The 49,855-nt window shown below is 40.9% G+C and carries 41 protein-coding genes; 22 read left to right on the forward strand and 19 right to left on the reverse strand.

What is annotated here, in order from left to right; genetic code table 11:
* Positions 1 to 467 precede the first annotated feature (467 nt).
* Positions 468 to 2,417 (forward strand): bifunctional 2',3'-cyclic-nucleotide 2'-phosphodiesterase/3'-nucleotidase, encoded by a 1,950-nt coding sequence (locus ACHB7C_RS18335; protein WP_042846963.1) that lies wholly within the window; start codon positions 468 to 470, stop codon positions 2,415 to 2,417.
* Between the two features lie 204 nt (positions 2,418 to 2,621).
* On the opposite strand, the gene ACHB7C_RS18340 is transcribed toward ACHB7C_RS18335, so the two are convergent.
* The 4 genes from ACHB7C_RS18340 to sbcD form a co-directional block, all read right to left on the reverse strand.
* On the reverse strand, positions 2,622 to 2,921 hold the full coding sequence (locus tag ACHB7C_RS18340; RefSeq protein ID WP_048608407.1) for a hypothetical protein: 300 nt from the start codon (positions 2,919 to 2,921) through the stop codon (positions 2,622 to 2,624).
* A 429-nt stretch (positions 2,922 to 3,350) separates the two neighbouring features.
* The gene (locus ACHB7C_RS18345; protein WP_042846961.1) at positions 3,351 to 3,950 is read right to left on the reverse strand and encodes a nitroreductase family protein; all 600 of its coding nucleotides are present in this window, start codon (positions 3,948 to 3,950) and stop codon (positions 3,351 to 3,353) included.
* A 606-nt stretch (positions 3,951 to 4,556) separates the two neighbouring features.
* Positions 4,557 to 8,240 carry an SbcC/MukB-like Walker B domain-containing protein gene (locus ACHB7C_RS18350; RefSeq protein WP_395348128.1) on the reverse strand — a complete coding sequence of 1,228 codons (3,684 nt, stop codon included), beginning with the start codon at positions 8,238 to 8,240 and terminating at the stop codon, positions 4,557 to 4,559.
* An 11-nt stretch (positions 8,241 to 8,251) separates the two neighbouring features.
* On the reverse strand, positions 8,252 to 9,457 hold the full coding sequence (sbcD, locus tag ACHB7C_RS18355; RefSeq protein WP_048608403.1) for an exonuclease subunit SbcD: 1,206 nt from the start codon (positions 9,455 to 9,457) through the stop codon (positions 8,252 to 8,254).
* Positions 9,458 to 9,705: 248 nt separating this feature from the next.
* On the opposite strand from sbcD, the gene phoB reads away from it, so the two are divergent.
* The 3 genes from phoB to brnQ all read left to right on the forward strand — a co-directional run bounded on the left by phoB (position 9,706) and on the right by brnQ (position 13,546).
* Complete coding sequence (phoB, locus tag ACHB7C_RS18360; protein ID WP_042846958.1) at positions 9,706 to 10,395, forward strand: phosphate regulon transcriptional regulator PhoB; 690 nt, start codon at positions 9,706 to 9,708, stop codon at positions 10,393 to 10,395.
* A 23-nt stretch (positions 10,396 to 10,418) separates the two neighbouring features.
* On the forward strand, positions 10,419 to 11,729 hold the full coding sequence (gene phoR, locus ACHB7C_RS18365) for a phosphate regulon sensor histidine kinase PhoR (RefSeq protein ID WP_395348131.1): 1,311 nt from the start codon (positions 10,419 to 10,421) through the stop codon (positions 11,727 to 11,729).
* A 491-nt stretch (positions 11,730 to 12,220) separates the two neighbouring features.
* Entirely contained in the window at positions 12,221 to 13,546 is a 1,326-nt protein-coding gene (brnQ, locus tag ACHB7C_RS18370) for a branched-chain amino acid transport system II carrier protein (protein ID WP_048608400.1), read from the forward strand.
* A gap of 116 nt (positions 13,547 to 13,662) precedes the next feature.
* Here the strand turns inward: brnQ and ggt are convergent, their stop codons facing one another.
* From ggt to ACHB7C_RS18390, 4 genes are all read right to left on the reverse strand, one after another.
* Entirely contained in the window at positions 13,663 to 15,429 is a 1,767-nt protein-coding gene (gene ggt / locus ACHB7C_RS18375) for a gamma-glutamyltransferase (protein WP_071547704.1), read from the reverse strand.
* 210 nt (positions 15,430 to 15,639) lie between these two features.
* Entirely contained in the window at positions 15,640 to 16,260 is a 621-nt protein-coding gene (locus ACHB7C_RS18380; protein WP_042846954.1) for a hypothetical protein, read from the reverse strand.
* Between the two features lie 270 nt (positions 16,261 to 16,530).
* On the reverse strand, positions 16,531 to 17,133 hold the full coding sequence (locus ACHB7C_RS18385; protein ID WP_042846953.1) for a peroxiredoxin C: 603 nt from the start codon (positions 17,131 to 17,133) through the stop codon (positions 16,531 to 16,533).
* Between the two features lie 223 nt (positions 17,134 to 17,356).
* Complete coding sequence (locus ACHB7C_RS18390; protein WP_042846952.1) at positions 17,357 to 17,965, reverse strand: ACP phosphodiesterase; 609 nt, start codon at positions 17,963 to 17,965, stop codon at positions 17,357 to 17,359.
* A 484-nt stretch (positions 17,966 to 18,449) separates the two neighbouring features.
* On the opposite strand from ACHB7C_RS18390, the gene queA reads away from it, so the two are divergent.
* From queA to pgpA, 11 genes are all read left to right on the forward strand, one after another.
* Entirely contained in the window at positions 18,450 to 19,520 is a 1,071-nt protein-coding gene (queA, locus tag ACHB7C_RS18395) for a tRNA preQ1(34) S-adenosylmethionine ribosyltransferase-isomerase QueA (protein WP_042846951.1), read from the forward strand.
* An 88-nt stretch (positions 19,521 to 19,608) separates the two neighbouring features.
* Positions 19,609 to 20,736, forward strand: a complete 1,128-nt coding sequence (gene tgt / locus ACHB7C_RS18400; protein WP_042846950.1) for a tRNA guanosine(34) transglycosylase Tgt — start codon at positions 19,609 to 19,611, stop codon at positions 20,734 to 20,736.
* A gap of 151 nt (positions 20,737 to 20,887) precedes the next feature.
* Positions 20,888 to 21,220 carry a preprotein translocase subunit YajC gene (gene yajC / locus ACHB7C_RS18405; RefSeq protein WP_004905542.1) on the forward strand — a complete coding sequence of 111 codons (333 nt, stop codon included), beginning with the start codon at positions 20,888 to 20,890 and terminating at the stop codon, positions 21,218 to 21,220.
* 26 nt (positions 21,221 to 21,246) lie between these two features.
* A complete protein-coding gene (gene secD, locus ACHB7C_RS18410; RefSeq protein WP_071547706.1) occupies positions 21,247 to 23,094 on the forward strand; it encodes a protein translocase subunit SecD in 1,848 nt (615 codons plus the stop codon).
* A gap of 10 nt (positions 23,095 to 23,104) precedes the next feature.
* Positions 23,105 to 24,073 (forward strand): protein translocase subunit SecF, encoded by a 969-nt coding sequence (gene secF / locus ACHB7C_RS18415; protein WP_042846948.1) that lies wholly within the window; start codon positions 23,105 to 23,107, stop codon positions 24,071 to 24,073.
* 239 nt (positions 24,074 to 24,312) lie between these two features.
* A complete protein-coding gene (gene nrdR, locus ACHB7C_RS18420) occupies positions 24,313 to 24,762 on the forward strand; it encodes a transcriptional regulator NrdR (protein WP_042846947.1) in 450 nt (149 codons plus the stop codon).
* A gap of 5 nt (positions 24,763 to 24,767) precedes the next feature.
* Complete coding sequence (gene ribD, locus ACHB7C_RS18425; RefSeq protein ID WP_042846946.1) at positions 24,768 to 25,883, forward strand: bifunctional diaminohydroxyphosphoribosylaminopyrimidine deaminase/5-amino-6-(5-phosphoribosylamino)uracil reductase RibD; 1,116 nt, start codon at positions 24,768 to 24,770, stop codon at positions 25,881 to 25,883.
* Positions 25,884 to 25,973: 90 nt separating this feature from the next.
* Positions 25,974 to 26,447: a 6,7-dimethyl-8-ribityllumazine synthase gene (gene ribE / locus ACHB7C_RS18430; RefSeq protein WP_042846945.1), complete on the forward strand. Its 474-nt coding sequence runs from the start codon at positions 25,974 to 25,976 to the stop codon at positions 26,445 to 26,447.
* Positions 26,448 to 26,573: 126 nt separating this feature from the next.
* A complete protein-coding gene (gene nusB, locus ACHB7C_RS18435; protein WP_042846944.1) occupies positions 26,574 to 26,990 on the forward strand; it encodes a transcription antitermination factor NusB in 417 nt (138 codons plus the stop codon).
* A 202-nt stretch (positions 26,991 to 27,192) separates the two neighbouring features.
* A complete protein-coding gene (gene thiL / locus ACHB7C_RS18440; RefSeq protein WP_042846943.1) occupies positions 27,193 to 28,176 on the forward strand; it encodes a thiamine-phosphate kinase in 984 nt (327 codons plus the stop codon).
* 1 nt (position 28,177) lies between these two features.
* Entirely contained in the window at positions 28,178 to 28,696 is a 519-nt protein-coding gene (gene pgpA / locus ACHB7C_RS18445) for a phosphatidylglycerophosphatase A (RefSeq protein ID WP_042846942.1), read from the forward strand.
* 428 nt (positions 28,697 to 29,124) lie between these two features.
* Here the strand turns inward: pgpA and ACHB7C_RS18450 are convergent, their stop codons facing one another.
* From ACHB7C_RS18450 to fixA, 5 genes are all read right to left on the reverse strand, one after another.
* Positions 29,125 to 30,450 (reverse strand): MFS transporter, encoded by a 1,326-nt coding sequence (locus ACHB7C_RS18450; RefSeq protein WP_395348141.1) that lies wholly within the window; start codon positions 30,448 to 30,450, stop codon positions 29,125 to 29,127.
* Positions 30,451 to 30,527: 77 nt separating this feature from the next.
* Positions 30,528 to 30,815, reverse strand: a complete 288-nt coding sequence (fixX, locus tag ACHB7C_RS18455; RefSeq protein ID WP_217008456.1) for a ferredoxin-like protein FixX — start codon at positions 30,813 to 30,815, stop codon at positions 30,528 to 30,530.
* The gene (gene fixC, locus ACHB7C_RS18460; protein ID WP_166696903.1) at positions 30,812 to 32,098 is read right to left on the reverse strand and encodes an FAD-dependent oxidoreductase FixC; all 1,287 of its coding nucleotides are present in this window, start codon (positions 32,096 to 32,098) and stop codon (positions 30,812 to 30,814) included. Before fixC ends, fixX begins: the two co-directional genes overlap by 4 nt.
* A gap of 52 nt (positions 32,099 to 32,150) precedes the next feature.
* A complete protein-coding gene (locus ACHB7C_RS18465; protein WP_129466861.1) occupies positions 32,151 to 33,092 on the reverse strand; it encodes an FAD-binding protein in 942 nt (313 codons plus the stop codon).
* An 11-nt stretch (positions 33,093 to 33,103) separates the two neighbouring features.
* Positions 33,104 to 33,874 (reverse strand): putative electron transfer flavoprotein FixA, encoded by a 771-nt coding sequence (gene fixA, locus ACHB7C_RS18470; protein WP_042846937.1) that lies wholly within the window; start codon positions 33,872 to 33,874, stop codon positions 33,104 to 33,106.
* A gap of 504 nt (positions 33,875 to 34,378) precedes the next feature.
* On the opposite strand from fixA, the gene caiT reads away from it, so the two are divergent.
* The 6 genes from caiT to caiE all read left to right on the forward strand — a co-directional run bounded on the left by caiT (position 34,379) and on the right by caiE (position 41,477).
* Positions 34,379 to 35,896 carry an L-carnitine/gamma-butyrobetaine antiporter gene (gene caiT, locus ACHB7C_RS18475; RefSeq protein WP_071547710.1) on the forward strand — a complete coding sequence of 506 codons (1,518 nt, stop codon included), beginning with the start codon at positions 34,379 to 34,381 and terminating at the stop codon, positions 35,894 to 35,896.
* 34 nt (positions 35,897 to 35,930) lie between these two features.
* Positions 35,931 to 37,073: a crotonobetainyl-CoA dehydrogenase gene (caiA, locus tag ACHB7C_RS18480; protein WP_042846935.1), complete on the forward strand. Its 1,143-nt coding sequence runs from the start codon at positions 35,931 to 35,933 to the stop codon at positions 37,071 to 37,073.
* Positions 37,074 to 37,136: 63 nt separating this feature from the next.
* Positions 37,137 to 38,357: an L-carnitine CoA-transferase gene (caiB, locus tag ACHB7C_RS18485; protein WP_042846934.1), complete on the forward strand. Its 1,221-nt coding sequence runs from the start codon at positions 37,137 to 37,139 to the stop codon at positions 38,355 to 38,357.
* Positions 38,358 to 38,427: 70 nt separating this feature from the next.
* The gene (gene caiC, locus ACHB7C_RS18490) at positions 38,428 to 39,987 is read left to right on the forward strand and encodes a crotonobetaine/carnitine-CoA ligase (protein ID WP_042847027.1); all 1,560 of its coding nucleotides are present in this window, start codon (positions 38,428 to 38,430) and stop codon (positions 39,985 to 39,987) included.
* An 87-nt stretch (positions 39,988 to 40,074) separates the two neighbouring features.
* Entirely contained in the window at positions 40,075 to 40,860 is a 786-nt protein-coding gene (caiD, locus tag ACHB7C_RS18495; RefSeq protein WP_129466860.1) for a crotonobetainyl-CoA hydratase, read from the forward strand.
* Positions 40,861 to 40,883: 23 nt separating this feature from the next.
* Positions 40,884 to 41,477: a carnitine operon protein CaiE gene (gene caiE, locus ACHB7C_RS18500; protein WP_042846932.1), complete on the forward strand. Its 594-nt coding sequence runs from the start codon at positions 40,884 to 40,886 to the stop codon at positions 41,475 to 41,477.
* Positions 41,478 to 41,548: 71 nt separating this feature from the next.
* Here caiE and ACHB7C_RS18505 read toward each other — a convergent pair whose 3' ends face one another.
* The 5 genes from ACHB7C_RS18505 to xseB all read right to left on the reverse strand — a co-directional run bounded on the left by ACHB7C_RS18505 (position 41,549) and on the right by xseB (position 47,516).
* Positions 41,549 to 42,862 carry a tetratricopeptide repeat protein gene (locus ACHB7C_RS18505; RefSeq protein WP_395348148.1) on the reverse strand — a complete coding sequence of 438 codons (1,314 nt, stop codon included), beginning with the start codon at positions 42,860 to 42,862 and terminating at the stop codon, positions 41,549 to 41,551.
* 354 nt (positions 42,863 to 43,216) lie between these two features.
* Positions 43,217 to 43,609 (reverse strand): carnitine metabolism transcriptional regulator CaiF, encoded by a 393-nt coding sequence (caiF, locus tag ACHB7C_RS18510; RefSeq protein WP_042846931.1) that lies wholly within the window; start codon positions 43,607 to 43,609, stop codon positions 43,217 to 43,219.
* Between the two features lie 616 nt (positions 43,610 to 44,225).
* Positions 44,226 to 46,091: a 1-deoxy-D-xylulose-5-phosphate synthase gene (gene dxs / locus ACHB7C_RS18515; protein ID WP_166685959.1), complete on the reverse strand. Its 1,866-nt coding sequence runs from the start codon at positions 46,089 to 46,091 to the stop codon at positions 44,226 to 44,228.
* 252 nt (positions 46,092 to 46,343) lie between these two features.
* Positions 46,344 to 47,261: a (2E,6E)-farnesyl diphosphate synthase gene (gene ispA / locus ACHB7C_RS18520; RefSeq protein WP_230233361.1), complete on the reverse strand. Its 918-nt coding sequence runs from the start codon at positions 47,259 to 47,261 to the stop codon at positions 46,344 to 46,346.
* Positions 47,262 to 47,264: 3 nt separating this feature from the next.
* On the reverse strand, positions 47,265 to 47,516 hold the full coding sequence (xseB, locus tag ACHB7C_RS18525; protein ID WP_042846928.1) for an exodeoxyribonuclease VII small subunit: 252 nt from the start codon (positions 47,514 to 47,516) through the stop codon (positions 47,265 to 47,267).
* 219 nt (positions 47,517 to 47,735) lie between these two features.
* On the opposite strand from xseB, the gene thiI reads away from it, so the two are divergent.
* A complete protein-coding gene (thiI, locus tag ACHB7C_RS18530) occupies positions 47,736 to 49,187 on the forward strand; it encodes a tRNA uracil 4-sulfurtransferase ThiI (protein ID WP_042846927.1) in 1,452 nt (483 codons plus the stop codon).
* Between the two features lie 69 nt (positions 49,188 to 49,256).
* On the opposite strand, the gene ACHB7C_RS18535 is transcribed toward thiI, so the two are convergent.
* Complete coding sequence (locus ACHB7C_RS18535) at positions 49,257 to 49,400, reverse strand: Hok/Gef family protein (RefSeq protein WP_004914564.1); 144 nt, start codon at positions 49,398 to 49,400, stop codon at positions 49,257 to 49,259.
* Positions 49,401 to 49,855: the final 455 nt, after the last annotated feature.

A 49,855-nucleotide genomic window follows, 5' to 3' on the forward strand; every position in this document is an offset into this window, starting at 1 on the left:
AAATAGTTTTTATATTACTTAAATTAAATTTAGGTTAATTAAAATACTATTTAAGTTGTGATACTTATTAAGTCACGTAGGTAACATGGCTAATTATTTTATTTATCAAATTTAATAATATTTTAATGCCTATTATGTATAGAAAATAGGGAGTGATTTAAATCACAGTTCTCTTTCTCTTCAAAAAATAGATTCAGCAAAATAACTTCAATTATTTGATGTGAATTTGTCACTATTAATTCATTTTTGTGACCGATATAAAAATCAGGCTTGATAAAAAGATGAAAACCGTGATTTAGTCACAAAAAATGGTTACTGTTTGCAGTGTATTATCATTAAAGATTGATGCTATGCACGTAGTGTGAATTTTTAACGCTATTTTTGTTTGTTAATTGTTCAATAGCGCGGGATGAAAATACAAATTTGAGAGGCGATTTTCTCTCAGTAATGGCAACGAAGGGGATTACATGAATAAAGTATTGAAACTTTCAACGCTTGCTATGCTAGTCGCATTTAATGCGAATGCCGCAACGGTTGATTTACGAGTGATGGAAACATCAGATGTTCACAGTAACTTGATTGATTTTGATTATTATAGAGACAAGCCAACCGAACAGTTTGGATATGTACGTACGGCAACACTGATTAATGCCGCAAAAAAAGAAGCAACAAACTCTGTATTAGTCGATAACGGAGACTTAATCCAAGGTAGTCCACTGGCTGACTATATTGTTGGCGAAGGTTTAAAAGAGGGTGAGTCGCATCCGGCACATAAACTATTAAATACGATGGGTTACACAGTAGGTAATTTTGGTAATCACGAATTCAACTTTGGATTAGATTTCCTGCATAAAGCAATTAAAGGTGCTAAATTCCCATACATCAATGCGAATATTATTGATGCAAAAACAGGTGAAAATTACTTTAACCCATACATTATTGTTGATACACCTGTTAAAGATAGGGATGGTAAAACACACACCATCAAAATTGGTTACATCGGCTTTGTACCACCACAAATTCTAATTTGGGATAAGCCAAATCTAGAAGGTAAGGTTTTAGTGAATGATATCACTGAAACTGCGAAAAAATTTGTTCCTCAAATGAAAAAAGAGGGAGCCGATTTAGTCGTTGCTATTCCTCACTCAGGCTTCTCTCAAGAGCCTTATAAAGCAATGGCTGAAAACTCAGTGTATTACCTCAGTGAAGTTCCAGGTATCGATGCCATCATGTTTGGCCATTCACACGGTGTATTCCCAAGCAAAGACTTTAGCGATATTAAAGGTGTTGACGTTACAAAAGGTACAGTCAATGGTGTACCTGCGGTAATGCCAGGTCAATGGGGCGATCATTTAGGTGTCGTTGATTTAGTCGTAAATAATGATGATGGCGGTTGGAAAGTTGTCGATGCGACAGCTCACGCGCGCCCTGTTTATGATAAGCCTAATAAGAAAGCCCTTGTTGAGCGTGATGAATCTCTCGCTAAAATTATCGATAAAGAACACCAAGATACGCGTAAATTTGTTGGTAAACACATCGGTAAAGCATCTGAAAATATGTACAGCTATTTAGCGTTGGTTCAAAGTGACCCAACTGTACAAATTGTTAACGATGCCCAAGTTGATTACACCAAAAACTTTATTCAGGGTGACCCAGACCTTGCTGATTTACCTGTTTTAGCAGCTGCTGCACCATTTAAAGCGGGTGGACGTAAAAATTCTCCAACTGAGTTTATTGAAGTTGAAAAAGGGGATTTAACCTTCCGTAATGCGGCAGATTTATATTTATATCCGAACACACTTGTTGTTGTTAAAGCAACTGGTGCAGATGTTGTGGAATGGTTAGAATGTTCTGCGGGGATGTTTAATCAAATTGACCCACAATCAACAGCACCACAAAGCTTACTAAATTGGAATGGTTTCAGAACTTATAATTTTGATACTATCAGCGGTGTAAATTACCAAATCGACCTGACGCAGCCTGCAAAATATGATGTTGATTGCCAAACGATTAATAAAGATGCTAACCGAATCAAAAATGTAACCTATCAAGGTAAACCAATTGATCCTAAAGCAACTTTCTTAGTAGCAACGAATAACTATCGTGGCTACGGCGGTAAATTTGCGGGAACAGGTGAGAATAATATTGCATTTGCTTCCCCTGATGAAAACCGTTCTATTTTAGCTGCATATATCGCTAAAGAGTCTAAAGATAAAGGGCAAATCGCTACCAAGGCGGCTAATAATTGGTCATTTACACCAATTAAAACAGACAAAAAGCTGGATGTACGCTTTGAAACTGCGCCAAGTGAAAAAGCAGCAAACTTTATCAAAGAAAATGCTCAGTACCCAATGAAACAGGTTGGTACTGATGAGATTGGCTTTGCTATTTACCAAGTTGATTTAACAGCTAAGTAATTATTCAAGTAGTTATCTGAGTTTAAGCCTACCGTTTGGTGGGCTTTTTTATATTTATAAATTGGTGAATATAGAGATAATATGCTTGAAGTGTTGCTAGATAAAATGAGTCTTACGAAAATGTTATTTTGGATAAATAATGCTCGGAATATTATGACTGTATTTAAATTAAATATTCCGAGCTATTTTAATATTAAAAATAAATTATTCATAAAAAACATTCAACATCGGTAGTTTTGTATTTTTGTCATATTCGACTTTAACATAATCAGACTCTACAGTTTTGCCTCCACGTAAAGAACCTGTTATTGATATATCTTTTCCTTTTCGATAACACTTAATATTGACTTGCTCTTTACTTTCCATATTTATAGAGCATTGAGGTTCATAGACATAGCCTGTAAATGTAATTGCACCTCCTGAATAATTATTACTAGCATAGGTGAAAGAAAAACTTGAAAGGATTATAGCAATAGCAGATGTTAGCAAAGATAAACATTTCATAGTCCACCCCCCTTAATAACACAAGCCACTATTATTAGTGCTTTTGTGTTCTTATTTCAGTGTAGTTCAAATATCGGCAATGCAAAATAAAAAATGAGAATATATTGAATGTTTTTTTATTGAATTTTATATGTGATTGATAATTATGTGTTTTTGTATTTCATTCTAATTGGGGGTTAAAAGGCAATGAAAGATGAAGGAGGAGAGTAGAATTGAAAATGTATCTTTTAGTTAAATGTTATTAATAGTTTTTCAATAATCATTGATAAATCTAGTTAGTTTGGATTAAGTTGCCATTTAATATTTTTGACACATTTAGAATTATTAGGTATCCCTGATGATGACGAAAATGTATTAAATTAAATTAGATTGAAAAATAACCTTCCCACAAAAATATGCAGTAGGAAGGTTATTTGAAAGTTTTGTATATTATTTGAAAACTTTAAAACGCACTTCGTCAGCCATAAAGTCTTTATCACCAGCCGGCGCATTAATTGAGCCAAAAACAAGTTGTGCACGTAATATCCAGTTAGCTGGCACATTCCACGTTTTTTGCACATCATTATCAATTAACGGGTTGTAGTGTTGTAATGAAGCACCAATATTTTCTTGTGATAATGCCGTCCATACTGCAAATTGTGCTATACCGCTAGCTTGTTCAGACCAAATGGGGAAATTATCTGCATATAATGGGAATTGTTCTTGTAAACCAGTCACAATATCTTGATCTTCGAAGAAAAGAACCGACCCCGCACCAGCAGCAAAACTATCAATTTTTTGTTCTGTTGCAGCAAAAGCCTGTTCAGGAACAATTTTACGTAATGCTTCTTTAGTTATGTTCCATAATTTTTTATGTTCCGCACCAAATAAAATCACAACACGTGAAGTTTGGGAGTTAAAGGATGATGGAGAATGTTTTACTGCTTCTTTAATCAATTTTGTAACATGCTCTTCAGACACCGGCAAAGCATCGCCAAGGTTATAAATAGTACGGCGATTTTTAATCATTTCGATAAATGCATTAGACATTTTGGTCTCCTAGCTTTTCATTAGCGCACGGCATTATTATGGAATAAATTTAAGAAGCCGTAGTTTGTTTCAATGGTTATTACTATAACGGGCTAGAGATAAAATCATAGAAAAAAAATTTAACGATAAGGTTCAAAATTTTGATTTAAGTTTTAAATGTTATTATTTTCAATAATATCAATTGATTAGTTGTTATTTTTGTTGGTTGTAGGAATATTATGGAATATAAACAGGAAAAATAAATTAAATTGAAAGAAAAAAATTGAGAGAGTAGAAAGACCATCAATAATATATAAGTTCAAAAGAAAAACCCAATGGGGTGGCGTAAGACCCCACTAGGTAAAGTGATAAATAATTAAGCTCAATCTAGCTAGTTAAGGCCTTTGGTCATTTAAAATTTTGAGCCACCAAAGTTATCATTGATATATTTTTTGACTCATTCAGTGTGGTACAGTTTTGTTGGTTTAGCAAATTTAAGGTCAGCTTATTGCTCGTTGTTACAACCAATAAGCTGATACTATGGTTAATTGTTTTGTCATGCTCTCTCTGTATGGCTTAGCCTAGGATTTCAACAAATTAAGTGTGTACTCACTATCATAAAGGCAGTCAATTTACCCGGTACTGTGCAGGGAGTTCGCTAAAGCCAAGCCCATTGGCCTTTTTTACTGCAATTTGAACGGGAATGCGTTCTTTCATTGCTTCAATATGGCTAATTACACCGATGGTTTTACCAGATGCGTTTAAACTTTCTAATGCATCAAGAGCAATATCTAAGGTTTCAGCATCTAAAGTGCCAAAGCCTTCATCTAAAAAGAGTGATTCTAATTGTGTGCGGTTACTCACCATGTCCGATAACGCTAGTGCTAACGCTAAACTGACTAAGAAACTTTCCCCTCCAGATAAGGTTTTAATATCCCTCACGGTATCAGCTTGCCAGCCATCGATGACTTGCAACTCAAGGTTAGACTGATGATTCCGCTGTAATAAATAGCGGCCATGTAGTTTATCAAGTTGTTGATTAGCAAGAGACACTAAACAGTCTAAAGTCAACCCTTGTGCATAACGACGGAATTTATCCCCTTCGGCGGAACCAATCAGCCCACTTAAGTAGCTCCAATCATCATAGCTTAATTGGCTTTTTTCTATTTCCTGTAGCAAACCTTGCTGCTGCTGGCGTAGTTGCTTGTCCATCCCTAACTGGTTAATAATTTGGCCTTGTTCTTGGTTTAACTGTTTAATTTCTTCATCAAGAGCAATAATAGTGGTGTGTATTTGCTCTTCAGGGATATCAGAAAAACCCGTAATCACTTGTTGCTTTAGCGCTTCTATCGCGAGTTGGCATTCTTTATGGCGTGTTTGATTTTGTAAAAGGTTTTGATTGACGCGTTGCTTTAATTCTTCTAACAGTTGTTTTTCCTCTGAGGTTAATAAAGCATCGAGGAATTTTTGTTGGCTGCTAAATGGGCTGTTCTCCAGCGCTTGTGTGAATTGCGACTCAGCCTGATCCCGCGCTGTGGTGGTCTTACGGGTTATTTCAATTAATTCTTGGTAACTTCCATTCATTACAGAAATTGCATTATCAATCTCATTGAGTTGCTTATGCAGTGCTTCCTGTGCTTGGGAAAGCATTTCCTGTTTTGTATTCAATCGCTGAATATATTGACTCACAGGGAGCCCTGAAAGGTGTGTTTTTCGCAAAGTAGATTTCTGTTCTAAATCGATTTCAATGTGTTTTAATTGATGTTTATCGTTATCGAGCTGTTGGTTAAGCTTGTTTAGCTGGTTGGACTCTGATTGTAATGTCGCATTACTAACATCAATTTGTTGGCTGAGTGTTTGTGCCAACATTTTTTGAGTATTAAAAAACTCACCCCGTTGAGTGACTTCAGTTAGCCATGTATCAAATGTTTCGCTTTCCGGTAAGTTGAGGTCAAAAGGAGCTAATGCTAATTGTAGTTGACCTATTTGTTCGCGTTCGCGCTGTTGTATCTGGCATTGTTCTTTTTGGGTTTCATCAAATAACTGTGTTTGGTATTTCAGGCGTTCCTCGATTAATAATTGGTCAGCCTGTAATTGGTTAAAACTGGCTTGTAGTTCATGTTGCTGGTGTTTTGCTTGTTGGTATTCGTGTTCCAACGTCGCAAAATCGGCAACGATTTTTTGTTGGGAGGCCAGTTGGCAAGTCAACTCATCAATTAATTTGGTTACGGATTGTTCGTTCTGAGCAAGTTTTGGTGTAAGTGCTTGCTCACATGTTTTTTGCCAATGGTGAGTAAGTTCTTCTAATTGCGTTTTAACTTTCTGCTGTTGCTGTATGTTTTCGCTTTGGCGTTGGTTTTGTGTTGCTAATAATGATACCAGCCCAGCATGGTGTTGTTTGAGGTTATCCAGTTTTTCGGTTAACTCGTTCAACTGGCTTTGTGTTTCGCTCAGATGAATAGATTTATATTTATCGACTGCTGGGTGTTCAGTTGCTCCACATAATGGGCAAGGTTCACCGGCGATAAGGTGTTGGCGTTCATTTTCTAAACTGACAATTTTCCGCTCTAGCTGCAACTTTTCATTTGTTAGTTTAATGAGTGGGGTTAACTCATTAATTTTTACCTTGGTTATATCTAGCTCTTTTTCAGATTGAGCGAGAGCTTGTGCTATTTCAGCTTGCTGTAGGTGGTGTTGCTGGAACTGTGCCTGAGTTGCGAGGTATTGGGATAACATTAATGGCAGCAACTTAGCGTGTTGTAGGCGGTTCTGTATTTGCTCAATGCGTTGAGTGTTAACCTTAATGTCTTGTTCTTGTTTGCTATTTTTGTAGCGTTCTTCTAATTGACGAAATACCGCCGTGTGTTGTTCTAGTTCGGCACGTTTTTGGGTTAGTTGTTGTGAGTGCTGTTGGTTGTTTTTTTGTAATTGCTGAGTTTCATGTGCGAGCGTTTGTTGTTTTTGAGTTAAATTAGTCCGTTTGTCGGCTAATTCAAAGACAAACTGGCTCTGTTGTTTCCAACTACCTATTTGCGTATGAATGTCGGCATCTTTATGTTTTTCTTCTAAAAATATATGCAACTGCGCTAATTCTTGGGTTGCGCTTTGAATATGATTTTGCGCTTCAATGACTTGTTGTTGCTTCAGCGTAAAAGAAGCCTGCTGCTCTGTTATTTGTTTAGTAAATTCAACCTGTTGCTGCTTTAATTGCGCAATTTGATTGTCAAGTGGGCGAACAATTTCCTCAATGAGTTGGTGCTGTTGTTTCGTGAAATTAATATGTTGTTGATAATCATTTTGGGCTTGTATTAATTTTTGTTGAACAGGGGTTCGTTCACCTTGTTTTATCGTTAAGGCATTATGCAGACGAGTTTGTTTCTCCATTTGTTCAGTGAGTAGTTGCTGTTGGCGCTCGATATCTTGCCATAAGGGACGAAGAAGCTCTGCTGGGCTATTGTCAGCTAATTTTTTCAATTGGGGTTGTGCATTCTCTAGCGCCAACTCTGCATTTTTTAATTCGCTGTCTAATGATTGCATTCGTTGAGTGAGCTGATGGAATTGCTTCCACCAATTAATGGCTTGCTGGTGGTGGTCACGCTTTTGTTTGAGTTGCGTTTCTTGTTGTAATAGCCCTGTTTGTTTTTCTAGCAGTGATTGATGTTCAGATTCGCTAAGTAAATTAATAGCTTGAGCTTTAGCTTTCAGTAGGTCTAAATCAATTTTGGCTTGCTTATGTTGATTAAAAATATATATCGAGATTTGGCTATAGATTTCAGTGCCAGTAATTTCTTCGAGTAAGTCGGCTCGTTCTTTTTCAGATGCGTTTAAAAAGGCGGCAAAATCCCCTTGGGAGAGCAATATAGATTTAGTAAAGCGTTCATAATCTAGGCCTGTAATTTGGGCGATTAAATCTTTTATTTCAGTTATTTTTACTGTCAGTATTTGGTTGTCAGCAACGGTAGCGAGTTCTGCTTTTGGTTGTTGTAGATTCCCATCGGGTTTGCCTCCTGCCCGCCGTTGGCTCCAAAAGGCACGATAAGCTTTGCCTTTTACCTCAAACTCGACCTCTGTTAGGCACTCTCCAGTATGACGGGTCATTAGTTCATTTTGTGAGTTAGAAATGGTCTTTAAGCGAGGAGTTCGGTGGTATAAAGCTAAGCAAATTGCATCAAGTAGGGTGGTTTTACCTGCACCTGTAGCGCCGGTGATTGCAAATAACCCATTGCTAGCAAAAGGCTCTTGGGTAAAGTCGATTTTCCATTCACCTTTGAGGGAGTTAATATTTTTTAGGCGTAAACTTAAAATTTTCATATTGCTCCTTGCTACTCTTGGCGTAATGCGTCGTAAGATTGTTTAAATAGTTGGATAAGACGCTGCTCACGTTCAGGGTCGTCTAATTCCCCTTCAGCCAGACGACGTAAGAAAACGTCCTCGACACTGAGTTCACTCAGAGTTTCATTAGCTAAAGTGGTTGATTGCCCTTGTCGTAGTTTACGAGCGCGACGTAGCAAAACAATTTCAACGGGTAGGTTGTGTGTTAGAGATTCAATACGTTGTTGAATATCAGCAAGGTAATCTTGGGAAGCGACCTCGATATCTAGCCAAACGGGCTTATCGCCTTGGTAATTTCCCCATGCTTCGAGTTGTTTTTCTATGTCTTTTAATGACCCTTTAATGCTTTGCAGTGGTTGAATAATAGGGATTTCTAGTTGTGTGATTTGAGTGAGTTTAGCGCCATTGAATTCGACCAAACAAATACTTTTTTGCTGGGATGTCTCATCAAAACTTAGTGCGATGGGGGAACCACAGTAACGAATATGTTGGTTCCCGCCAATAACCTGAGGGCGATGAATATGCCCAAGGGCGATATAATCTGCGGGGGGGAATGCCCCAGATGGGAAAGCATCTAAAGTACCGATATAAATATCACGAACAGAATCCGTTAAAGCGGCACCGACAACGGTTAGGTGCCCTGTTGCGATAATAGGAAGATCTAACCCCATTGTTGTACGCTGTTCAAGGGCTAGTTGATAACTGACTTGGTAATGGTTATGGATCGCTGTTTGCAATGATTGTTGTTTTTCTTCAATACTTTGCCCCGCAATACTTAGTTGAATATCGCGTGGTCGCAGAAATGGAATTGCACACACTAAAGCGGCTGGCTGTGACTGTTTATCGCACAAGGTAATAACATTGGGTTCACTACTTGAAGTTATAACGTGAGTATTAAGATAGCTAAGCAATGCGCTAGACTCATTGAGCACAGAGACGGAATCGTGGTTGCCACTTAATATCACTAATTGGCACCCTGTTTTTTGCAAATTAACAATAAACTTATTGTATAACTCACGTGCATAGCTTGGTGGTGAGCCTGTATCAAAAATATCGCCAGCAACAATGATGGCATCAACTTGGTATAATTCGACTTGTTCAACGAGCCAATTTAAGAAGTGTTGGTGCTCAGGCGCACGGCTTTTGGTAAAAAAGTACTGACCAAGGTGCCAGTCAGAAGTATGAATAATGCGCATGAGTAATCAGTTCCTATCATCATTAAGAGCTATGAATATTCTACAAATCAGTATACCTGATCCCGCTAATTCATAGGGGAAAGTCAATTAATTTCTCATCTATTGCGGAAATATTTCACTTAGATGACATTTAACCGCTAAAATATAGAGGAATGTGTACTATATAGATTGATATTCATAATTCTGTCATAAAAGTGACGCATAATGCGTTCACATTAAAAATGTCTTCTTAGTTTACAGGAACAATCATGGCAAGACGCATTCTAGTTGTTGAAGATGAAGCGCCCATCCGAGAAATGGTTTGTTTTGTGTTAGAACAGAATGGTTTTCAGCCTATTGAAGCTGATGATTATGACAGTGCCATCGCTCAGATGGTCGACCCTTTACCTGATTTAGTATTACTTGATTGGATGATCCCCGGTGGTTCTGGTATCCAAGTGATTAAACACATGAAGCGTGATAGCGCCACGCGTGATGTTCCAGTCATGATGTTGACGGCTCGGGGAGAAGAGGAAGATCGCGTAAAGGGTTTAGAAGTTGGCGCTGATGACTATTTGATTAAGCCGTTTTCCCCAAAAGAATTAATTGCCCGAGTGAAGGCGATTTTACGTCGCATTTCACCAATGGCAACAGAAGATATTATTGAAATGAATGGGTTAACGCTAGATCCAACTTCCCATCGTGTGACCAGTAATGAGACGCCTATTGATATGGGGCCGACAGAGTATAAGCTCTTACATTTCTTTATGACCCACCCGGAGCGTGTATATAGCCGTGAACAGTTATTGAATTATGTCTGGGGGGCTAATGTGTATGTGGAAGATAGAACTGTAGATGTGCATATTCGGCGTTTGCGAAAAGCGTTGGAAATTGGTGGGCATGATAAAATGGTTCAAACTGTGCGCGGTACAGGTTATCGTTTCTCGGTTCGTTATTGAAAACTACCTAAAGAGAGGCATGCGTGCTTGAACGCTTATCCATTAAACAGCTGATTTTAGGGCTGTTTTTATTTATCTTACCAGCACTGATATTATCAGTTTTTATTGGCTACTTATCTTGGCTATTGGTGATATCACTGCTGGCCGCGCTAGTTTGGCATGGGTATAATTTATTAAAACTTTCCTATTGGCTCTGGTTAGATAAAAGTATGCTGCCACCGGAAGGGCGTGGAGGTTGGGAGCCTATCTTTTACGGTATCTACCAGATGCAGCAACGTAACCGTAAGCGCCGTCGTGAATTAGGCCAATTAATTAAACGTTTTCGAAGTGGTGCTGAATCCTTACCTGATGCGGTAGTCATGATGACAACCGAAGGGACGATTTTTTGGTGTAATCGTCACGCCCAAGCTTTACTGGGTTTTCGCTGGCCAGAAGATAATGGTCAACATATTTTTAATTTGTTGCGTTACCCTGATTTTAGCCGTTATTTTTCCATTAAAAATTACGAGCAAGCGCTAACTATTGAGCTTAATAGTGGTGAGATTGTTGAGTTTCGTATCTTACCTTATACCGAAGGGCAGTTATTGATGGTGGCACGAGATGTCACAGAAAAACGCCGTTTGGAAAAGGCTCGTAGGGATTTTTTTGCGAATGTAAGCCATGAATTACGTACTCCTCTTACCGTTATTCAGGGTTATCTTGAAGTGATGGATGACCAAGAAGGGGTACCTGCAGTTAATAAAAAAGCCTTGCATGTTATGCAAGAGCAAACGCAGCGGATGGATAATTTAGTTAAGCAACTGTTGCAGTTATCCCGTATTGAAATTGCCCCACAAATCAACCTTGATGAACAAGTTAATATCCCGTTGATTCTCAAAATGATTGAGCAAGAAGCCCTGAGTTTAAGTCAGGGGCGTCATCAGTTTGTGTTTAATATTGATGAAAAACTGCGGGTTCATGGCAATGAAGAGCAGTTACGTAGCGCGGTTGCAAACTTAGTGTATAACGCAATAAGTCATACACCGGAAGGGTCAAAGATTTGGGTTGATTGGCAAAGAAATTATAGTGGTGCACGTTTTAGCGTGAGGGACAATGGTCCAGGTATCCCTGCAGAACATATTCCACGCCTCACTGAGCGGTTTTATCGGGTAGATAAAGCGCGTTCACGGCAAGGTGGCGGTGGGACAGGTCTTGGGTTAGCTATCGTCAAACATGCGGTTCAACATCATAGTAGCCAATTAGTGGTGACTAGCCAGATTGGTAAAGGGAGTGAATTTTCATTTACTTTACCAACGGTGTTAATTGTTGATGATAAAAACCTTAAAAAGTCATAAATAACTCCACTTTATTAATAGAATCAAAATATTAATAAAGTGGATTCTTTTTATTAATCGATTGATTAATTCTATTAATTCATTTTTTTTATATTTTATCCCACCAACTGTTCATTTTGAAAAAATATATCCTGAAAATTATCGAAATATGGGGGTGACAAAATGATGGGTTGTTTATTTTTCGAGCAAATCATATAACGGGGATTGTGATTTTACTGAAAGGAATCACTGGTTCTGAAAATTAGTTTAGTGATTTACTCTTGTTTTCACGTTTGCTATTGCCTTTTTGCCCTATAAAAGTTCTACTTGTTGTCAGTTATTGGCGAATTTTTCTGTTTATTAATTTTTCATTTTGTCAAATGCAAAAGAACATACCTTTTTGTATTGTTAATAGTATGTTTCTCAGAATTCTATCTCGCTATATATATTTCAAAGGGTTGCTAAGTGTAAACCCATAACTTTCTATTTTCGTCACTAAAAATTAACATAATATGGCTCATCGTTTATCATCTAGAGATATCATCGCATTAGGTTTTATGACCTTTGCGTTATTTGTTGGGGCTGGGAATATTATCTTCCCGCCTATGGTTGGTTTGCAGGCAGGGGAACAAGTTTGGACGGCAGCACTTGGGTTTCTTGTTACAGGTGTCGGTCTACCCGTTTTAACCGTTATTGCCCTTGCTAAAGTGGGTGGGGGGATTGAAGCCCTTAGTACCCCAGTGGGGAAAACAGCAGGGTTACTACTCGCGGTTATTGCTTATCTATCTGTCGGCCCTCTTTTCGCTACACCAAGAACGGCAACAGTGTCCTATAAAGTCGGTATCGCACCATTATTTGGTGGTGAATCTGACATGTTGTTACTGATCTACAGCCTAGTGTACTTTGTCTTAGTTATTGGTATTTCACTGTATCCGGGTAAATTACTAGATAGCGTAGGGCACATCTTGGCCCCTGTAAAAATGCTTGCTTTAGCTATTTTAGGCGTGGCTGCGGTAATGTGGCCTGCAGGCGACCCAATCCCTTCAACGGTAGATTACCGTGAAATGGCTTTCTCCAATGGTTTCATTAATGGTTATTTGACCATGGATACTCTTGGTGCCATGGTATTTGGTATTGTCATTGTTAATGCCGCCCGCTCAAGGGGGATTGAAAACTCTTCGTTATTGACGCGTTATACGATGTGGGCAGGTTTAATTGCTGGGGTATTATTAACGCTGGTTTATTTATCCTTATTTAAACTGGGCGAAAATAGCGGTTCTTTAATCCCTAACCCAGCAGATGGTGCAGATATTCTGCATACATATGTACAATACACTTTCGGTAACTATGGCAGTTTCTTCTTAGCCGTATTAATTTTTGTGGCGTGTATGGTTACTGCGGTTGGTTTAACCTGTGCATGTGCAGAATTTTTTAGCCGCTATGTATCTATTTCTTATCGTAAATTAGTTTTGATCCTAGGGGTTTTCTCCATGGTGATATCAAACCTTGGTTTAAGTAAACTAATTGCGTTTTCATACCCCGTGTTGGTCTCTATTTATCCACCATGTATTGTTTTGATTTTATTGAGTTTTACTCTGAAGTGGTGGAAGAATCCGACCGTGGTTATTGCCCCAACCATGTTAGTTAGTTTTGTTGTTGGTTTAATTGGCGCAGTTAAAGCCTCTGATCACTTAAAAGTGTATATCCCTGAGTGGATGACAGCAATGCCACTGTATAAGCAAGATTTAGTATGGGTATTGCCAACAATTGTTGTGTTAGTGGTTGCAATTTTGTGTGATAAATTTGTGTCACCGGCGGCGCAACATAAACAAGCGTAATCTAATTCACATGCTGATTTTTAGCTAATAAGACAAAGAGGAAAATACATTTTATCCTTCTTTGTTCGCAAGTTTAAATGCCCCCGTCATTATGGCGGGGGCATTTTTTTCAGGTATTAGTCAACCCCAACGGCACTCCCAGCAGGGCGTCGGACATCGTTAGAGCCATAAATAAAGCCTTCACGTACTTTTCCTGAAACAGCAGAATCATTGCCTGATGATTTGGCACTGACGCCAGCCCCTTCTGGAATGGCGACCATAATCAGCTCAGCTGCGCCCCAAGGGGTTTGTTCAACCATCTTGTAACCCATTTTATCAAGCAGGGCTAAGCTATCTTTAGAGACACCTCTTTGCTCATAATACACTTCATCTGGTAACCATTGATGATGGACCCTCGGTGCATTAACAGCTTCTTGTGGTGGCATACCGTGGTCAATAATATTTAATGCTGTTTGTAAGGTGATAGAAATAATTCTTGAGCCACCAGGCGAGCCTAATACTAAGAATACCTTGCCATCTTTGGTCACAATGGTTGGGCTCATTGAGGACAGGGGGCGTTTACCCGGAGCAATAGAATTGCGCTCACCTTGTACTAAACCATATAGATTTTTTTCTCCCACTTTAGTCGTAAAATCATCCATTTCATCGTTTAGAAAGAAGCCTGTCCCCGGTGGGATCACGACAGAACCAAAGCGACCATTGATAGTATAAGTAGTTGAAACTGCGTTACCTTTTTCATCAACGATAGAATAGTGCGTCGTCTCTGGTTTTTCGTGTGGTCCCATACCCGGTTGAACTTGAGTTGATGGTGTTGCTTGATTAGGTTTTATTTCCTTACGTAATTCTTCCGCGTAAGTTTTACTCAGTAGTTTTTCTGTTGGGTTATCTACAAATTCAGGGTCACCAAGGAAGGTATTTCTATCCATATAAGCATGGCGCATAGCTTCAGTTAGCGTATGGATATAATCCGCAGAATTAAAACCCATTTCTTTGAGGTCATAGCCTTCTAAAATATTGAGGGTTTGGCAAATGGTAACGCCTCCAGAACTTGGGGGTGGCGCCGAAATGAATTTATAACCTCTATAGGTACAGCTAATAGGGGTTGTATCTGTGATGGTATAATCTGCAAAGTCTTTTGCCGTCAAAATACCGCCATTTTTCTTTGAGGCTTCCTCGATAATTTTGGGGATTTCTCCCTCATAGAAGGCGGAAGGCCCATTTTTAGCAATTTTTTCTAGGGTATTGGCTAAATCGCTTTGCACTAATAAATCGCCCGGTTGATAAGGGCTACCATTAGGTTTTAAGAAGATACGTGCGACTTCTGGGTCTTGTTTAAAACGCTCAGTGGTTGTGTCTAACACATCGGTATCTGCACGGGTTAGTACAAAACCTTCTCTAGCTAATTTGATAGCAGGCTCCATCACCTGTTGACGGCTCATTGTGCCATATTTTTCTAAGGCGTAGTCTAAGCCTTTGACCGTTCCCGGTACACCGGAAGCTAGGTAGCCATACAGGCTGGCATCTTTGATTAACTTACCCTCTTTATCGAGATACATATCAGCACTTGCTGCGGCAGGAGCGGTTTCTCTAAAGTTGATAAATAAATCTTTTCCATCTGCCAAATGAATGGTCATAAAGCCGCCGCCGCCAATATTACCACAGCATGGGTTCACAACCGCTTGGGCATAACCGACAGCAACAGCTGCATCTATCGCATTACCACCAGATTTGAGGATATCCGCACCAATCTGCGAGGCTAAATGTTGGGATGAAACAACCATGCCTTTCTTGGCTTCAACGGCAGGTTCTGATGCGGCAAAGAGTTGAGTTGAAAATAATAAGGAAAGTAATAAAGCAGCAGGGCGTAATGATGTTCTGATCATTAGTATCTCCCAGTTAAGGTAAGGTTTGATGTAACACAAATTAATAATATGAATGATTTGTTAATTATTTGTGTTTTTAATGTATAGCATACAATAGTGCGGAATGTTGAATATTTGAGTTAATAAGTGTTAACTTGGTAGGGTTATTTATGAATAAGCAGGGATTAAATATGGATAGGAAAAGGGCTCAAAAAGAGCCCGTAAAGTATATTATTTTTTGTTAAACAACGACATGTGGACCCAGCCATTATTGGTTAAAATGAGAGGGCTTTGTTGTGCACGCTCAGCATGTGTTTGTGCTGATTGAATTTGCGGGTAAGCCGCCATCACTTTTTCATTTTTAGCCCATGGAGCCACATCTTCCAGTTTTTGGGTATAGTTGGCTATAGAGATTTTCTGCCCACCGCGTTCAGCGGGTTCAGTAAAGTTTGTGACTTCATTGACGACTAATTTGCCAGTGCAAAAGCTACCGCGTCCTGAAAATTGAGATTGTTTTTCGTCGTAGAATTTCTCACCTTCACTAGTCAGCGTATATTCAACCCCTTCGCCAGTATGTTCCCCACTCCACATGTCTTTCATGGTGACTTGTTTTTCAGCTTTAGCTAGCAAGCCCGCATCAACTAAGGTATCGAGTTGTTCAATATTACGAGCGCTAAATTTCGTGATAAAGCCTGCTGGCATTTGACCGACATTGATGCAAATAACTTTTCTAGTATCAAGGTAGTCTTGGATGGATTTTTTGAAGTTACTTTCAGATGCGGTTTGGCTGTTGTCACAGCCAGCAAGCAATGCACTGATAATAGCCACTGAGGCTGCGAGTTTTAAGTTCATTTTCCTATACCTAGTTTTCGTTATTTTTATTTAAATTAAAGATGCGATAGTTTAATTGGAGCATCTAAAAATGATGAATTTGTAACTAAATGTCGCTAAATGTAACCATATTATAAATGGAGTAGGGTTTACAGTAAGAATGAGGGGGGAAAGTGGGGTTTTGGCGTGATTTGGGAACTTTCTGACGTAATGATATGTAGCGAATAATGGGGATTTTAGGCAAATAAAAAAGCGGGCATCTGCCCGCTTTTTAAAAACTCATATCACTGATTACAGTTTGGTAGAGTTTTTAGTCAGGTAATCAGCAACGCCTTTCGGAGATGCATTCATGCCTTCTTTACCTTTTTCCCACTGAGCTGGGCATACATCACCGTGCTCTTCGTGGAATTGTAAAGCGTCAACCATACGGATCATTTCATCGATGTTACGGCCTAATGGTAGGTCGTTAACTACTTGGTGGCGAACAATACCGTTTTTATCGACGAGGAAAGAACCACGCAGTGCAACACCTGCATCTGGGTGTTCGATGCCGTATGCTTTAATGATTTCACGTTTGATATCAGCAACCATCGGATATTTAACTTCACCGATACCACCGTTATCTACAGGGGTTTTACGCCATGCGTTATGAACAAACTCAGAGTCAAAAGAAACACCAACCACTTCAACACCACGTTTTTTGAATTCTTCGTAGCGGTGGTCAAATGCGATCAGCTCTGAAGGGCAAACGAAAGTAAAGTCCATTGGCCAGAAGAAGATGACAGCTGGACGACCGTTCAGGTGGTTTTTCAGGTTGAAGTTATCAACAATTTCACCGTTACCTAAAACAGCAGCAGCAGTAAAGTCAGGGGCTTGACGTGTTACCAGAACCATAATTTACTCCTATGAGTTTGAATTAAAGGTTTTTTGCCCTTATCCATTTTTAATCTAAACGGATATTTAGGACATAGACTTCCAAAAGAATAAGGAATTATCTTTTGATAATAAAGGCATTTAAACCAATTATTGTGATAGGTTTTGCCTATCAATCATAATGCTTTATGAAATTAATATCAATAAGATAGTTTTATTCCATTAAAGTGCAAGCTTTAATTTATTACTTTGTATTAATTGTGACATCTTGTACAAAAAAATGTTGCAGCGCGTTTGCCATCATTTGTGGGTAGAATTGGAAGAAAATATTTTCAAGCTGATTATATTGCAATAAAAAATCATCAAATGAACCACTTAGCGCCCCCAGTTTTGGCCGCCTTCTGGCCATACCATTGAGTGATTTGCCTATATAGTTTTTATCTGCATAACGAATTAGCCAGTGTTGTGGCCACAAGTATTCATTTAACTCTTGGAATTTTTCAGGAGTATGACACAGTTGAGGTTCAATTGTTTTTCGGCAATAGCGCACAAAATCTACTAGTGGCAGAGTCGGTTCAAGAGTTGACCAATGTAGCGATAAAAAATGATCCCAGACTAAATCTAATGTAATAGGGGCAACACGGCGGTACTCATCACGAAATAGGCCTTTCGCTTCTTTGACTAGCGGGTGAGTGTCGGTGACCCTATCGACGGTTCGGTGCATAAATATACCCGCGACAATCTCAGGTGAGTATCGCCCAGTAGGGTTACCGCGGACGTAGTCAGCCATGATGTTACCCAATAGGGAACTATGGGCGATATGAGCGAGGTGTAGGTGTGCTAAATAATTCACTTTAAAATGTCCGTCGTCTTTCAAACCACTGGGGTGTTAGCTTTGTAAAGCCACCCGAATCACATACTCATGTATGCTCATCGGGATATCTTTACTTGCTGCCTACCTGTGATTCGAAACCCATAGGACATGTAGCGCAGCTTAGCTAACTTTTTGATTGCTCAAACTATAGCAGTAATTACGTTTAATTCGAAACTTACAGGGCATGACTTGAAAATGGAGTAAAAAACCTTCCTTAATTTGCAGCTTATAGGTATCAGTATTGAGAAACAAAAGAAAAAAGATTGAAATAAATTTGTCATGAAATCTTAGTAAAACAGAAATAATTCATTCTTTGAATGGATAAATAGTACGCAGAATTTTTTGCTAACAAAATATTTGTTAAATAATGGCGAATATTTATACTATTTTGCGCTTATTTCTTGCGCCAAAGGCGGTGCGGCACTAGACTAGTCGCCTGTTTTTTTAGATTGATGTCAATACAATGCGTGTTTCTGATTTTACTTTTCAATTACCTGAAGAACTGATTGCCCACTATCCACAGGCGGAACGTAGCGCTTGCCGCTTATTAAGCCTGGATGGAAGCTCGGGGCAGCTAACGCATGGTGTTTTTACAGATGTTCTAGAAAAATTGGAGAAAGGGGATTTACTGGTATTCAATAATACCCGCGTGATCCCAGCAAGGTTGTTTGGTCGCAAAGTCAGCGGCGGTAAAATTGAAGTTCTCATTGAGCGTATGTTAGATCAACACCGTGTATTGGCCCATGTTCGCGCATCAAAAGCACCGAAAGAGGGGGCTGAACTGTTGTTGGGTGAAGATGAAAGTGTCAAAGCCACGATGATGGCGCGTCACGGTGCCTTATTTGAACTGCGTTTTGATGATGAACGGGATGTTTTGAGCATTTTAAACCAAATTGGTCATATGCCATTACCCCCTTACATCGACCGGCCTGATGAAGAAGCGGATAAAGAGCTTTATCAAACTGTGTATAGTGAAAAACCGGGGGCTGTAGCAGCGCCAACGGCGGGTTTGCACTTTGACGAGCCTTTACTTGAAGCTTTGCGCCAAAAAGGCGTTGAAATGGCATTTGTTACCTTACATGTCGGCGCAGGTACTTTCCAACCTGTTCGTGTTGATACTATCGAAGATCACATTATGCACTCCGAATATGCGGAAGTGCCACAAGATGTGGTTGATGCGGTATTAGCCTGTAAGGCGCGTGGCAATCGCGTTGTTGCTGTAGGGACAACGTCTGTGCGCTCACTGGAAAGTGCGGCTAAAGCTAGCCAAGATGCCTTGATTGCTCCATTTTTTGATGATACCCAGATTTTTATTTATCCCGGGTATGAATATCAAGTGATAGACGCACTTATCACTAATTTCCACTTACCAGAATCAACATTAATTATGTTGGTTTCTGCGTTTGCGGGATATAAAAATACTATCAATGCGTACAAAGAGGCGGTTGAACAAAAGTATCGTTTCTTTAGTTACGGTGATGCTATGTTCATCACACCCAATGCGAATGCACCATTCGAAAAAATTGGGGAATAATCAGTTCGAGCGGTGGCGTTGGCTGCTTGCTTAGCAAATTAATATTATCGACAGCATCAGACTGTTTTTCTGATGCTTGGAGGCAAACGTGAAATATGAATTACAAACGACTAGCGGCAATGCACGTCGTGGTCGCTTAGTATTTGAGCGTGGTGTGGTAGAAACCCCCGCGTTTATGCCAGTAGGCACCTACGGTACTGTAAAAGGCATGACACCTGAAGAAGTAAAAGAAACGGGTGCTCAAATTCTTCTAGGGAATACTTTCCACCTGTGGCTGCGTCCAGGGCAAGAGGTCATGAAGCTCCATGGTGATCTTCATGATTTTATGCAATGGCAGGGGCCGATATTGACGGATTCAGGGGGGTTCCAAGTCTTTAGTCTTGGCGCAATGCGCAAAATTAAAGAGGAGGGCGTGCATTTTCGTAACCCAATAAATGGTGAGAAAATTTTCCTAAGCCCTGAAAAATCAATGGAAATTCAGTACGACCTCGGTTCAGATATTGTGATGATTTTTGACGAGTGTACGCCATATCCGGCAGATTGGGATTACGCAAAGACATCAATGGAAATGTCGTTACGTTGGGCTGCTCGTAGCCGCCAACGTTTTGACGAATTGAACAATAAAAATGCACTATTTGGCATTATCCAAGGCAGCGTTTACGAAGATTTACGAGATATTTCAGTTAAGGGGCTGGTGGAAATTGGCTTCGATGGGTACGCTGTAGGCGGCCTAGCTGTAGGCGAACCAAAAGAAGATATGCACCGCATCTTAGAGCATGTTTGCCCTCAAATTCCGGCAGATAAACCACGTTACTTAATGGGGGTGGGCAAACCGGAAGATTTAGTGGAAGGTGTTCGCCGTGGCATTGATATGTTTGATTGTGTGATGCCGACACGAAATGCACGTAATGGGCATTTATTTGTCACACATGGCGTGGTAAAAATTCGTAATGCTAAGTATAAATCAGATACATCGACACTGGATGCCGATTGTGACTGCTATACTTGTCGCCATTATAGCCGCGCTTATTTACATCACCTTGATAGGTGTAATGAAATTCTTGGTGCAAGGCTCAATACCATTCATAATTTACGTTATTATCAACGTTTGATGGCCGGTATTCGCCAAGCAATCGAAAATGGAAAATTTGAAGAGTTTGCGAAAGATTTCTACCAGAAGATTGGTAAACCCGAACCTTCATTAAATATCGAGTGAATTTAAGTGCGAAATGCTACTAATCTGTGTAGCATATCAATCTGATACTTACCATACTTTGAGGCGCATGCGCTTATTAGCTTTATGTAATTCGAAGTATTTATAGAGTATATTTTTAAATTGCTTTCAATAAAACAATGAGGAAAGTTGAATGAGTTTTTTTATTTCTGAAGCAGCAGCGTCAGCAGGTGCGCCAGCGCAAGGTAGCCCATATACTATGGTTATCATGCTTGTTGTTTTCGCTCTGATCTTCTATTTCATGATTTTGCGTCCACAGCAAAAGCGTGCGAAAGAACACCGTAAATTGATGGAATCTATCACTAAAGGTGATGAAGTTTTAACAACTGGCGGTTTAATCGGGCGTGTGACTAAAGTATCTGAAACCGGTTATGTGGTTCTTGAACTGAGTGAGAACACAGAAGTAACCATCAAACGTGATTTCGTTGCTGCTGTTTTACCTAAAGGCACAATGAAAGCAATTTAATTCTGATTCTCCCGAAGGGAACTGCCGTGCTAAACCGTTATCCTTTGTGGAAGTATCTGATGTTGATCTGTGCGATCCTCATCGGTCTGCTTTATGCGCTTCCAAACCTATATGGTGAGGATCCGGCTGTTCAGATCACTGGCGTGCGGGGAACCGCCGCCAATGAACAAACGCTGATCCAAATCCAAAAATCGTTACAAGATGATAAAATTCAGAGCAAATCAATCTCTCTGGAAAATGGGGCAATTTTAGCCCGGTTCAACAACTCTGATGTTCAGTTACGTGCTCGTGAAGTGATCATGAATGCACTAGGTGATCAGTATGTTGTTGCATTAAACCTTGCACCTGCGACGCCTAAGTGGCTTGAAATGATCGGCGGTGAGCCGATGAAGCTCGGCCTTGACTTGCGTGGTGGGGTTCACTTCCTGATGGAAGTTGATATGGACACTGCATTAGGTAAATTGCAGGAACAAAACATGGATGGTTTACGTAATGACCTGCGTCAAGAAGGCATTGCGTACTCTTCTATTCGTAAAGGCAATGATTATAGCGTTGAAGTCCGTTTCCGTAACGCAGATGATCGTAGCCAAGCAGAAAAAGCACTAGCACGTAAATATCCAGACTTAGTGTTTAGTGATGGTAGCGACAACACGATGATCGCTGTGATGACCGACGAGCGCTTACGTGAAGCTCGTAACTATGCGGTTTCTCAGAATATTACCATCATCCGCAACCGAGTAAACCAATTAGGGGTTGCTGAGCCACTTGTCCAACGTCAAGGTGCTGACCGTATTGTTGTTGAATTACCCGGAATTCAAGACACCGCTCGAGCAAAAGAGATTTTAGGTGCTACAGCAACATTAGAATTCCGTTTGGTGAATACCAGTGTTGATTCATCCGCTGCTGAACGTGGCCGTGTGCCAGGTGATTCAGAAGTGAAATATGACCGTGAAGGCATGCCTTATGTACTGTATAAGCGTGTTATCTTAACGGGGGATCATATTACGGATTCAACATCTGAAGCCGATGAAAATGGTGCACCACAAGTAAGCATCAGCCTTGATAGTTCTGGTGGTTCTATCATGTCCGATTTTACGCGTGATAACCAAGACAAACTGATGGCAACCCTGTTTGTTGAATACAAAGACAGTGGTAAAAAAGATGCAGCAGGCCGTTCAATTTTAGTGAAAGATGAAAAAGTCATCAACGCGGCACGTATTTCGGCTCGCTTTGGTAGCAAATTCCGTATCACAGGCATCAACAATGGTACAGAAGCTCGTCAACTTTCATTATTGTTACGTGCGGGGGCGTTGATTGCGCCAATCCAAATTGTCGAAGAGCGTACCATCGGCCCAACTTTGGGTATGCAAAATATCGAACAAGGCCTGAAAGCTTGTATCGCGGGTCTATTAGCATCAATTCTATTTATGATTATTTACTATCGTAAATTTGGCTTGATTGCCAGTAGTGCGCTGATGGCGAACTTGGTATTAATTGTTGGGGTTATGTCTCTGTTACCGGGGGCGACACTAACTATGCCAGGTATTGCTGGTATCGTCCTCACCCTTGCGGTTGCAGTCGATGCCAACGTTCTTATCAACGAACGTATCAAAGAAGAGCTGCGGAACGGAAGGTCTGTTCAACAAGCAATTCATGAAGGTTATAAAGGCGCCTTCTCAAGTATTACAGACGCAAACTTAACGACATTAATCACGGCTATTATTCTCTATGCAGTGGGTACAGGGTCGATTAAAGGCTTTGCGATTACGACAGCGATTGGTGTCGCAACCTCTATGTTTACAGCTATTGTTGGTACACGTGCAATCGTGAACCTGCTTTATGGTGGTAAACGTATTAACAAGCTGTCAATTTAAGGAGCACGTTGTGGCACAGGATTATTCTGTTGAACAATTGAACTATGGTCGTAAAGTCTATGACTTTATGCGCTGGGACAACGTTGCCTTTGGTATTTCTATCGTATTACTGATCGCTTCTTTTGTGATTATCGGCCTCAAAGGTTTTAACTGGGGGTTAGATTTCACTGGGGGGACAGTTATCGAGATCAACTTAAGTCAGCCTGCTGATTTGGATAAAATTCGAGACAGCTTGTCTAACTCGGCTCATAAAGATCCATTAATCCAGAACTTTGGTAGCAGCCGTGACATCATGATCCGTATCCCGCCAATCGAAGGCGCTGCGGGTCAAGAGGTTGGTAAAGAAATTATCACCATCATTAACCAGAGTGTAGATGATAAAGCGACGGTAAAACGCATTGAATTCGTTGGGCCGAGTGTCGGGGCCGAATTAGCGCAAACAGGGGCTTTAGCACTGTTAACTGCACTAATTTGTATCTTGGTATATGTCGGCTTTCGTTTTGAATGGCGATTAGCCGCGGGGGCTGTATTGTCTCTCGCTCATGACGTGGTGATCACATTAGGTATTTTGTCTCTGTTTCATATCGAAATAGATATGACAATCGTGGCATCACTGATGTCAGTAATTGGTTACTCACTGAACGACAGTATCGTTGTTTCTGACCGTATCCGTGAAAACTTCCGTAAAATTCGTCGTGGTACGCCGTACGAAATCATGAACGTCTCTTTAACACAAACATTGAGCCGTACCATCATGACATCGGCCACAACGTTGTTAGTGGTTCTGATGCTGTATCTGTTCGGTGGCACTATGCTGGAAGGCTTCTCATTGGTTATGTTAATCGGTGTAACCATCGGTACTATTTCATCTATCTATGTGGCTTCTGCATTAGCACTGAAGATGGGAATGAAACGCGAGCACTTGATGCAGGCGAAAGTCGAAAAAGAAGGTGCAGACCAAGAGTCATTACTGCCTTAATTTAAAACTGGCTAAGCCAATTAGCACTTCAAATAGTTGGTGCCGTGAGTTGGCTGCAAACGAGTGATATCTCGAGGAGCATAATAAACTATGTGACTAAGGGTAGCGCAATGCAGCTAACAACACCCTCACAGCACGAAATATGAAGAGTTACGAGCACCCTAGGAGGCATCTTCTAGGGTGTTTTTTATTGCATAGTAGGGTAAACTATGTCTCCGTAAATAGATCCAGGAAACGTTATGCATTGTCCATTCTGCTCAGCTGTAGATACGAAAGTCATCGACTCGCGTCTGGTTGGTGAAGGCGCACAAGTCCGTAGGCGCCGCCAATGTTTGCTTTGTCATGAACGTTTCACGACCTTTGAGGTGGCTGAACTCGTGATGCCTCGGGTTATTAAAAGTGACGATGTACGCGAACCGTTTGATGAAGAAAAACTTAATCGCGGTATGCAAAAAGCGCTAGAAAAACGCCCCGTCAGCTCTGATGACATTGAACAAGCGATTATTTCAATTAAATCCCAGCTTCGTGCTACAGGAGAACGTGAAGTTCCTTCTAAACTTATTGGTAGCTTAGTCATGGATGAGTTAAAAAAACTCGATAAAGTCGCTTACATTCGTTTTGCTTCTGTTTACCGTAGTTTTGAAGATGTGCGTGAGTTTGGCGAAGAAATCGCTAAATTACAGGACTAACGCAAATGATAGAACAAGATGACATCTATATGGCTCGCGCTTTTGAGCTTGCACGAAAAGGGCGCTTTACAACATCACCGAACCCGAATGTTGGGTGTGTAATTGTACGTGACGGTGAAATTGTTGGTGAGGGTTACCACCAAAAAGCGGGTGAGCCTCATGCAGAAGTACATGCATTACGGATGGCCGGAGAAAAAGCTCAGGGGGCAACAGCCTATGTCACCCTTGAGCCATGCAGCCACCATGGTCGTACACCGCCTTGTGCGGAAGCATTAATTAATGCAGGGGTCAGTCGCGTTGTTGCTGCGATGCAAGACCCAAACCCACAAGTTGCTGGCCGTGGTTTGTATATGTTATCTCAGGCAGGGATTGAAACGCGTAGTAACGTGCTTTTAGACCAAGCTGAAGCTGCGAATCGTGGTTTCTTGAAACGTATGCGTACTGGTTTTCCTTATATCCAATTAAAGCTAGCAGCGTCATTGGATGGTAAAACAGCCCTTGAGTCAGGGGAAAGTAAGTGGATTACCAGTACTGCGGCTCGCAAAGATGTGCAGGCGTTTCGCGCACAAGCGAGCGCTATTTTATCCACTAGTAGTACGGTTATCGCCGATGACCCTTCTTTAACGGTTCGTTGGAACGAACTGCCAACGGACGTTCAGCAAATCTACCCAGAAGACCAATTACGTCAACCTATTCGCATTGTGCTGGATAACCATAATCGTGTCACCGCTAACCATAAAGTCACTCAATTAGCAGGTGAATGTTGGTTGGTGCGTTCTAATCCCGATATCGGCTGCTCATGGCAAGGGGATGTCGAGCAAATTAGCATCCCTGCACATGAAAATGGTACAGACCTCGTCATATTGATGATGCAACTTGCCAAACGGAATGTGAATAGTATTTGGGTAGAGGCAGGTGCAAAATTAGCAGGCTCATTGTTGAAACTAGGCTTAGTTGATGAATTAATTGTGTATATTGCCCCTAAATTACTTGGGAACAGTGCCCGAGGTTTGGTTGATTTACCTCCCCTCGATTCATTAATTGAAGCGCCAAAATTTGAATTTACTGATGTAGAAAAGGTCGGTGAAGACCTGCGCGTCAGGCTTCGTCCCGTATGGTAAGTGTGTTTTTTGAAAATCATACATACGGTACATGAAAGAATGTGATAAAATCCGCGCCCCGCGGGTTATAATTAATATTAGAGGAAGGCTATGGACGTAATTAAAGGTGTTGTTGCTGCGCCACAAGCGCGTATTGCTATCGCTATCGCTCGTTTTAACAACTTTATTAATGATAGTCTGCTGGATGGCGCTGTTGATGCGTTAGAACGTATTGGTCAAGTTTCGAATGACAACATTACCATTGTTTGGGTTCCAGGTGCCTATGAACTACCGTTAACGGCAAAAGCGCTGGTTGAAACAAAAAAATATGATGCCGTTATCGCATTAGGTACTGTTATTCGTGGTGGTACAGCTCACTTTGAATATGTCGCTGGTGAATGCAGCTCAGGCTTATCTCATGTCGCAATGAATAGCGAAGTGCCCGTTACTTTTGGTGTGTTAACCACTGAAAATATCGAGCAAGCCATTGAACGAGCAGGGACTAAAGCTGGTAATAAAGGTGCTGAAGCTGCACTGACTGCATTAGAAATGATCAATGTAATTAAAGCCATTAAAGGCAAGTAATACACATTTTACTTCGGGCTATAGACTGTAGTGAAGTTAACTAATACCACTGAGTGTATTGATTAGCTTAGTTTTTTATATGCCCGAATAATTTTGTGTATCGTTTTTTATTTTAAGGGGAATCTTGTGAAACCTGCTGCTCGTCGCCGCGCTCGTGAGTGTGCTGTTCAAGCCATTTATTCATGGCAATTATCTGGCAATCCAATTGCCGAAGTCGAATATGAGTTTATTGCTGATCAGGACATGTCAGACGTTGACGTAAAATATTTTCGTGAACTGTTATCTGGTGTTGCTACTAATGCAGCTAAACTTGATCAACTAATGGCGCCTTATTTATCTCGTCAGCTCGAAGAGTTAGGGCAGGTAGAAAAAGCGATTTTGCGCGTTTCAATGTTTGAATTGAGCTTCCGTGAAGATGTTCCTTACAAAGTGGCAATCAATGAAGGTATTGAGCTTGCTAAAGTGTTCGGTGCGGAAGATAGCCATAAATTTGTTAATGGTGTATTGGATAAAGCTGCACCAGTAGTTCGTCGCAAAAAATAAAAAATCAGGGTTCCCTCCTGTAACACTACAGTAGTAAATAGGTAGGCTGGGTTCCAGTCTACCTTTGTATTTATATATTCGTGGTACTCTAAGTTTCAGGTATATTGATTCAGCTAGTTATTTGCCACTTGTATTATTAAGAGCATAAATTATTTGTTTTATTTAAAACGAAAATAGTTATAGCGAAAACGGAAAATCTACCATGTCCTATGGCGAATTTGACCTCATCGCACGTTATTTTAACCGTCAAACAACGAACCGACGTGATGTAAATATCGGTATTGGAGATGACTGTGCGTTGATGACCATCCCAGAAAAACAGCAACTTGCTGTGAGTACTGACACCCTTGTTTCTGGTGTGCATTTCCTCCCTACGATTTCACCTGCTGACCTAGCCTATAAATCATTAGCATCTAATTTAAGTGACCTTGCAGCAATGGGGGCAGACCCCGCATGGGTATCTTTAGCTATTACATTACCTTGCGTTGATTGTGATTGGTTGCAATCATTTAGTGATAGCTTATTTGAGCAATTAAATTATTACGGGATGCAGCTAATTGGCGGTGATACCACTCGTGGTCCAATGAGCCTGACTTATACTGTCCATGGGTTAGTACCACAGGGTAAAGCATTGTCTCGGGCTGGTGCACGCAATGGGGATTGGATTTATGTGACAGGGACATTAGGGGATAGCGCAGCAGGTCTTGCTATTTTACAAGATAGGCTGAATATCAAAAATACCGCGCATAAAGAATGGCTAATTATGCGTCATTTACGTCCACAGCCACGTATTTTACAAGGTCAAGCCCTTAGGAACTTAGCGTCTTCTGCGATTGATATTTCAGACGGTCTAGTCTCTGATCTTAATCATATTTTGAAGGCAAGTGGCTGTGGCGCTCGAATTAATTTGGATGCACTGCCGCAGTCAGAGGCCTTAGTACAGAACTGTAGCGTTGAGCAAAGCCGTTTATGGTCCCTGAGTGGTGGAGAAGACTACGAGTTATGCTTTACTGTACCGGAAATTAATCGCGGGGCATTAGAAATGGCTTTAGCTCATACAGGGTCTGGTTTTACTTGTATTGGGCAAATTAAGCCGCAATCTGAAGGGATCAGCTACTTTTGCAATAACCAAGAAGTTGATGTAAACCTAAAAGGTTTCGATCATTTTGTTTCGGAAGGTGCGTAGCATGGCAAGTTGCCAAGAAAAAGCAGAAGCAAAAAAACGGCTGAATATGCGTAACCCTTGGCATTTGCTAGCAACGGGGTTTGGCAGCGGTTTATCGCCAATTGTACCTGGGACTATGGGGTCCCTTGCGGCAATACCTTTTTGGTTATTGATGGCAAATATGCCAGTGTGGAGCATATGGGTGCTCATTGTGGCGGGCTTTTGGATTGGCTGTCTAATTTGCCAACGTACCTCTGATGATATGAAAATTCATGACCACGGTAGCATCGTGTGGGATGAGTTTATCGGGATGTGGATTACCTTAATGGCAATCCCAGTGGTCGATTATGAATGGGTCATTACCGCATTCTTTATTTTCCGCATTTATGATATGTGGAAGCCATGGCCAATACGTATTTTTGACCGAAAGGTCAGCGGCGGTTTTGGTATCATGATTGATGATATTATTGCGGCGATATTTGCTTATGTGACAATTTGGTTGTTGGTTTGGTATGACATTATGCCATTCTCAACCAATTAAATACGCGTCATATTTCAAATTGTAGGGGTGTTGGCTTCGCTTATTCGCCCTAGTCACATACTGGTGTATGCTCCTAGGGTCTTATTCGCTTGCCGCCTACCTACAATCTGAACTATTTAGTGTATAAATACGTGTCATATTTTGCGCTGTGGCGTTGTTGGCTGCACTCGGTTACCCGAATCACATACTTCTATATGCTCATCGGGATAACCTCGATTGCCGCCTAGCCATAACTCAAACTATTTAGCGTATAAATACGCGTCATATTTTGCGCTGTGGCGTTGTTGGCTGCACTCGGTTACCCGAATCACATACTTCTGTATGCTCATCGGGATAACCTCGATTGCCGCCTAGCCACAACTCAAACTATTTAGCGTATTGGATGTGATTGCTTATCGTAGTAACTTCTTTTACTTCTTTTACTTCTTTTACTTCTTTTTGCGCCGAATACCCATCACTGAGGTTTGTGCTAGGGTTAATCCTTTGGTTTCTGGCGCAAATAGAATTGAGACAACTAGCCCAAGTAAAGAAACCCCTGCCCCCATCAATACCACCGTGCTAACACCGTATTTTGTGATAAAAATCGGTAGTGCCCATGTGGAAAAAATGGTTCCGATACGGCTGATGGACATAATGACCCCAACAGCGGATGCGCGAATATCTGTTGGAAATAACTCATTAGGGTAGAGCCACTGTAAAATCCCTGGGCCCCCAGAGAAGAATGCATAAATACCAAACATGATAATGACGAGGCAGATACCAAGGTTAGAAAATAACCCGAGTATAGTTAGCGCTGCAGTCATTAGGGCAAAGCTACCAATTAGCAGTGGTCGTCTTCCCATTTTATTTAGCCAGTACATCGCTGGTAAGCAACCTAACATAAAAAATAAGCTGATAACTACGTTGCCTAAAGCCGCATTTTTACCTTGATCCCAACCTAATTGCCCAACAATTTGTGGGCCAAAAGTATAGATGGCAAACATTGGGATCACTTGGCAGGTCCAAATAATCGCAGTAAATAATACGAAAGAAAAATGTCGTTTATTAAACAGTTGATGAAAATGTGTTTTTTTCGCTTCCTCAGCTTCAAAAACCACAGGTTGGCCAAACAGTTTTTCCATCATTTTTTCACATTCTTGAATACGTCCTTTGCGGATTAACCAAAGAGGCGATTCAGGTAGATCAAAACGGCCAATTAAAATAACGATACATGGAATGACGGCACTGCCTAGCATCCAGCGCCAACCATCTTGAACATCATAAAGCATATAGCCAACAAGATTGGCACAAGTTGCGCCAACGTACCACATGGCTGCAATAAACCCGACCGCAAACGCACGCTGTTTGGTATTGGAAAATTCGGTGATCATCGAGGTTGCGATGGGATAATCAGCACCAATGACAATGCCAATTAAAAAACGCATTGTTAGTAGTTCTAAAGGGGTTGAAACAAACATAGTTGCAACAGAGATTGCCCCTATGGCCACTATATCGATTAAGAACATTTTGCGGCGACCGACTTGGTCGCAAATGTAGCCAAACAGTGAGGTACCAATGAATAAACCCGCAAGCGTTGCGGCACCTAGTAAGCCAATCCATTCACTGTTTAAACTTAATATTGGAGTGAGTTGCTCTAAAGCGACGCCGATCAGGACTAAAACATAACCGTCCAGAAAAGGCCCACCACTCCCCCAGAGCATGATCCGCCGATGAACGGAAGAAAATTGGACATCGTCAAAACTTCTTGGTTTCATTGTGCATCCCAGTGTCAGCGCAAATATGCGCTTAAAAACCCTAAAAGTTAATGGCTTTTAGGGTTATGCTAATTAAATTAGCCGTAACGAAATTCAATGCCGAATGTGCCGCGTGGGTATTCCCATTTTTCTAATGCACCATCTAAGCCTAGGATACGGCAGGTTCCGCATTCAAGGCAGCCGGCATAATCAAAACGTACGGAGCCATCTTCTTGTTTTTTATATAAGCCAGCAGGGCAGGCTTTGGTTAATATTTCGAGCACTTTCATATCCGGGTGCTCTTTGATAACAATATGTGGATTTTCTTCATCGACATTAAATTTATTAATGCCTAACTTGACATCAACATTGACTGGATCACTCATATTGCCCTCACTCCTTTAATTCCATCCTTGATTAAATTGATGAAGCCGACTTTTTTTGCCTCTTGTAGCATAGTCTTACGCAGTGGCACAGGTGCTTCATCTGAAATAGTGAAGAGTTTTTTAGCAATACCGACAGCCATTTCTGGATAAGCGGAAAACATGCGTGGGTTATCTAAAAACTCAGGCATTTTTTGGTACATTTTCATATCACGAAGAGGGCCTTCGTTGAGTAATTTGAGGTACTCACTGAGTCCTTGTTTACTAAAGTCCTCTTTTTTCATAGCGTTAATTACTGCATTTGCCGCGGCTTCACCCGAAGCAACGGCTAAGTCCATTCCGCGGATGGTAAAGCCTAAATTCATACACATCCCAGCTGCATCCCCTGCGATTAGCACGCCATCACGGACCAACTCTGATTGCATTTTCAAGCCCGCTTCTGGGACAACGTGAGCGGCATATTCAATCATTTTGCCCCCTTCAATTAATGGGGCGACCGCTGGGTGGTGTTTAAAATCTTCGAGCATTTGTGGAACCGATTTTTTGGCATCTTTAATATGATGTAAGCCACAAACTAAACCTAAAGAAATAGTATCTTCATTGGTATAAAGGAAGCCTCCCCCCATCAAGCCATCGGTAGGAGCCCCCGCAAATAGCCATGCAACCCCTTCTTTTTCCTTAAGATTAAATCGGTTAGCTAAAATATCTTTTGGCAATTCAATTAATTCTTTTACCCCAACAGCGACATGCTCAGCATTCACTCGTTTGGTCATTCCTAGTTGTTCAGCCAGTATGGAGTTCACACCATCAGCGAGGATCACCACTTTGGCTTCTAGCACATCACCATCGGCTTCAACACCTACAACTTTGCCATTCCGTTCCACTAACTTATCAACGCGAATACCTGTAATACATTGTGCGCCGGCATTTTCAGCTTGTTCGACTAACCACGGGTCAAGCTTGCCTCTCAGCACTGACCAAGATGTTTCTTCTGGGGGTTGCTCTGCTCCATTTTGGAAATCGACTGTTACTGCACCTGTTTCTGTCATAAATGACAGCTTTTCACGCGTGATCATACGTTCAATAGGGGCATTTTGGGTAAATTCAGGAATGATACGCTCTAAGCTATGAGCATACATGCGGCCACCTGTGACGTTTTTACCGCCTGCGTAGTTTCCCCTTTCGATTAGGAGAACTTGCGCACCTTCACGGGCAAGCACCAATGCAGCCACTGAACCAGCTAGACCCGCGCCTACAATGATTGCATCAAATATATCATCGGACATAGTTTCTCCAAAGGTCACTGAAACAGTGAGGAAAACCCCACTGCTATTGAGTTTATTTAGCCAGTTGTTGCGTTAAAACCGGTAAAATTTTGAACAGGTCGCCAACGATCCCATAGTCTGCAAATTGGAAAATAGGGGCGTTTTTGTCTTTATTAATGGCGACGATAGTTTGTGCGCCGTTTGCGCCAACCATATGCTGAATTTGACCAGAAATTCCTACTGCGAGATATAACTCAGGTTTCAGCATCAGGTTGGAAATACCAACGTAGCGCTCATGCTCCATCCATTTTTCGTTTTCTGCGACAGGGCGAGAACAGGCAATTTCAGCGCCGATGGTATCAGCGAGTTTTTTCGCGATAGCGATATTTTCTTGGCTTCCAATCCCCCGACCTACACTGACCACTAGACGTGCTTTATCTAGTTCAACGGAGTTACCTGCTTTTTTCTGAATCGAGGTACGTACAATAGATTGTTTTGGTTCGACCCATGGTGCAGTTTGAGCAGTACCGCTGAGTGATGCATTATTTTGCGCAGCTTCAAACGTGCCGGTGGTGAGTGTAGCGACTGAAAATGAACTGTTTAAGGTTTCTTGGCCAAAGGCTAACCCACCATAAACCATATGTTTTATTACAGGTTTTCCTGATTCTACTGTCACAGTTGCCGCATCGTTAGACACAGCAGCTTGCAGTCTTGCACCTAAGCGTGCAGCCAGTAATTTACCTCTACGGGTATTAGGTAGCAGTAATAGTCCGTTATCGCCATGCTGTTTAATTGTCGTGACAATGGTATCAGCATAGTCTTCGATGATACGGTCGTCAGGCTTACCAGACAGTTGAAAAACGTGGGTTGCGCCAAGTTGAAAGGCTTGTGAGCTTTGTGCGTCATCTAACGTTAATACATTGACTTGTTCGCCGAGAGTGAGGGCCCCACCGATAAGTTCAGGTAAACGGGAAGTCATATCACTAAATACCCAAACGGTTGATAATTTGCTCATAACTCCTCCGATTAAATGATTTTTCTTAAATGTTCAGCAAATTGTGCAATTTGCTCTTCGCCATCACCTTCAATGATGATGCGTTGACGAACTTTTTGCTTAGGTGCTGCGATAGATTGTGCGGATAATGCTGTAACGTTATCCAAGCCAATATCGGTTATTGCCCAAGCTTGAACGGGTTTTTTAGCGGCACCTAAAATGGCTTTCATTGATGGGATGACAGGGACATTAATATCGGAGGTCACTGCGATAATGGCAGGTAACGAAATGGACAATGTTTCAATTTCATCTTCTAATTCGCGTTCTACAATGAGCGTATCCGGTGTGATGGAGACAATTTTCTTTATGCCATTGATAGCGGGAACTTGCAGGGTTTCACCCATTAAGATACTAACTTGTTGAGCGTTTAAGTCTGCGGAACCATCACCACAGATAATTAAATCAAAACCAACTTTTTGAGCCGCAGAACTTAAGGCAAGTGCAGTTTGATGTGGTAAGGCGTGTTCGAGTTGATCGTCAATAACGACAACAAGTTCATCTGGACCACGAGATAATACATCTTTACGTGCTTTCATATTGGTTAGTGCTTTACCACCAACACTTAACGCAATAACTTTACTATCTGCTTGTTGCGCTTTAATTTGGTTAGCTGCTTCAATCGCATTTAAATCATATTGACTAATTTTGGTATCTGCACGTGAAAAATCTAAAGAACCATCTGAGCTATTTACAATAATATCTTGTTCATCGGGAACAGATTTATAGCATGTAATAATATTCATTACATCTCCTAAAATATAATTAATAAATATGATCCGTTTTTGTTTCGGATTATATAATTATCATGAACTGGATATTTAAAAATAAAACCTAAGTCACCAATATTGAAAACCTTGAATTAAAGTCGGTTTAAATATTCATACTGATACACTACTCACCAATACTGTAAAAATCATCAACTTATCAATGTAATGTTCAATATTGTTATGCTAATCACCAATACTGAAGGTATTTAATAACATTAATATTACAAGATAATTTATCTGCATGTATTTATTGGTTATTTTAATTATTGAGGCGTCAGATATTAGTAACAAATATTTATCACGAATAATATTGTGACCTTAATAACAGAATTGTTTATGGGGACTCGACATGATTTGAATAGTGATTGGATTAATACTTAATTAAATTTATTGAGTTTGCTAATAAATAAGTGAGATGAGGTGTTGAGACTAATATCTATTTAAAAGCTTATATATTTAATAATAAATTGGGATCGAACTATGAGCAAAGAAAATAAAAAGGGTGGAATAGAACCAAAAGTTTTTTTTCCGCCATTGATCATTGTTGGACTATTGTGTTGGTTAACCGTCCGTGACCTTGATGCTTCTAACGAAGTTATCAATCAAGTATTCAGCTATGTCACTAATGTATGGGGCTGGGCATTTGAGTGGTACATGGTGATAATGTTTGGTGGCTGGTTTTGGTTAATATTGGGTCCTTACGCCAAAAAGCGTTTGGGGGATGAAAAACCTGAATTTAGCCGCGCGAGCTGGATTTTTATGATGTTCGCCTCCTGTACCTCTGCTGCGGTACTATTTTGGGGTTCTATTGAAATCTATTATTACGTCTCTGCACCTCCTTTTGGTTTTGAAGCCTATTCAACAGAGGCCAAAAATATTGGGCTTGCATACAGTTTATTCCACTGGGGACCACTACCATGGGCAACCTATAGTTTCTTATCTGTTGCATTCGGTTATTTTTTCTTTGTTCGCAAAATGGATGTTATCCGCCCAAGTAGCACCCTTGTCCCATTAGTGGGTCAAAAACATGTAAATGGCTGGTTCGGTACCATCGTTGATAATTTTTACTTGGTCGCTTTGATATTAGCCATGGGGACCAGCTTAGGGTTAGCTACACCACTCGTTACTGAGTGTATTCAATACTTATTTGGTATTCCTCATACCTTACAACTTGATGCCATCATTATCTTCTGCTGGATCATCCTAAATGCAATCTGCGTGGCTTTTGGTTTGCAAAAAGGGGTGAAAATTGCCAGTGACGTCCGTAGTTACTTGAGTTTCTTGATGCTGGGATGGGTATTTATTGTTGGCGGCGCCAGCTTCATTGTGAACTATTTCACCGATTCTATCGGGGTTTTAATGATGTATATGCCACGCATGCTGTTTTATACAGATGCAGTGGGTAAAGGCGGTTTCCCACAAGGTTGGACCGTATTCTATTGGGCGTGGTGGGTAATCTATGCCATCCAAATGTGTATTTTCCTCGCCCGTATCTCTAAAGGCCGTACCGTCCGTGAGCTGTGTATCGGCATGGTAGCAGGCTTGACGGCAGGGACAACGTTAATTTGGACCATCCTAGGCAGTAATACATTACAACTCGTTGACCAAAATATTATTAACATTCCAAAGCTGATTGAAGAATTCGGCGTTGCACGCGCCATTATTGAAACATGGGCAGCCTTACCTTTGAGCACTGCAACAATTTGGGGCTTCTTCATCCTCTGCTTTATCGCCACCGTCACACTCATCAACGCTTGTTCATACACTCTCGCTATGTCGACTTGTCGCGCAGTGAAAGATGGCGATGAGCCACCGTTATTGGTGCGTATCGGTTGGTCTGTTTTAGTCGGTGTTATCGGTATCGTATTACTGGCTCTAGGCGGATTGAAACCGATTCAAACAGCGATAATTGCCGGAGGATGCCCACTTTTTTTCGTCAACATTATGGTAACGCTCTCCTTTATTAAAGATGCAAAAGTGCATTGGAAAAATGATTAATTTATTCAGAAACAACATTTAAGAGGTTATTAATATGGATTTTAGATTGAATGATGAGCAGGAGCTGTTTGTCGCAGGGATTCGTGAGCTGATGGCCAGTGAAAACTGGGAAAGCTATTTTGCACAATGCGACCGCGACAGTATGTATCCTGAACGTTTTGTTAAAGCCTTGGCGGACATGGAAATTGATAACCTGTTGATCCCAGAAGAGCATGGCGGTTTAAACGCTGGGTTTATTACAGTCGCTGCGGTATGGATGGAGCTGGGTCGCCTTGGCGCACCAACGTATGTGTTGTACCAATTACCGGGGGGGTTTAATACCGTACTCAGAGAAGGGACCCAAGAACAAATTGATAAAATTATGGCATTTCGCGGTACAGGTAAACAAATGTGGAACTCTGCGATTACGGAGCCCGGCGCGGGTTCTGATGTAGGGAGTTTACAAACAACTTACCAACGCCGTAATGGCAAAGTTTATCTCAATGGTAGCAAATGTTTTATCACCAGTAGTGCTTACACACCATACATTGTGGTGATGAGTCGTGATGCAGATTCTCCTGATAAACCTGTTTTCACCGAGTGGTTTTTAGATATGAGCAAACCCGGTATCAAGGTCAATAAACTTGAGAAACTGGGCCTACGTATGGATAGCTGCTGCGAAATTACCTTTGATAACGTTGAACTGGATGAAAAAGATATGTTTGGCCGTGAAGGTAACGGCTTTAACCGTGTGAAAGAAGAGTTTGACCATGAGCGTTTCTTAGTCGCATTGACTAACTATGGAACTGCAATGTGTGCATTTGAAGATGCAGCCCGTTACGCCAATCAACGTGTTCAGTTTGGTGAAGCAATTGGCCGTTATCAATTAATTCAAGAAAAATTTGCACATATGGCGATCAAGCTCAATTCAATGCGTAACATGTTATATGAAACTGCTTGGAAGAGTGACAACGGATTGATTACTTCTGGTGATGCAGCAATGTGTAAATACTTCTGTGCGAATGCGGCATTTGAAGTCGTAGACTCTGCGATGCAGGTACTGGGTGGTGTAGGTATTGCTGGTGAGCATCGAATCGCACGTTTCTGGCGTGACTTGCGTGTAGACCGTGTATCTGGTGGTTCAGATGAAATGCAAATACTGACATTAGGCCGCAGTGTACTGAAACAGTACCGCTAATAGCTGAATGTTTATTGGTTGGCTTTTTAAGAAGGCCAGCCAAATTTAACAGGAGATTAGAACATGGCAGAGCATTTACCAATGCCAGAATTTGGCCCATTAGCAGGGGTCAGAGTGGTGTTTTCAGGGATTGAAATAGCCGGTCCATTTGCAGGGCAAATGTTTGCAGAATGGGGCGCGGAAGTGATTTGGATAGAGAACGTAGCTTGGGCAGACACTATTCGTGTTCAACCCAATTATCCACAGCTATCAAGGCGTAATTTACGCGCATTATCATTGAATATCTTTAAGGATGAAGGGCGTGAGGCATTTCTAAAATTAATGGAAACAACGGATATATTCATTGAGGCGAGTAAAGGACCTGCATTTGCCCGTAGAGGGATCACCGATGAAGTACTTTGGCAACATAACCCTAAATTGGTTATCGCCCATTTATCAGGCTTCGGGCAATACGGTGACCCTCAATACACTAACCTAGCTGCCTACAATACTATTGCACAGGCTTTTAGTGGTTATCTTATCCAAAATGGTGATAAAGACCAGCCAATGCCAGCCTTTCCTTATACTGCTGATTATTTTTCAGGCATGACAGCTACAACAGCGGCTCTAGCTGCATTGTATAAAGCCCGTGAAACGGGGAAAGGGGAAAGTATTGATATTGCCATGTATGAAGTCATGCTACGAATGGGGCAATACTTCATGATGGATTACTTCAATGGTGGTGAAATCTGCCCGCGGATGACCAAGGGGAAAGACCCCTATTACGCAGGTTGCGGCCTTTATAGTTGTAATGATGGCTATATTGTGATGGAAATCGTCGGTATCACACAAATCCAAGAAATATTTAAAGATATTGGTCTTGCTCATCTTCTTGGTACACCAGAAATACCGGAAGGCACACAGCTTATTCATCGTATTGAGTGCCCCTATGGGCCTTTAATGGAAGAAAAACTTGATGAATGGTTAGGTGCTCGCTCAATTGATGAGGTGCTAGCGAGATTAGCCGAACTCAACATTGCAAGCGCCAAAGTTTTAACCATTCCTGAATTAGAAACCAACCCACAATATCTGGCTCGTGAGTCGATCACCAGTTGGCAGACTATGGATGGAAAAACCTGTCGTGGCCCAAATGTGATGCCAAAATTCAAAAATAATCCAGGGCAAATTTGGCGTGGTATGCCATCACATGGCATGGATACGACAGAGATACTAAAAAATATTGGATATAGCGAAATTGATATTCGGGGGTTAGTCGACAAAGGATTAGCCAAAATAGTTGATTAATTGAATGGATAGTCAGGTCAATTAATCCAACTGGCCTGATATTCATTAGGGAAATGATGGGAAACAATTAATGGATGTAATCGGTAAACAAAATTTGCGCCAAATGTGGGATGACCTAGCGTTGACCCATCGGGATAATAAGGCGCTTATCTTTGAATCCTGCGATGGAAATATTCGTGAATTCAGTTATATAGAAATGAATCAGCAAATTAATCGCACAGCAAATCTCTTTTTAGATTATGGAATACAAAAAGGGGATAAGGTTGCCTTACATTTAGATAATTGCCCAGAGTTTTTCTTTTGCTGGTTTGGCTTGGCGAAAATTGGGGCGATTATGGTCCCAGTTAACGCACGCTATAAATACCATGAAGCCGCTTGGATTATGCAAAACTGCCAACCTCGTATGGTGGTCACTTGTGCGTCTTTTTTAGATATTTATCAACGTGTACTTGATGATAAAAGTACCAGCCTTGAGCACATTTTTTTAATTTCAGATATGTCGTTTAAACCGCAGGAAGGCATTTCAAACTTTTTGCTTGAACAAGCACAAAAACCGACAGAGTTAACCCAACTTATTGAGCTTAGTGTGGGTGATACTGCGGAAATCTTATTTACCTCAGGTACCACTTCCAAACCGAAAGGGGTGGTTATTACCCATTACAACTTACGCTTTGCGGGTTATTACTCTTCTTGGCAGAACACGTTACGTTCCGACGATATTTACCTTACGGTAATGCCAGTCTTTCATATCGATTGCCAATGTACAGCATCGATGGCGGCATTTTCAGTGGGTGCAACATTTGTCTTACTTGAGAGATACAGTGCGAGACGTTTCTGGCAGCAAGTTGTGAGGCACCAAGCCACTGTTGTTGAGCTGATCCCCATGATGATCCGTACGCTTTTAAGCCAGCCGCTGGCGGATAATGAAAAAGACCATTGCTTACGTGAAGCCATGTTTTACCTCAACTTGAGTGATGAGGAAAAAGAGCAGTTTATGGCTCGATTTGCTGTGAAAAGTTTTCTGACTTCTTATGGCATGACGGAAACTATTGTGGGGCTAATTGGGGATAGACCTGGTGATATCCGCCGTTGGCCATCCATTGGTCGTCCTGGTTTTTGCTATAAAGCGCAAATTAGGGATAAAACCAATCAACCTGTTGCCACTGGGGTGATTGGTGAGCTTTGTGTGAAGGGAGAACGAGGTAAAACTTTATTTAAAGAGTATTACAACAACCCTGAAGCCACAGAAAAAACATTTGATGAGCAAAATTGGATGCACACAGGCGACTATGCATACCAAGATGAAGATGGATTTTTCTATTTTGTGGACAGAAGCATCAATATGATCAAACGAGGCGGTGAGAACGTCTCATGTAGTGAAATTGAAAATATTATTGCTTCACATCCTTTGATTGTTGACGTGGCGGTGATTGGTGTTGCTGATGAGATCCGTGATGAAGCGATTAAAGCCTTTATTGTGTTAGAAGAGGGTGAAACATTAACTCAGGAAGAGTTTTTCGCTTTTTGTGAAAAGCAAATGGCGAAATTTAAAGTGCCATCATGGGTTGAGGTACGTAAGGATTTACCGCGTAACTGTTCTGGAAAAGTGCTGAAAAAACATCTGCAATAATCGAATAACTCTATTAATTACGCGAACGTTTTGGCTGCAACTTTCTGTAGGCAAAATGGCAGCGCATGATGACTAAAGGATTGCACTATGAGCGAATCATTAAAAATTACCCGTAATGGCTCCATTTTGGAAATCGTACTTGATAGACCTAAAGCAAATGCGATAGATGCAAAAACCAGTTTTAAAATGGGGGAAGTTTTCCTTAATTTCCGCGATGATCCTTCGCTGCGTGTCGCCATTATAACAGGAGCAGGAGAGCGATTTTTCTCTGCGGGTTGGGACTTAAAATCTGCGGCAGAAGGTGAAGCACCTGATGCCGACTTTGGTCCCGGTGGCTTCGCCGGACTCACTGAAATTTTCAATTTAAACAAACCAGTGATTGCTGCTGTTAATGGTTATGCGTTTGGTGGAGGCTTTGAACTAGCTTTAGCGGCAGATATGATCATTTGCTCTGAAAATGCCAGTTTTGCCTTACCAGAGGCCCAACTTGGTATTGTGCCTGATAGCGGCGGTGTCTTGCGTTTACCTAAAATCTTACCAGCACCGATCGTGAATGAAATGGTGATGACGGGAAGGCGTATGGATGCTCAGGAAGCATTACGCTGGGGGATCGCTAATGAAGTAGTACCAATGGAAAGTTTAATGGAAAAAGCACGTGAACTCGCAGAAAAAATCACTCAAAGTGCACCACTTGCGGTTGCGGCCTTGAAAGAAATTTTTCGCGCAACCGGAGAGCTTACTGTTGAAGAGGGTTATAAGCTTATGCGCAGCGGTGTGCTGACAAACTACCCCGCGGTTTTACACTCCGAAGATGCAACAGAAGGTCCGCTGGCGTTTGCCGAAAAACGTTCACCAAGTTGGAAAGGGCGCTAGTTCATTTAGCAAAGAGGTGAATTTTGAGTTTTTACGCTTTTGAAGGGGTGATCCCAGTTGTTCACCCTACCGCATATGTACATCCATCAGCGACGGTGATTGGTGATGTGATTATCGGTGAAGGGGTATTTGTTGGGCCTAACGCTTCTTTACGTGGAGACTATGGCCGTTTGATCATAGAAAAAGGCGCCAATATTCAGGATTGTTGCATTATGCATGGTTATAGCGATGTCGAAACCATTGTCCACGAGTGTGGGCATATAGGCCACGGAGCTATTTTGCATGGATGTATTATTGGTCGTGATGCATTAGTGGGAATGAACAGTGTGATTATGGATGGAGCCCTGGTTGGTGAACAAAGTATTGTTGCGGCGATGAGCTTTGTTAAAGCTGGGTTTCAAGGCGAACCTCGCCAATTACTGGTTGGCAGCCCTGCACGTTTTGCTCGTCATATTCGTGAGGAAGAATTGCATTGGAAGCAGCTCAATACGAAAGAATATCAAGACTTAGCCATTCGATACCGACAAGGATTACATGAAACGTTACCCTTGATAGAAATAGAGTTGAATAGGCCAAGGCTCATGGGGACAACGGATGTCAAACCTAAAGGCCAGTAATTAATCTTTGAACGCCCAGTTAAAAGCTGGGCGTTTTCATTATCGACAGTGATTATTATGAAAAAATGAGGTTAGTTATTTTTTTGCTGTTCAGCTTTTTGAAACCACTCTTGAGCCACGCTTTCATTTTTTTCAACGCCATCACCATTTTTATACATCACACCGAGATTAAATTGTGCGGAAGCATTATTTTGTTCCGCGGCTTTGAGAAACCATTCTTTTGCAAGAGTATAACTCTGCGGCGTGCCAATTCCTTTTAGATACAATATGGCAAGCTGATTTTGCGCGGGCGCATAGTTTAGCTCAGCGGCTTTTTGATACCACTCTTTCGCTAAGCTATGATTTTGGTGGTTATCTTTTTCATCTTGGTACAATAATCCAAGATTATATTGTGCGGATGGGTAATTTTGTTCAGCGGCCTTTTGTAGCCATTTTATTGCCATTTCTTTATTTTTAATGCCGCCATCACCATTTTTATACATCATGCCAAGATTATATTGTGCAATGACGTAATCTTGTTCTGCTGCCCTTTGAAACCATTCTCTGGCGGAGGTATAATCTGGTTGTTTTTCAGTGTCTTGAATATAGATAAGCCCTAAATTGCTTTGAGCGGGTGCATGCCCTCGTTGTGCAGATTTTAGATACCATTCTTTTGCTAGTGAATTGTTGGGGGGAGTGCCTAACCCGTCTTGATGCATTAAACCTAAATTGTACTGAGCAGCCGCGTTTCCTTGCTCAGCGGCTTTTTGAAACCACCACAACGCTTCTTGATAGCTTTGTTCGGTACCCAAGCCGTCTAAGTATATAAGTGCAAGGTTGAATTGTGCGTTTGCATTTCCTTTGTCTGCGGCACTTTGAAGCCACTTTAAGGCGAGGGAATAGTTTTTCTGGGTTCCGTCACCGTTTAAGTACATTTCACCGAGTTGGCTTTGTGCGTCAATATAGCCTTTATCAGCAGCTTGTTGAAACCACTCTTTTGCTTGAGCAAGATCCTTCTTGATTCCTTCCCCTTTTTTATGCATTATTCCAAGGTTATATTGAGCTTGCGCGTATCCCTGTTCAGCCGATTTCTGGAGCCAGCCCTTTGCCAGAGTATAACTTTGCTGAGTTCCCAAACCTTGTAAATAAATTATCCCAAGATTGCTTTGTGCAGCGTCATATCCTTGTTCAGCGGCTTTTTGAAACCACTCTATTGCTTTAACATAGTCTTGCTTGGAGCCAGAACTGTTGAAATACATGATCGCGAGTTGATTTTGAGCCTCAATATTGCCTTGTTCTGCTAATATTTTTGTTTGCTCAAAGTTATCATTATTTAACTCTGGGTTTGAATATGCATGGCTTGCCGTTATTAACAATAGCGCGATTAGAAATAATTTATTTTTCATATTAATTATAGGTGATAAATAGCGTCCATTTTCTGCTATGAAAGTTAAGTTTTCTTAGCAACCTTTTTAACCTAAACCAATATTCAGTAAATATTTCTCTCTTGGATAGGCAATACTATACAGGCTTATTTTCCCATAGATGGCTATCATGCCATAAATAATATATTTTTAGAATTATAAAGCTAGCTTTGCATCTCATTTGTTGAGTTGTATAAGTTATTGAAAGTATATGAAGAAAATTAATTTGTTGATTTTCGGCTGATAATACAAAGCGGGAAAAATACGCTTTTATCCCGCTTTGTCGACAGCCTTAACGCAGACTTGAGCCCGTGTTTTTTTGATGTGATCATTATGTTAACGGCGTTGTGCCTTTGATAGCATCCATTGCCATTTTTGCTCTCGATTTAATTCACTCGGTGGCATAGATGCCGCTTTCACTGGAGAATCAATAGTGACTTTTTCAGATTGGTGGTTTCTAAGACGTGCATAAAGTTGATTATCAATTTTTGTAACCTTAATCAGCCTTTGGCACTGACAGCCACGACCCGATAATTTATTCGGGATCATTTTAACTTCACATTGAATTTCAGCTACGTCAGATAAAATATAAGAAACAATATTAACCGCATTAGGGTGAGGGATATCAAAATTATTGGATATTTCTCTGGCGGTGATCCAGCGCCCTTGTTTCATTACCCAGTTAGCAATGGATAAATACAAAGGTTCATTAATATATTGTCCACACATAAGCGCTCCCAAATATATTTATTAAAATTGGCTAAATAAAGAGAAACTATATGCAAATTGTAGTTGGAATGCGTTTATTTGTTTCCTGGTTTTTAAATTAAGAAAACAAAATAATTAAATATTAAAGCCTGGTTAAAATTGTTAAAATCATATAGTCGTTATTATTCAGTGTTACGCTTTGAAATATAATAGGAATAAGCTTTATTGCATAATGCAATGAAAAACCAATATAAGTCAGAGCTTAAGTTACACTGTCATACAGTGACATAGTTCATATTAATGGATTTAAAAATAATTTGCATGTTTTTATTTTCAAAATTTACATTCAAGATAAATATTTTGTATATATTCTGTTTTAGAGTGAATAGAATAAATATCATTGTATATAAGTTTATTATGTTTGGTTTTTTTTATTTATTATTATGATATAAAAATATAGTTAAGATGTAAAAGCAGGGTTTAAAAGTGTTTTTTTTAAAAGTTGCATTGGAAATGAAATAATAGAGTTAAAGTTAACACTCTATTACTGTGTATATAAAAAGAAAATGAGAGTGATTAACTTTGTTATTTAAAAAGGCATTACATTATCATGGTAATGCCTTTTTTCGTTAACCTATTACTTGGCTAAGTAGGTATTAATTGACTTAATAATACCCGTTGCATCTAACCCGAGCTCAGCGATAAGTTCCTCTTGGCTACCTTGAGAAATAAAATAGTCTGGTAAACCAAGGTTTAAAACAGGAATGATTCTTTTTTCCTGCATTAGGAACTCATTCACACCACTACCTGCACCACCCTTAATTGCATTTTCTTCGAGTGTAACGAGCACATCATGGCTGCTTGCCACCTCAAGGATTAAGGCTTCATCTAATGGTTTAACAAAGCGCATATCAACCACAGTCGCATTTAATTGCTCAGCGGCTTCTAATGCATGACTAAGTAACGTACCAAAACACAAAATAGCAACTTTTTCCCCTTGGCGACGGATAACTCCTTTACCAATTTCTAGTGGAGCTAAAGGCTGTAGCTGTGCACCTGTCCCCGTGCCTCGCGGGTAACGAATAGCACTTGGACCATCTTGGTAATGGTAGCCAGTATGTAGCATTTGGCGGCATTCGTTTTCATCACTTGGTGCCATGATCACCATAGTAGGGATACAGCGTAGGAATGAAATATCAAATGAACCTTGGTGGGTTTGGCCATCAGCGCCAACAATGCCGGCTCGGTCAATAGCAAACATCACCGGTACTTTTTGGATAGCCACGTCATGGATGACTTGGTCATAACCCCGTTGTAAGAAGGTCGAATAGATAGCGACGATGGGTTTATAGCCCCCAATAGCAAGACCAGCTGCAAAGGTGACAGCATGTTGCTCTGCGATTGCGACATCGAAGTATTGATCAGGGAATTCTTTAGAAAACCGAACCATACCAGAGCCTTCGCGCATAGCTGGCGTAATTGCCATTAGCTTGTCATCATCTTTGGCTTCTTCGCACAGCCAATCCCCAAAGATTTTAGAGAATGTCGGTCCCGTCTCTTTGCTTTTGGGTAAAGTGAATGTGCTTGGGTCAAATTTTGGTACTGCGTGCCAACTGATCGGGTCCTTTTCGGCAGGTTCATAACCACGACCTTTTTTAGTCATGATATGTAAAAACTGTGGGCCTTTTAAATCACGCATGTTTTTTAAGGTTTGAACTAAGGCGACGACGTCATGTCCATCAACAGGGCCAATATAGTTAAAGCCTAATTCTTCAAACATGGTACCGGGAACAACCATACCTTTGATATGTTCTTCGGTCTTTTTCAGCAATTCTTTGATTGGCGGTAAGTTAGAGAAAACTTTTTTCCCACCTTCACGTAATGTGGTGTATAGCTTGCCAGAAAGCAGGTGAGCCAAATGGTTATTTAACGCGCCAACATTTTCGGAGATAGACATTTCATTATCATTTAAGATAACAAGCATATCGGGTGCGGCGTCCCCTGCGTGGTTCATGGCTTCGAATGCCATCCCTGCGGTGATAGCTCCATCACCAATCACACAGACGGTTTTACGGTTTTGCTTTTCTTTTTCTGCCGCAATAGCCATTCCTAAACCCGCACTAATCGATGTGGATGAATGGCCAACACTTAAAATGTCATATTCACTTTCTTCACGCCATGGAAAAGGGTGTAAACCATTTTTTTGACGAATAGTATCAATACGGTCACGACGACCCGTTAAAATTTTATGTGGGTAGGCTTGGTGACCGACATCCCAAACAAGGTTATCAAACGGGGTTTTGTAGACGTAATGTAATGCGACGGTAAGCTCAACTGCACCGAGACCAGAAGCAAAGTGACCACTAGAACGGCCAACGCTACTCAGCAAAAACTGTCTGAGTTCATCACACAGCTTAGGCAAACTTTCTTTGGGCAACAGACGAAGCTCATCTGGTGTCTCTGCCAATGCTAGCGTTGGATATTTAGCGATATCAATACTCATTAGGTACTCACTTATAATTAATAAAAAACCCACATATTGAATACTCGGTACTGAAACAGTTATCTAAGTATTGCGGTGCGTAAATTTATCTACGCATATTGTGGGTGATCCTCATTGATTGCCTTTCTATAACTCGCTTAGTGTAAGCAATAGTCTGTCTGTTTTTTGAGTTATAGAATGTTCTGAAGATTCATCAAGGTAATAAATGCCGTAATTATCGACCTTCTTGTTGCCAAAAGGCAAAGCATATTGTCAGTTTTTACGCTCAATAATGAAATTAGCTAAAGCGCTTAGCATTTCTATATTATACCCATATGACTGGATCGTCTCTAAAGCGCTTATTGCATCATGATATAGCTCACGTGCTTTTTGTTGAGCCGCTTCAAGGCCGAGTAAAGATGGGTAAGTGCTTTTTTCGTGCTCAGCATCAGTCCCTTGGCGCTTACCTGTTACCGTGCTGTCCCCGATAACATCTAGGATATCGTCTTGAACTTGAAAGGCAAGCCCGATGGACTGTGCGTATTTATCTAAAACAGGTAGTAATTGATGCCCTTTTTCGCCAGCGGCATAAGCACCAAGGCGAATAGATGCGCGAATGAGTGCACCAGTTTTATGCAGATGAATACGTTCTAAGGATTCAAGGTCGACGTATTTCCCTTCGGCGTCTAAATCCAGAGCCTGCCCACCACACATCCCAGCAAGGCCACTTGCATAGGATAGCTCGGCTATCATTGCGATACGGTCTTTATCAGCGACATCTGGCATTGGGGCACAAGCAAGTAATTGAAAGGCCAGCGTTTGTAATGCATCTCCCGCCAAGACAGCATTACCCTCACCATATTTTATATGGCAGGTTGGTTGACCTCTGCGTAAATCATCGTCATCCATAGCGGGCAGGTCGTCATGAATTAATGAATAGGCATGGATGCACTCGACAGCGGCAGCTGGTGCATCAAGGTTTTCTTGGTTCACACCAAGCATAGAGCCTACCGCATAAGTTAAAAATGGGCGTAAACGTTTCCCGCCTAATAACGTGCCATATCGCATTGCTTGTGCAAGAGGAAGGTTTGCAAAAGGCATCGCATTTAGGGCATCTAAAAGGTATTGATTGACTCTGTCATAGGTTTGTTTTTGTTGCAGCGTGAAGCTATCTAAATGTTGTTCAGACATAATTTATTCAGTATCAGGTGAAAAATCGGCAAGAGGTTTATTTTCGTCATCACTGAGCAATATTTGTACACGCTGCTCAGCTTGTTGCAGTACTTTTTGACCTTGTTTGGCAATTTGAACGCCACGTTCAAACTCATTCAGAGCGTCTTCTAGAGGGAGGTCACCGGATTCAAGACGAGCGACGATTTGCTCTAGCTCTTGAAGCGAGTTTTCAAAACTAACAGGTGCAACTTGCTGAGATTTTTCTTTAGCCATATTCTTTAGCCACTAATGTTAAATTAGTTAATTCGGGGAATGTTAAATATTTAGCAGACTAACGTAGTCTTGCCACGGTTACAATTTATTATTGGTGTTTTTAGATTCAGTCCGCAAGATAGTGTTATAATACGCCTCTTTATTGACAATTGGTAACCTATACGTGTGTCCTTGTTAAGACACGTTCGTTTGCCCCACAACCATGAACATGCAGCTATTATGAAGTTTATCATTAAGTTATTCCCAGAAATTACCATCAAAAGCCAAACTGTTAGGCTACGTTTCATTAAAATTCTGACTAGCAATATCCGTAACGTGCTAAAACCTCTTGGCGAAGAAATTTCGGTTGTCCGTAATTGGGATAATATTGAAGTGCGTGTGAAAGGGGAAACGAAGCACGACGAAATTTGTGACATGTTAGGTCGTATTCCCGGTATCCACCATATCCTTGAAGTGGAAGAAAAACCGTTTACTAGCCTGCACCATATTTATGAAATGACCCATGAATCTTATGGTGCGTCTCTCGAAAACAAAACTTTTTGTGTTCGGGTGAAACGCCGCGGTAAGCACGAATTTTCATCGATTGAAGCTGAGCGTTACATTGGTGGTGGTTTAAACCAACATATTCCTTCGGCTAAAGTTAAGCTCAAAGACCCAGATACAACCGTGCATTTGGAAATTGAAGATGACAAACTGATTTTAGTTAAATCACGTATTGAAGGTATTGGCGGGTTTCCTATAGGGACGCAAGAAGATGTTTTATCGCTAATTTCCGGTGGGTTTGACTCTGGTGTTTCTAGCTATATGTTGATGCGCCGTGGTTGCCGTGTTCATTACTGCTTTTTTAATTTAGGTGGTGCGGCACATGAAATTGGCGTGAAGCAAATTGCACATTATCTATGGAACCGTTTTGGTAGCTCCCATAAAGTGCGCTTTATTGCTGTAAACTTTGAGCCAGTTGTGGCTGAAATTTTAGAGAAAGTCGATGATGGCCAAATGGGCGTTGTACTTAAACGTATGATGGTGAGAGCTGCGTCTAAAGTTGCGGAGCGTTATGGTGTGCAGGCAATTGTTACGGGTGAAGCGCTTGGTCAAGTGTCTAGCCAAACTTTAACTAACTTGCGTCTTATTGATAATGCTTCTGATACTTTGGTGCTAAGGCCACTGATTTCTCATGACAAAGAACACATAATCAAATTAGCTCGGCAAATTGGGACTGAAGATTTTGCGAAAACCATGCCGGAATATTGTGGTGTGATTTCAAAAAGCCCAACAGTGAAAGCTGTTAAAGCACGAATTGAAGCAGAAGAGGCCAATTTTGATTTTGCTATTTTAGAGTCTGTTGTGGAGCAAGCGCAAAATATCGATATTCGACAAATTGCACAAGAAAGCCTTGAAAAAGTCCCTGAAATTGAAATGGTGAGTGAGCTTTCAATTGAAAATGAAGTGATTTTAGATATTCGTTCAATTGATGAATTTGAAGACAAGCCACTGAATGTAGATGGAATGGAAGTTAAGCACATTCCATTCTATAAATTGAGTACGCAATTTGGTGACTTACCAAAAGATAAAACCTATTTATTATATTGTGACCGTGGGGTAATGAGCCGCTTGCAAGCACTATACCTAAAAGAGCAAGGTTATGAAAATATAAAGGTTTATCGCCCATAACTTAAAACAGGGTGCTTGTATCACCAACGCACAATTAGAGAGAAATGTGGGGGAAATTCCCCCACAAGACTAGTTATCGCAAGATAACGTCGCTTGAACCAGCGTGCTTCCGCTGCTGATACTGAAAGAGCATAGCCTTTCTTGCATTAACAATGAAAAACACAACACCGTAAGACACACGGTAACTAGCCCCAGAAGGGCAATTTTGGCCATTCCTCTTGACTCCTTTTCTAAAAGGAGACAGAATCAAATTGTGTGATTTGGAAACTGCCTCGGATTAAGATTAACATCTAAATTCGGGGCTTTCGTCTTTTTGGCTTTGGCAAATGCTTGAACCAAAATGATCCAAGCACCCACGGCAATCATAGCAAAGATCCACTCAAAATAAATCTATTTACAGTCAGTTTTTATAATAAAAATATTTAAATTCAATTGGTTATAATGATTTTGATATCATTGGTATTATTATGATTATTGATTGAACTGAAGTAAGAATGACAAAGAGTGTAGATTCAAAACAGGGTGCTTGTATCACCAACGTACAATTAGAGAGAAATGTGGGGGAAATTCCCCCACAAGACTAGTTATCGCAAGATAACGTCGCTTGAACCAGCGTGCTTCCGCTGCTGATACTGAAAGAGCATAGCCTTTCTTGCATTAACAATGAA

This window comes from Providencia sp. 2024EL-00732, assembly GCF_044006275.1.
In the GTDB taxonomy this organism is placed as follows: domain Bacteria; phylum Pseudomonadota; class Gammaproteobacteria; order Enterobacterales; family Enterobacteriaceae; genus Providencia; species Providencia huashanensis.

Bases quoted from the DNA above. Each gene is read 5' to 3' on its own strand.
- ACHB7C_RS18335 (WP_042846963.1), top strand. From the start codon at position 468: ATGAATAAAGTATTGAAACTTTCAACGCTTGCTATGCTAGTCGCATTT.
- ACHB7C_RS18340 (WP_048608407.1), bottom strand. From the start codon at position 2,921: ATGAAATGTTTATCTTTGCTAACATCTGCTATTGCTATAATCCTTTCA.
- ACHB7C_RS18345 (WP_042846961.1), bottom strand. From the start codon at position 3,950: ATGTCTAATGCATTTATCGAAATGATTAAAAATCGCCGTACTATTTAT.
- ACHB7C_RS18350 (WP_395348128.1), bottom strand. From the start codon at position 8,240: ATGAAAATTTTAAGTTTACGCCTAAAAAATATTAACTCCCTCAAAGGT.
- sbcD (WP_048608403.1), bottom strand. From the start codon at position 9,457: ATGCGCATTATTCATACTTCTGACTGGCACCTTGGTCAGTACTTTTTT.
- phoB (WP_042846958.1), top strand. From the start codon at position 9,706: ATGGCAAGACGCATTCTAGTTGTTGAAGATGAAGCGCCCATCCGAGAA.
- brnQ (WP_048608400.1), top strand. From the start codon at position 12,221: ATGGCTCATCGTTTATCATCTAGAGATATCATCGCATTAGGTTTTATG.
- ggt (WP_071547704.1), bottom strand. From the start codon at position 15,429: ATGATCAGAACATCATTACGCCCTGCTGCTTTATTACTTTCCTTATTA.
- ACHB7C_RS18380 (WP_042846954.1), bottom strand. From the start codon at position 16,260: ATGAACTTAAAACTCGCAGCCTCAGTGGCTATTATCAGTGCATTGCTT.
- ACHB7C_RS18385 (WP_042846953.1), bottom strand. From the start codon at position 17,133: ATGGTTCTGGTAACACGTCAAGCCCCTGACTTTACTGCTGCTGCTGTT.
- queA (WP_042846951.1), top strand. From the start codon at position 18,450: ATGCGTGTTTCTGATTTTACTTTTCAATTACCTGAAGAACTGATTGCC.
- yajC (WP_004905542.1), top strand. From the start codon at position 20,888: ATGAGTTTTTTTATTTCTGAAGCAGCAGCGTCAGCAGGTGCGCCAGCG.
- nrdR (WP_042846947.1), top strand. From the start codon at position 24,313: ATGCATTGTCCATTCTGCTCAGCTGTAGATACGAAAGTCATCGACTCG.
- ribD (WP_042846946.1), top strand. From the start codon at position 24,768: ATGATAGAACAAGATGACATCTATATGGCTCGCGCTTTTGAGCTTGCA.
- ribE (WP_042846945.1), top strand. From the start codon at position 25,974: ATGGACGTAATTAAAGGTGTTGTTGCTGCGCCACAAGCGCGTATTGCT.
- thiL (WP_042846943.1), top strand. From the start codon at position 27,193: ATGTCCTATGGCGAATTTGACCTCATCGCACGTTATTTTAACCGTCAA.
- pgpA (WP_042846942.1), top strand. From the start codon at position 28,178: ATGGCAAGTTGCCAAGAAAAAGCAGAAGCAAAAAAACGGCTGAATATG.
- ACHB7C_RS18450 (WP_395348141.1), bottom strand. From the start codon at position 30,450: ATGAAACCAAGAAGTTTTGACGATGTCCAATTTTCTTCCGTTCATCGG.
- fixX (WP_217008456.1), bottom strand. From the start codon at position 30,815: ATGAGTGATCCAGTCAATGTTGATGTCAAGTTAGGCATTAATAAATTT.
- fixC (WP_166696903.1), bottom strand. From the start codon at position 32,098: ATGTCCGATGATATATTTGATGCAATCATTGTAGGCGCGGGTCTAGCT.
- ACHB7C_RS18465 (WP_129466861.1), bottom strand. From the start codon at position 33,092: ATGAGCAAATTATCAACCGTTTGGGTATTTAGTGATATGACTTCCCGT.
- fixA (WP_042846937.1), bottom strand. From the start codon at position 33,874: ATGAATATTATTACATGCTATAAATCTGTTCCCGATGAACAAGATATT.
- caiT (WP_071547710.1), top strand. From the start codon at position 34,379: ATGAGCAAAGAAAATAAAAAGGGTGGAATAGAACCAAAAGTTTTTTTT.
- caiA (WP_042846935.1), top strand. From the start codon at position 35,931: ATGGATTTTAGATTGAATGATGAGCAGGAGCTGTTTGTCGCAGGGATT.
- caiB (WP_042846934.1), top strand. From the start codon at position 37,137: ATGGCAGAGCATTTACCAATGCCAGAATTTGGCCCATTAGCAGGGGTC.
- caiC (WP_042847027.1), top strand. From the start codon at position 38,428: ATGGATGTAATCGGTAAACAAAATTTGCGCCAAATGTGGGATGACCTA.
- caiD (WP_129466860.1), top strand. From the start codon at position 40,075: ATGAGCGAATCATTAAAAATTACCCGTAATGGCTCCATTTTGGAAATC.
- ACHB7C_RS18505 (WP_395348148.1), bottom strand. From the start codon at position 42,862: ATGAAAAATAAATTATTTCTAATCGCGCTATTGTTAATAACGGCAAGC.
- caiF (WP_042846931.1), bottom strand. From the start codon at position 43,609: ATGTGTGGACAATATATTAATGAACCTTTGTATTTATCCATTGCTAAC.
- dxs (WP_166685959.1), bottom strand. From the start codon at position 46,091: ATGAGTATTGATATCGCTAAATATCCAACGCTAGCATTGGCAGAGACA.
- ispA (WP_230233361.1), bottom strand. From the start codon at position 47,261: ATGTCTGAACAACATTTAGATAGCTTCACGCTGCAACAAAAACAAACC.
- xseB (WP_042846928.1), bottom strand. From the start codon at position 47,516: ATGGCTAAAGAAAAATCTCAGCAAGTTGCACCTGTTAGTTTTGAAAAC.
- thiI (WP_042846927.1), top strand. From the start codon at position 47,736: ATGAAGTTTATCATTAAGTTATTCCCAGAAATTACCATCAAAAGCCAA.
- ACHB7C_RS18535 (WP_004914564.1), bottom strand. From the start codon at position 49,400: ATGGCCAAAATTGCCCTTCTGGGGCTAGTTACCGTGTGTCTTACGGTG.